Genomic DNA, 55,286 nt, shown 5'->3' on the forward strand with positions numbered 1-55,286 from the left:
CAGAAAAGACCGATTTGCCTCGGTCCTGCCGAGCATGCACCGCGACACAGTGAATCATTCCCCGGACACCCCTGCGCTTGCGGGGAGAGGTCGGATCGCATGCAGCGAAGCGAAGTGCGGTCCGGGTGAGGGGGAGTCTCCGCAACTCGTCTGCAGCCGTCTGTGCGGAGCAAGCCCTTCACTCAACCCACTAAGAGCGAGCTGCGCTCGTCTTGACCCGGCAAGAGCGGCGCGAGGGAGCAATAGACCGATCGCGATTCCAAAAGCTCGCGACGCCGCTGCAAGGTGCGGCATGTTTCCGCATTGTAGCCATCTGTGACTTGAGTTCGCGCTGCCGCTTTGGCAAGTCAGTCCGGTCAACGCCCGCCCCGGTCCTGATCGGACACCTTCATTTGACCCTTTCCTCCAATCTTCGCGGCAGCCTGTTCATGGCTGCGGCCATGGCCAGCTTCACGGTCAACGACACCATCACCAAGGCGGTGTCGGCGGAGCTCAACATCGGCGAGATCCTGCTGGTGCGCGGCCTGGTTGCGATGGTGCTGGTCGCGGCGCTCGCCTGGTACCGTGACGCGCTGCGCAGTTTCAGCGTGCTGCTGATCTGGCCGGTCGGGCTGCGCGTCCTTGGCGAGATCGGCGGCACGCTAACCTATCTCTCCGCGATCGCGCAGATCCCGCTCGCCAACGCCTCGGCGATCTTCCAGGCGCTGCCGCTGGTCATCACGCTCGGTGCGGCGCTGGTGTTCGGCGAGCCGGTCGGCTGGCGGCGCTGGCTTGCGATCGCGGCCGGCTTCATCGGGGTGCTTGTCATCGTTCGGCCCGGTGCGGAAGGCTTTAGCCAGGCTGCACTCTTGGCGCTGGCGTCGGTCGGCTTCTGCGCGGTGCGCGATCTCGCCACCCGCCGTATCCCGAAAGAGCTGCCGACCGTGTTCATCACGCTGCTCACCACCGTGACCGTGACGACGGCGGGTGCTGTCGTCCTTGTGCCGCTCGGCGGCTGGCGGCCGCCGTCCGGCACCGCGCTCGGCCTGCTCATATTGGCCGCGGTCCTGATCCTGATCGGTTATCAGTGCATCATCGTGTCGCTGCGCACAGGCGACATCTCGGCGGTGGCGCCGTTCCGCTATACCGCGCTGCCGTGGGCGATGCTGACGGGCTATCTCGCCTTCGGCCACAAGCCCGACGGTCCGATGCTCGCGGGCGCCGCGATCATCGTGGCCTCCGGCCTCTATGCCTTCTACCGCGAGCGCAAGCGCGACAAGCTCCGTCCCGCCGCAACGGGACCGGGGCTACCGCCGGACGGGTTGTGACGCATCCGTGATCCTACGCAATCATTTGCAAATCACTTGGCGCAATGTGCGATCAGCCGTGCGACGAATGCGCCGCACGCCTCGAGCTGCGACATCTCGACGAACTCATCCGGCGTATGCGCCTGTGCGATCGAGCCGGGGCCGACCACAACGGACGGCACGTCCGCCATGCTGACGAACAGGCTGGCCTCGGTGCCGAAGGCAACCTTGGCGTGGTCGTTGCGGCCGGCAAATTGCTTGGCGAGCGTGACGATGGCGGCGTCGGCGACGGTGTCGAGCGCGGGGTAGTCGAGGATCTCTTCGAAGTCGATGCCGCAGTCCGGATGCCGCTTGCGCATGTCAGGCTCGATCTCGGCCTTGGCCCAGGCGATGATCGCGTCCGTCACCTCTCTCGACTCGGTGATGCCGATGCCGCGGCACTCGAATTCCACCACGCATTGGTCCGGCACGATGTTCAGCGCGGCGCCGCCATGCACGATGCTGGTGAGCAGGGTCGAGTGCGGGACATCGTAGAGGCTGCCTTGTTCGGCATCCGCGGTCAGCAACGCGGCGCGGCGGCGGATCTCGGTGATCAGGTCGGCGGCATATTCGATGGCGTTGACGCCGTCGGGCGCGATCGAGGAGTGGCGGGCGAGCCCGCGGAACGTGGCGCGCACGCCATGCTTGCCCTTGTGCCCGATGATCACCTGCATCTGGGTCGGCTCGCCGACGAAACAGCCGAGCGGCTTGATCGGCTTGCGCGCGACCTCGCGCAGCATCGGACGCACGCCGACGCAACCGATCTCCTCGTCATAGGAGATGGCAAGATTGATCGGCGTCTTCAGATCGGCCGCGAGCATCTCGGGAACCATCGCGAGGCAGACGGCGACAAAGCCCTTCATGTCGGTGGTGCCGCGGCCGTACAGCCGGCCGTCGCGCTCGACGAGCTCGAACGGGTTGTGGCTCCAGTCCTGTCCCACAACTGGCACGACATCGGTATGCCCCGACAGCACCAGCCCGGCCTTGTCCTCAGGGCCGACAGTGACCCACAACGAGGATTTCTGCCCGGTTTCATCGACGATGCGTTGCCCCGCGAGGCCAAGCGAGGCGAGGTAGCGCTCGATGTAGTCGATCAGGGGCAGATTGCTGCGGTCGCTGACGGTGTCGAACGCGACGAGGTCGGCCAATAGCTTGCGGATGCGGTCGGAACGTTGATTTTGCATTGCCTGTTCGTTTGCGAGGGATTGTGCGAGGAATGACGAGTGTGCGAGCGATCCTGCCAGCGAAGTATAACAGCTGGTTGGCCTGCCGAGGCCAAGCAATATTTGGACCGTTGCCGGCGGTTATTGCGGTCCAGGCGTGTGGGATGGGTTGGGTAGAGCGAAGCGAAACCCATCAAACATATCCGCGCGGCGCGGTGAGATGATGGGTTTCGTGAAGTTTATCATCGGGGCGCGCGCGTTGCGCGGACCTAGCGCGGAACGAAAGGCAAGACTCGGGCGATTCATGTCGCGAGAATGCGAAACTGTTCCCCATTCTCGGCTGTCATCGACCGGCTCGGACCGGGCGATCCAGAACGCCGCGGCCTCTCGGCCCAAGCACAGACGTCTCTGGAGTACTGGATCACCCGCATGCGTATGCGCAGGTGATGACACCGCATTGTTTGGCACTTGAATGCGAACCATCTCCAGCGTCGTCCCGGCGAAGGCCGGGACCCATTACCCCAAATGCCAATGAATGCGCGACGCTGGGGCAACAGCCTTCTTCAACTACTCGACCCTGTGGTTATGGGTCCCGGCCTTCGCCGGGACGACGGTCGTGAATGTGGAGCCATCGGGGCCGCAGCCGGGATAACCACGGAGACTGCCCTCGCTAGATCGGCTTGCCCGTATACGGCATCGATGCGGTGAGGCCGCCGTCGACCGGGATGGCCTGGCCGTTGACGTAGGACGCTTCATCGCTCGCCAAAAACAATCCCATCGCGGCGAGCTCGTGCGGCTGGCCGGCGCGCTTGAGCGGATTGAGCTGGCCGATCTTGTCCTGGGTGCCGCGCTCCTTGGCGCGATCGAACACCGGCTTGGTCATGCCGGTTTCGATCAGGCCCGGGCACACCGCATTGATGCGCACGCCGGTGCCGGAGAGCGAGTAGGCGGTGGTCTGCACCAGGCTGATGACGCCGGCCTTGCTCGCGCCGTAGGGATGTCCGCTGGCACCCGACTTCAGGCCCGCGACGGAGGCGGTGCAGACGATCGAGCCGGAACCTTGCTTCGTCATATGCGGAATCGAATGCTTGATCGCGAGGAACGGGCCGATCAGATTGACGCGCAGCACTTCCTGCCAATGTTCGACGGTCTGGTCGGCGAGCGGGACGAGGCCGCCGCTGACGCCGGCATTGGCCCAGATCGCATCGAGCTTGCCGTACTTCGAAACCGCCTTCTCGATGAAGGCCTTTACGTCGCTCTCCGAGCCGGCATCGGCGGTGACGGCCTCGACGGTGCCGCCGGCATCGCGCACCAGCTTGGCGGTCTCGTTGACGCCCTCGGTGCGATCGACCGCGATCAGCTTGGCGCCTTCCCTGGTGAACAGCAGCGAGGCGGCGCGGCCGATGCCGCTGCCAGCGCCGGTGATGATGACGGATTTGCCTTCGAGGCGGCCCATGAGTTTCTCCCTGTTCACGTGATTAGTTCGGGTGGTCCTTGGCGAGTCTGCCGCGCGACGGAATTCAAACAAAATTTCAAACGTCCGAAGCACTTGAGACGGTGTGCGGCGTGACGTACAGCGAGACGGGACACTATTGAAGGGCTCATCCGATGTCCAATCCAGACAAGCCTGAGGTGACGGTGACGCGGTGGTGGTGGGTTCGTCACGCGCCGGTGCGCAGCGACGGCGGCAACATCTACGGACAAGAGGATATCGACTGCGACACCGGCGATGTCGAGGTGTTCGAGGCGGTCGCCAAGATGCTGCCGCGCGATGCGGTCTGGTATTCGAGCAATTTGAAGCGCACACACAAGACTGCGGACGCGATCTGGGCTGCCGGGTTTCCAAAGCCTGAAAGCATGACGCAGGAACGCGACTTCGCCGAGCAGCATCTCGGCCAATGGCAGGGTATGAACCGCGCCGCGTTTCTCGCCAGTCGTCCGCCGGGTACGGCCTGGTTCGCCGACGTCAACGATCCCGCGCCCGGCGGCGAGAGCTACATGGATCTCTACACCCGCGTCTGCCGCACCATTGTGCGGATCACCGCCGCGGAAGCGGGCAGGAATATCATCGCCGTCGGCCATGGCGGCGTGATCAAGGCCGCGGTCGGGCTGGCGCTCGGCGGCCAGCCGGACAGGGGGCTGTCGTTCGATATCGATAATGTCTCGGTGACGCGGCTCGATCACATCGCGAGCGCCGGCCTGTCGACCTGGCGCTTGCCGATGGTGAACCAGCAGCCGTGGATTGCCGATCCGCGCCACGCCGCGATGCATCAGCCGTCCGGGCCTGAAGTCAGGCCGGCGAGCAAGCTTGCGTGATCGTCATTCCGGGATGGTCCGAAGGACCAGACCGCAGATGCGCAATTGCGCATCGGGGAATCTCGAGATTCCGGGTCGACGCTGGTGCGTCGCCCCGGAATGACGCTAAGACGAACACTTAACATCAGGGAGAGAAACATGACCTTGTTCGACATGAAGGGAAAAGTCGCCGTCATCACCGGCTCGACGCGCGGCATCGGACGCGCGATCGCCGAGCGCATGGCCGAGCACGGCGCCAAGGTCGTGATCTCCTCGCGCAAGGCTGACGTCTGCGAGCAGGTGGCGAAGGAGATCAACGACAGCTACGGCAAGGGCACCGCGGTTGCGATCGCGGCAAACATCTCGTCGAAGGAAAACCTGCAGAACCTGGTCGACGAGAGCAACCGCGCCTTCGGCAAGATCGACGTGCTGGTCTGCAACGCGGCGTCGAACCCGTATTACGGTCCGCTCGCCGGCATCTCCGACGATCAGTTCCGCAAGATCCTCGACAACAACATCGTCGCCAACAACTGGCTGATCTCGATGGTGGTGCCGCAGATGATCGAGCGCAAGGACGGCTCGATCATCATCGTGTCCTCGATCGGCGGCCTGAAGGGCTCGACCATCCTCGGCGCCTACGCGATCTCCAAGGCTGCCGACATGCAGCTCGCGCGCAACCTCGCCTGCGAATACGGCAAGCACAATATCCGCGTGAACTGCATCGCGCCCGGCCTGATCAAGACCGACTTCGCGAAGGCGCTGTGGGACAATCCGGACAATCTGAAGGCCTCGACCGCACGCTCGCCGCTGCTGCGGATCGGCGTGCCGGACGAGATCGCTGGCGCCGCCGTGATGATGGGCTCGCGCGCCGGCGACTTCATGACTGGCCAGACCATCGTGATCGACGGCGGCGCGACGATCAGCTGAGCATCACTCGTCATTCCGGGGCAGCCCGCAGGGCTGAACCCGGAATCTCGATGTTGTTGCGCGAGATTCCCCGATGCGCGATTGCGCATCTTAGGTTCGCGCCCCGGAATGACGGACTACTCCACCGCCGCATACACCCCGTTGCGCACCAGCGAGCGGGTATATTCGCGCTGGCCCGGGCCCTGCATCATGAAGACCGCGATCAGGTCTTCGCTCGGATCGATCCAGAAGAAGGTGCCGGCCATGCCGCTCCAGAAATACTGGCCGACCGAGCCGGAGAACGGCGCGATGCCCTGCTGCATGCGCACGGCGAAGCCGAGGCCGAAACTGTGGCCGGGCGACACCAGCGTGCCCTGGATCTTCACGCCGGCGCCGAGGTGATCGGAGGCCATGAATTCGAGCGTCTTGCGGCCGATGATCCTGGTGCCGTCGAGCGAGCCGCCGTTCAGCAGCATCTGCGCGAAGCGGGCATAGTCCATCGTGGTCGAAACCAGGCCGCCGCCGCCGGATTCCATCGCCGGCTTCTCCAGCATGTTGAACAGCTGCACCTTGTCGTTGGTCCAGGGATCGTTGGCAAAGGCCTCGGCGAGGCGGCCGGCATTGGCTTCCCCGGTGTGGAAGGCGGTCTCGGTCATCTGCAGCGGCGAGAGGATGTGCTCAGTGAGGTACGCGCCGAGCGTCTTGCCGCTGACGACCTCGATGATGCGGCCGAGTATGTCGGTGGAGCGGCTGTAGTTCCACTCGGCGCCGGGCTGGCAAACCAGCGGCATGCCGGCGAGCATGGTGGCGTGCTCGGCATTGGTGATCTTGCGGCTGCGCAGCCGCGACTGCTGGTAGAGCTGCTGCACCGGGCCGTTGCCGGTGTGGTCATAAGTAAGCCCAGACGTGTGGCGAAGCAGGTCCTGGATCGTCATCTGCCGCTGCACGGGTACCAGCTCGAGCTTGCCGTTGTTGTCGACGCCGACCTTGGTCTCGGCGAATTCGGGGATGAATTTCGCGACTGGGTCGTTGAGCAGGAAGTGGCCGTCCTCCACCAGCTGCATGATGCCGACCGAGACGATCGGCTTGGTCATCGAGAAGATGCGGAAGATCGTGTCATGGGCCATTGGCGCCGAGGCGGTCGGGCTTTGCCGGCCGATCGCGTCGAACCAGCCGATCTGGCCGCGCCGCGCCACCAGCACCGTCACGCCGGGCACGGTTCCCCTGTCGACCTCGCGGCGGAAGGTGTCGGACATCGCCTGCAGCCGCACGCTCGACAATCCGATCGATTCGGGCTTGGCGAGGGGAAGAGAGGGGGTGGTCGGGCTGGCGGCGTGCTTGGTGGCGGTTTGGGCGTTCATGGTCTCTCCCTGGTTGTTGATTCTTGCGGCGAGGTGCCGACACGGGGTGATCGCCGAAGTCTGGCGCAGAAGTTTTGCAATGAACAGAAGCTTCACCGCTTCGCCCTTGCAAACCGGCCATGCCCTGTGCTTGAAACGGCGCGAACCGGCGGCGACGCAGGTTCCCTGCAGGAGTGTAGCTCAATTGGTAGAGCACCGGTCTCCAAAACCGGGGGTCGCAGGTTCGAGCCCTGCCACTCCTGCCAGCTTTTAATCAACAATTTGAATGCCTTGGCCGAGGTCCCGGACCCCGGCCATGATCCTGCTCGCCTACTTGATGAGCGGGCAGCCGCCGTCCTTCAGCGGCCGGAACGCCTGGTCGCCGGGCACTTCGGCGAGCACCTTGTAGTAATCCCACGGCGCCTTCGATTCCTCGGGCTTCTTGACCTCGAACAGGAACATCGAGTGCACCATGCGGCCGTCCTCGCGCACCACGCCGTTGTCAGTGAAGGCGTCGCGGACCGGGGTCGCGCGCATCTTGGCCAGCACCGGCTTGGTCTCCTTGGTGCCGGCGGCCTTCACCGCGTTGAGGTAGTGCAGGGTGGCGCTGTAGGTCGCGGCCTGGTTCATCGTCGGCATCCGCTTCATGCGCTCGAAGAAGCGCTTGCCGAAGGCGCGGGTGCGGTCGTTGAGATCCCAGTAGTAGGCCTCGGTGATGATCAGGCCCTGCGCGAGCTTGAGCCCGAGGCTGTGGATATCCGAGATGAACATCACGATGCCGGCGAGGTTCTGCCCGCCCGCGACGATGCCGAATTCGGAGGCCTGCTTGATGGTGTTGATGGTGTCGGCGCCGCCATTGGCCATGCCGATGATCTTGGCCTTCGAGGCCTGCGCCTGCAGCAGGAAGGACGAGAAGTCCGGCGTGTTGAGCGGATGCCGCGCGCTGCCGAGCACCTTGCCGCCGGCGGCGCGGACCACGTCGCCGGTGTCGCGTTCGATCGAATGGCCGAACAGATAGTCGGCGGTGATGAAGAACCAGGTATCGCCGCCGTTCTTCACGATCGCGCTGCCGACGGTGTGGGCGTTGGCGTAGGTGTCGTAAGTCCAGTGCAGCGTGTAGGGCGAGCAGGACTTGCCGGTGATGTCGGAGCTCGCCGCATCCGTCACGATCATGATCTTCTCGAACTGCTTCGACATCTCCATGCCGGCGAGCGCGGTCGCCGAGGTCGGCATGTCGATGATCATGTCGACATTCTCGGCCTCGTACCATTTGCGGGTGATGGTGGCGGCGACGTCGGCCTTGTTGAGGGCGTCGGCGGTGACGAGCTCGATCGGCTTGCCGAACATCGACCCGCCGAACTCCTCGATCGCCATCTTGGTGGCCTCGACATTGCCGGCGCCGCCGATGTCCGAATAGACCGACTGGAAATCCGTGAGCACGCCGATCTTGAGCGGCGCCTGCTGCGCGAGCACCGGCCCTGCCAGCACAGCCGCGATCAGGCCGGCGGCGGACAGACTCGTGACGATGGATTTCATGATGGTGTGCCTCCCCGAGGTGTTCTTGTCACTTTGTCCGACAAAGCTAGATTTGCCCGGTTCCGGTGTCAATTCCGACCGCCGGGGTGCGACAATCAGGCCGAATATTGCCCGTTTGACGCCCCAAGGGCCTTCGCCTATCTTTTGTCCGACAAACGACAATCGGGGTCCGGGGGAGCTGAAGATGCCCACCACGCCGCTGTTCCGGCGTATCGATGTCGCGCCGGCCTATCAGAAGGTCGCCGACGCGATCGAACGCGAGATCATCAACGGGCGGATCAAGCCGGGCGAGCCGATCGGCACCGAGCAGCAGCTGGTTGCGCAGTTCGGCGTCAACCGCTCGACGGTGCGCGAGGGCATTCGCGTGCTCGAGGAGGGCGGGCTGATCCGCCGCGATTCCAGCCGCCGGCTGCAGGCCTGCCTGCCGCGCTACAACAAGCTCGCGACGCGACTGTCCCGCGCGCTGATCCTGCACGAGGTGACGTTCCGCGAATTGTTCGAGACCTCGATGACGCTGGAGGTCGCGAGCGTCGAGGGCGCGGTGGAGCGCGCGACCGAGGAGAACATCGCCGAGCTCGCCGGCAATCTCGAGCGCAGCGCAGCTGTCGTCGGCAATCCCGCGGCGCTGGCCGAGCTCGATGCGGAATTCCATGTGCTGATGGCCAAGGCTTCGCAGAACCGCGTGCTGCAACTGGCGCGCGAGCCCGCCGCGCAACTGTTCTTTCCGACCACCGAGATGATCGTGGGCGGCGTGCCCGAGGGCGGCGCGCGGCTGGTCGAGGCGCACCATCATCTGCTCGACGCGATCAAGCGGCGCGACAAGGAGGCCGGCGTGCTGTGGACGCGGCGGCACCTGCAGGACTGGCGGCGCGGTTTCGAGAAGATCGCCTCGCTCGATCGCTCGGTCGAGCACACCTACATGGAACACGCTTACGCCGCCCGGCAATAGCGACGGCGCGGCCAAGACAAGACGAAAACAACGACAACAAGCACATTCGGGAGGGACAAATGAGCGGAGACATCGCAGCAACCATCCAGCGCGCCCGCGGGCACAGCATCGGCGATCTGCTGCGCCGGTCGGCGAAGCGCTACCCCGGCAAGACCGCGCTGATCTGCGGCGCGGTGAGCTGGAGCTTTGCGGAGATGGACGCGATCTGCAATCGGCTCGGCCGTGGCTTGCTCGCGCTTGGCGTTGCGAAGGGCGATCGCGTCGCGGTGCTGTCGCGCAACTCGCACGGCTTCGCCGCGCTCCGCTTTGCGGTGGCCCGGATCGGCGCGATCCTGGTGCCGATCAACTTCATGCTCAATCCGGACGAGATCAATTTCATCCTCGCCAATTCCGGCGCCAAGCTGCTCGCGGTCGGCCCGGATTTCGTGGAGACGGCGCACGCTGCGGCCGCCAAGGGCTCGGCGGTCGAGACCTTGATCTGGCTGCCGGGCGAGGATCCGGCCACCGCACCCGACGGCATCACGACGTTCGACACCCTGCTGCACAGCGACGCCTCGGCGCCGGAGGTGTCGGTGGACAGCCGAGATCCCGCGCAGGTCATCTACACCAGCGGCACCGAGTCGCTGCCGAAGGGCGCGATCCTCACCCACGAAGCCGTCATGTGGCAGTATGTCAGCTGCATCATCGACGGCGGCATGGCGACCGACGATACGGTGCTGCACGCGCTGCCGCTCTATCACTGCGCGCAGCTCGACGTCTTTCTGGGGCCCGCGATCTATCTCGGCGCCACCAGCCTCATTACCGGCAAGCCGGTGCCCGACAATGTCCTGGCGCTGATCGCGGCCCACAAGATCAATTCGTTCTTCGCGCCGCCGACGATCTGGATCGCGATGCTGCGCTCGGGCGCGTTCGACCGCACCGACCTGTCGACCCTGCGCAAGGGCTATTACGGCGCCTCGATCATGCCGGTAGAGGTGCTGCTCGAGTTGCAGCGCCGGCTGCCCGAGGTGAAGTTCTGGAATTTCTACGGCCAGACCGAGATCGCGCCGCTCGCGACCGTGCTGTCGCCGGAGGACCAGCTGCCGAAGGCCGGCTCGGCCGGCAAGCCCGCGATCAATGTCGAGACGCGGGTGGTCAGGCCTGATATGACCGACGTCGGGGTGGGGGAGGTCGGCGAGATCGTGCATCGCTCGCCGCATCTGTTGTCAGGCTATTACAACGATCCGGTCAAGACTGCGGCCGCGTTCGCCGGCGGCTGGTTTCATTCCGGCGATCTCGCGACCATCGATGCCGACGGCTACATCACCGTCGTCGATCGCGTGAAGGACATGATCAAGAGCGGCGGCGAGAATGTCGCGAGCCGCGAGGTCGAGGAGATGATCTACCGGTTGCCTTCGGTGTCGGAGGTCGCGGTGGTCGGGCTGCCTGATCCGCGCTGGATCGAGGCGGTGACCGCGATCGTCGTGGTCAAGGCCGGCCAGAGCCTCGATGCCGACGCCGTCATCAAGCATTGCGCGGCGTCGATGGCCCATTTCAAGGTGCCGAAGCAGGTCATCTTCGTGGATGCCTTGCCGAAGAATCCGAGCGGCAAGCTGCTCAAGCGCGAGCTGCGCCAGCGCTATCTCGGCGGCGCCACGCTCGACCAGGCGGTGCAGAAGAGCTTCGCCGGCTAGGCTGTCTATTGGCCAGCTGTCGCCGGCGCCTTGTCCGACCATTCCGGCGGCAAGCCGAGCTTGCCGGCGGCCATTCCGACCAGGCCGGGATTGCGGCCGAACGCCTCGCAGGCCGCGTATTTCGGCTTGCCGCCGAGCGTTGCGCCAATCTTGTCGAACGATGGCAGCTCCGGCGCCTTTCCGAATGGCGTCGCGCCGGTGACGACGAGCTTGCTGAAATCGTCGCTGAAGGAAGGGGCGAGATCGTAGGCGTCACCGGCGCTCGAGACCATCGGCGAGTTGGTGAAAGAATTCGCCCCGCGGGCCCAGATCATCGCCGCCTGCTGGCGGCTGGCCTGATCGCGCACCTCGGCTTCGACGGTCAGGCTGCCAAGCCCGACCGGCAACCGCGGCACCGGCACGCCCGCGCCGAGCGCGCTCGGCAGGAAGCTGACCACCTTGGAAGTGCCCGCCGCGACCTCGTCGGTGGGCGCCGCCTGGGTGACAAGCGCGTGCAGGGACAGATCCGCAAGCTGATCGGGACCAACAACCTGCAGCCGCTCGCTCAGGCCGACGCACAGCGAACGATCGATCGCGTTGGCCACCAGGTGCCGCTGCTCCTGGGACAGCGTCGGCGACGCTGCCTGCGAGAGGGTCGTCGGGACGATCCGCACCGTCTTCGCGGCGAGGACCTCGTCCTTGTTGACGCGAACCAGCGATTTCGCCAGCACTCCGTCGGACGGCGTGAGATTGTCGTAGGATGCCAGTGACCCGCCTCGCGTCATCGGTGCGCTGGCACAGCCCGACAACAACACCATCGCAACCGCAGCGCCGGCAAGCAGGGATGACCGATTGGGCTGACCGTTGCGCGACGCCCGGCCCGTGCTCCGCGCATCAGTCGCAGCGCCCGGCAGAAATTCGATTCTCATGTACCCCTCGAACGACCGCTCACCCCACGAACGATCGAAGGTCACGATAGAGCAGGGCCGCCGGGGTCGGGATTAAGAGATATTAAGTCAGATGTAGCTCGCGAAACCGCGCGACCTATTTGAGCCACATTTGGCCGTGCAGGCTTAACAAAACGCTATATTTGCGCACTGCGCATCCGGGGCCGAGGCCTCTAAAATGCCGTGATGCAAATCCTGGAATACGACCTCGTGGCTTTCCCCGTCACCAACGCACGCATCCTCTGCGTCGAGGACGATGCCGATATCGCGCGCATGCTGGCCGAGGTGCTTGAGGACAACGGCTTCCGACCGGTGCTGGTCGGCTCGGCCGTGGAGATGGATGCGCTGCTCAAGCGCGAGAGCTTTGATCTCGTCGTACTCGACGTGATGCTGCCGGGCGAGGATGGGCTGAGCATCTGCCGGCGCCTGCGCATGTCGTCTTCGATTCCGATCATCATGGTCACCGCGCGGGGCGAGGACATCGACCGCATCCTCGGCCTCGAGCTCGGTGCCGATGACTACGTCACCAAGCCGTTCAATTCGCGCGAACTGGTCGCCCGCATCCGGGCGCTGCTGCGCCGCGTCGAGAGCGGCGCCACGTCGCGGTCACGGCCGCGTCCGCTGACCTTTGCCGGATGGCGCATCAACCCCACCACCCGTGAGCTGCATGACCCCGCGGGCGTCCGGATCACGCTGACCGGTGCCGAGTTCGATCTGCTGCTGGCGTTCTGCCGCAATCCTGGGCAGGTGCTGTCACGCGAGCAATTGATCGAGCAGGCCTTCGGCGGCCTGATCGCCTCAGTCGAGCGCAGCGTCGACGTTCATATCAGCCGCATCAGGCAGAAGATCGAACCGGATCCGAAGGACCGCTCGATGATCAAGACGGTGCGGCTCGGCGGCTACCTCTTCACGCCTGCGGTCGAGCAGATATGATGGGATGGGCGCAGCGGCTGATGCCGCGCAGCGTCGCTGCGCAACTCATGAGCCTCGTCGCGCTCTCGGAACTGATCGGCATCACGCTCGCGGCGGTGACCATCATTTTTCTGTTCGATTCTCCCTCGATCACCGACACGCAGAAGTTGCTTGCCGGGCGGGTCGCGGAGCTCACGCAGCTCGTGCGTTCCACGAAGACGCCGGCAGACGCGGATGAACTGCTGGCCGCAGCCAGGCGCGGCGGTCTCGACGTCAGGCGCGTCGCCTTAGGCGAACTGGTGCCTCGAACAGCCGCAGAGACGCGGTCGTTTTCCATGCGAGCGTTCCGGCAACTGGCTGCAGAGCCTGGAATTGAATTGATGGAGGATCTGCGCCATCCCGCAGGCTCGTCGTCACAGGTGATCGTGAGACTCGACGATGGCCACGCGCTGATGGCCGATGTTGCGGTCAAAGGCGGCCTTTGGTCCACTTTGCTCCGCCCGCTGGCCGGGGGGACGATCATCGTGCTGATCTCGATGCTGCTGCTGTCGGTCTATGCGGTGCGTTGGGTGATCGCGCCGCTGGCTGATGTCGCGCGTGCCGCGACCTCGTTCGGCCGCTCGCCGCGGGCTCCCGAGGTGCTGCGCCGGCGCGGTCCGCTCGAGATCGCCCAGGTCGCCGACGCGCTGAACGACATGCGCACGCGTATCGCAGCGCTGCTCGACGACCGCACCCGCATGCTCGCCGCCATCAGTCATGACCTGCGGACGCCGCTGACCCGGCTCAGGCTGCGCACCGAGCGCGTCGGCGACGACACCCTGCGCCCGGCGATGCTGGGCGATATCGCCAAGATGACGCGCATGATCAACGAGACCCTGGAGTATCTGCGCGAGGATGCCCGCTCGGAGGCGGCGTCGTTCATCGACCTGCCGAGCTTCCTGCAGACCATCTGTTCGGACTTCGCCGACATGGGCCACGCGGTATCCTATGCCGGGCCGGCGCGTCTGCCTTATGCCTGCCGGCCCCGCGCGCTGTCGCGCGCCGTCACCAATATCGTGGAGAATGCGGTCAAGCACGGCAGCAAGGTCGCGGTGACGCTTCGCCCCATGGAGGCCGGCCACATCGAGATCGAGGTGGCGGATGACGGTCCGGGCATCCCAACTGCGCTGCACGACAAGGTATTCGAGCCCTTCTTCAAGGCCGACAGCGCCCGGCAGGAGGGGGGCTTCGGGCTAGGGCTATCGATCGCGCAGGATATCGCCAAGCGCCATGGCGGCAGCATCGCTTTGAGGCTGCGGGAGCCGAGCGGACTGCTCGTATCGATGCTGCTGCCGCCTAAACCCGGCCTGGCCTAGAGGGGCGAGACGAACGACGCTGATCCCGCCAGGACGCCAGGGGATCGCAGGGCGCCGGCTAAGCCCTTGATTTGGAGAGACCAATGCCCGATCTCCCCGAACCGGGCGGGAGCCGGACCCGACCCCGCCGACCTTGACGTTTGGCCGGTCTCGCAGTAGATACTCGCCACTCGCAGCCGGCCCGCTTTGATGGCGGATATCCGGCGCGGCCTAATTCCCCGAACATTCGAGCTCGTTTATCGGCTCAACCTTCCAAACGAGGGCTGGGTCCGCAAGGTCGGCTGTTCGGATTCCTTGAAACGTTGCAATCGTCCGGAGACGGACGCGGATCTCACGATGGCTTTCAGCCCGTTCAAATTCCTGCAGGAAGTGCGCTCGGAGACCGCCAAGGTCACCTGGCCGACGCGCCGCGAGACGACCATCACCACCATCATGGTGTTCGTGATGGTGGCGCTGGCCTCGGTCTTCTTCTTCGCCGCAGATCAGATCATCCGCTATCTGATTACCCTGATACTGGGCATCCACTGATGAGCATGGGAACTCAATTGATGGACAAGCGCTGGTACATCGTCCACGCCTATTCGAACTTCGAGAAGAAGGTTCAGGAATCGATCCGCGAGCAGGCCAAGCAGCGTGGGCTGGAAGAACTGTTCGAGCAGATTCTAGTGCCGACCGAGAAGGTCACAGAGGTGCGCCGCGGCCGCAAGATCGACGCCGAGCGCAAGTTCTTCCCGGGCTATGTGCTGGTGAAGATGAAGCTGACCGACGAGGCGTTCCATCTGATCAAGAACACCCCGAAGGTGACCGGCTTCCTCGGCGCGGAAAACAAGCCGATGCCGATCTCGGAAGCGGAGGCGATGCGGATCCTGCACCAGGTGCAGGAGGGCGTGGAGCGTCCGAAGGCGTCGGTGTCGTTCGAGATCGGGGAGAACGTACGCGTGGCCGACGGCCCGTTCGCTTCGTTCTCCGGCGTGGTGGAAGAAATCGACGAGGCGCGCTCGCGCGTCAAGGTCGCGGTATCGATCTTCGGCCGCGCGACGCCCGTGGAACTGGAATTCGGTCAGGTCGAAAAGGTGGTCTGACCGGACGGCGCGGGGTATATGCCTCGCGTCAAGTCGAGAGGCCGTGGGAGGGAGGAGGCGGTCGCCAGCCCCTTCAACCGAACCACGGAACCTGAAACCGCCGGCCCGTCCGGCACAACAGGAGTGATAAATGGCAAAGAAAGTGACCGGATACCTGAAGCTTCAGGTCCCGGCCGGTGCGGCGAATCCTTCGCCCCCGATCGGCCCCGCGCTTGGTCAGCGCGGCCTCAACATCATGGAGTTCTGCAAGGCGTTCAACGCGCAGACCCAGAAGGAAGAGAAGAACACCCCGATCCCGGTGATCATCACCATCTATGCGGACCGGTCCTTCACCTTCGAGATGAAGACCCCTCCGATGTCCTACTTCCTCAAGCAGGCCGCCAAGATCCAGTCCGGATCGAAGGCGCCGGGCCGTGACAAGGCCGGCCAGGTGACCAAGGCGCAAGTGCGCGAGATCGCCGAGAAGAAGATGAAGGACTTGAATTGCGACACCATCGAATCGGCCATGAAGATGGTCGAGGGCTCTGCCCGTTCGATGGGTCTGGAAGTTGCGGGGTAACGGGCCATGTCAATCGGAAAGCGTTTGAAGAAGGCCCGCGAGGGCGTCGATCGCGAGAAGCTCTATCCGCTCGCGGATGCCATCAAGATGGTCAAGGAGCGCGCCAAGTCGAAGTTCGACGAGACGATCGAGATCGCGATCAATCTCGGCGTCGACCCGCGCCACGCCGACCAGATGGTCCGCGGCGTCGTCAACCTGCCGAACGGAACCGGCCGTACGCTTCGTGTCGGCGTGTTCGCGCGCGGCGCCAAGGCTGAGGAAGCCAAGGCCGCCGGTGCCGACGTCGTCGGTGCGGAAGACCTGGTCGAGAAGGTGCAGGGCGGCGCGATCGATTTCGATCGTTGTATCGCCACGCCCGACATGATGCCCCTGGTCGGCCGCCTCGGTAAGGTGCTCGGTCCGCGCGGCATGATGCCGAACCCGAAGATCGGCACCGTGACCATGGACGTCACCAACGCCGTGAAGGGCGCCAAGGGCGGCTCGGTCGAGTTCCGCGTCGAGAAGGCGGGCATCGTGCAGGCCGGCATCGGCAAGGCCTCGTTCTCCGAGGACAAGCTGGTCGAGAACGTCAAGGCGCTTGCGGACGCGGTCTCCAAGGCGAAGCCGGCGGGCTCCAAGGGCACCTACATCCAGCGCGTGGCGGTTTCCTCCACCATGGGCCCGGGCGTGAAGGTCGAGCCGGGCACGATCCTCGGCTGAGGTCTCTGGCCGTGACGAGATAAAGAGGGGCGGGACCGGGCAACCGGTTCCGCCCTTTGTTTTGCCAAAGCGTTTTCGAGCGAAGTGGCTACCGGTTCGGTGAAGAAAACGCGCCAAGACAAGATCTGAAGCCTCTCGCAAGAAAGAACAACAATGCCCGATAAGGTCCTGGTCTATTCACGCTTTCCCAAGGCCCAGCTGATCCGCTTCGGCGAGCGCTATGAGCTGCTGAATGCGGCGGGCAAACGATTGGACGAAGCGTTCCCGGCGGCCGAGCTCGCCGATATCCGCGCCATGATCACCGCGGGCGGCACGGCGCTCGGCACGGAGGCCATGGACATGCTGCCGAAGCTCGGCGCAATCGTCTGCTACGGCACCGGTTATGACGGCGTCGATCTCGCCGCGGCCGCCAGGCGCGGCATCGCGGTCGGCCACAGCCCGGGGGCCAATGCGGCCTCCGTCGCCGACACGGCGGTGACCTTGATGCTGGCGTCGGTGCGGCGGCTGCTGGTGGCTGACAATTACGTGCGGAGCGGCGACTGGGCCGGTGCAAAGCCGTCGCCGATGATGCGGCCGCAGGCCGGCATGCGCGGCCGCAAGGTCGGCGTCTACGGCATGGGCGAGATCGGCCGCAAGATCGCCGCCCGCGTCGCGGCCTTCGAGACCGAGGTCGGCTATTTCAGCCGCTCGAAGCAGGACGTGCCCTATCAATACTTTCCGACGCTGGAGGCGCTCGCCGATTGGTGCTGCGTGCTGCTGGTGGCCGTCCGCGCCGGCGCCGATACCGAGCATGCGGTCAATGCCGACATCCTGCGCCGGCTCGGCAGCGACGGGTTCGTCGTCAACATCGCGCGCGGCTCGGTCATCGACGAGAAGGCGCTGGTCGCAGCGTTGACCGACGGCGTGATCGCCGGTGCCGGCCTCGACGTGTTCGCGAGGGAGCCACATGCGCCCGATGCGCTGACGGCGTTGCCGAACGTGGTGCTGTCGCCGCATCTCGGCGGCCACACGCTGGAATCGCACGTCGCCATGCAGGATTGCGTGCTGGCCAATCTCGACGCGTTCTTTGCCGGCAAGCCGCTCGCCTATCCGGTGGCGACGGCGGCCTGACCGGAGCTTCAGCTCCGGCGCGGCGCGTGGCGCAGCTTGTCCGGGTTGCGGACGATGTAGATCGCCGCGATCCGGCCGGTCTCGCCGTCGATCGCCATGCTCAGTGTGTGGTCGACTTCGCCATCGAGGAAGATCAGCGCGCCCGCGCTGCCATTGACCATCATCGGTTCGACGCGAACCTCGCTGCCGGCGTTCTTGCCGGCGATACCGATGATGAAGCGGACGATCTTCTCTGCCCCCTTGATCGGCTTCAGCGCCGCCAGCTTGCGGCCGCCGCTGTCGGTGATCGCGATGGCATCCTCGCGCAGCAGGTTGGCGAGGGCGGAGACGTCGCCGCTGGCCGCGGCCTTGCAGAATGCCGTCAGCAGCCGTGCGTGGCCTTCGGGCGGCTCGGCGGGAACAGGGCGGTTGTCGCGGACCGATCGGCGGGCGCGCGCGGCGAGCTGCCGGCAGGCCGCCTCGCTGCGCTCGAGGGTGCGGGCGACTTCCGCGAACGGCCGGTCGAACACGTCGTGCAGCAGGAACGCGGCGCGCTCGAGGGGCGTCAGGGCGTCGAGCGCCAGCATCAGCGCGAAGGAGAGATCGTCGGCGAGTTCGGTCGCCGCCTCGGCCGACAGCGCCTCGTCGAACACCGGCTCGGGCAACCAGGCTCCGACATAGACCTCGCGCTGGGCGCGGGCGCTCTTCAGCCGGTCAAGACAAAGCCGGGTCACCACCGTGACGAGGAACGCCTCGGGATTGCGAACGTCGTCGACCGCGGCGAACCGCAGCCAGGCGTCCTGGACCACATCGTCGGCATCGCCGCGGCTACCGAGCATGCGATAGACAAGCCCGGTCAGCCGCGCCCGATACGGCGCCAGCGGGTCGCGCTCAGGCAGCCTGCTTGATGACATCGATCTGATGGCCGGCCACGGTCACGCGGCGACACTCCCTGGCATATCCCAGCGCCAGCTTCATCATGGGGAAGATGCGGCCGATTTGTAGGGCCATGGCGAGGTCGATCACGCCTTTTTCGCCCCAGCGCGCGCGAACGGCGTCGCGGCAGGCGTTATCGTCGGTCGAGCGCTGCACGATGGCGTCGGCGAAGTGGAAGCCGAGCGCGGTGTCCGCGGTCATGGCGGCAACGTCACGACGGAGTACGGCGGTGACCTGCTGTTCCGCCATTCCGGCTCCGATCGCCATGTCGACGACCAGTTGCGCACAGGGACCGCAATCTTCCGCCAGCGCGCCGGTCAGCTTGGCAGCATAGAAGGCCTCAACCGGCGCGACCGCGCGGTAGGCGGCGGCCTTCATCGCGCCGGCGAATTTGAAGAACGCGGCTGGCGATTCCTTCAGCATGATCTCGAGATAGGTGGTGTCGTAGCCGTAGCGCCTGGAATAGGCGCGCAGCATGCGGCGCGCGATGAAGCTACGCATGTCGTTCTCCTTGATTTGGTAGGGCGGAATAGAGGGCGAGCGCCGCGGGCAGGACGACCGCCACCAGATCGGGCGCGGCATGGCGGTCGTGGCCGCCGGCGATCATCACGAGATGCAGCAGGCCGTGGCCGGCCAGGAACGCGGCGCCCGCGACCGCTGCCGGCCACCAGGCCGGCCACAAGGCTCGCGCCGCCAGGCCGAGCCCGGCCGCGATGAAGGCAATGCCGACGTCCTGGACCAAATGAGAGTTGAACGGACCGGTATCGGCGGCGCCGGGCACCAGCGACCACCAGAGGGAACCGGCCGACAGCATCACCAGCCCATTGGCGAGGTTGAAGAGGGCGAGAATTCCTGCAATCCATCGTTTCATGCGAGCCTCCAGCGCCCAGACGAGCGGCGGCATTGGAGCGTGACGCCGTCGGGGAAGAAATTTTTCGCTGGGCCGGGCAGGTCGCCGAACTGGTCTGAAATTTGCTCTTGGCAAGCAGGGCAGGACCGGCTACATAGCGCCTTCCGGGCGTGCTGGCACTTGCTGGCATGTCCGTGCTCGCAATCCGAAAACCTGAGATGATAGGAGATCATTCCTTTCCGCATGCCCGCAAGGATGCTCGAAAGGAAGGAGACCCGTCGCCTTCAGAGGAATGAGAGCAGGGGCCTTCAGCGTGCTGAAGTGCCTCGATCCTGTCCAAGACTGCAGGCGCCCGCGAGAACTTCGTGTTTTCAACGGCTTAATCGCATGGCCTGCATAGACGGGTGAAGACCGGATTTTGCACTCCACGTCGCGATCAGTTCGCGGCCGGGAGGCTGGTTTGGTTCGAACCTCGACAGCCCATGGCCGCAAGGCTCTGGGAGGGCAGGCTTCTAGATGTCGTCTTGCCCGGCATGTCCGAAGGGTCTTGCGCCCCAAGGATCAGGTTTAGGGCGGGACGATGGGTGCAACCCGGCGGTCCTGCCTTCGCGGAAAGGCCGCCAACCGGAAAGAGCTTGCTGTGGAACGAGCGGCAAAAAAAGAGTCGGTCGAACAACTTAACGAGGTCTTCAAGACCACGTCGGTTGCGATCGTTGCTCACTATTCCGGCCTCACCGTGGCCCAGATGCAGAAGCTGCGCATGCAGATGAAGCAGGCGGGCGCGTCGGTGAAGGTCTCGAAGAACCGTCTCGCCAAAATTGCTCTTGAAGGCACTGACGTCGCTGCCATCGGCTCCCTGCTGAAGGGACCGACCGTGATCGCTACTTCGAACGATCCGGTTGCGGCGCCAAAGGTTGCCATCGAATTCGCCAAGGCGAACGAGAAGTTCGTCATCCTCGGCGGCTCGATGGGTAAAACCGTCCTGAATGTCGACAGCGTGAAGGCGCTTGCCTCACTGCCGTCGCTCGACGAACTGCGCGGCAAGATCGTTGGCCTCCTCGTGGCGCCGGCGACCAAGCTTGCTCAGCTCTCCAACGCGCCCGCGGCCAAGCTCGCACGCGTCATTCAGGCTCATGCCTCAAAGGGCGAAGCGGCCTGACCCTTCGCTAATCTCAAACCTGGTTCGAACCAAACGTTTAAGGAACTGAACAATGGCTGACTTGCAGAAAATCGTCGACGACCTCTCGAGCCTCACCGTGCTCGAAGCGGCCGAACTCGCCAAGCTCCTCGAAGAAAAGTGGGGCGTGTCCGCCGCTGCCGCCGTTGCGGTTGCCGGCCCGGCTGCTGGTGGTGGCGGTGCCGCTGCTCCGGCTGAAGAGAAGACCGACTTCACCGTCGTGCTGGCTGGGGCCGGCGACAAGAAGATCGAAGTCATCAAGGAAGTCCGCGCCATCACCGGCCTGGGCCTGAAGGAAGCCAAGGACCTCGTCGAAGGTGCTCCGAAGCCCGTCAAGGAAGGCGTCAACAAGGAAGAAGCCGACAAGATCAAGGCCCAGCTCGAGAAGGCTGGCGCCAAGGTCGAGCTCAAGTAATGCGCGGCCCGGGAGCGCCGCAGGGCGCTCCCGGGCCATGCAAACGGCGTGCGACAGGTTGTCGCGTGGCGCGACGGACACAAAAAAGTGTGGGGATCCGTGGACTTAACCCTCGAATCTCCTTTATTGCCATCCCATATCGGGTTGGCAGCGGAAAAACACGGTAGGCGGCGGGGACGGCAGGGTCCCTGGCGGAAGCCGTTGGGAGACAGTCAGATTTCGGGCTTTTTCAGTCCGTAAAGCGGAGCGTTTGGACGAGCGGGTGCAGTGATGCGCCCCGCGCGTTGTTTTGCGTTTTGGAGGTGGTCGGGGCCGGGACGGGGATTTAATTCCTGACTTAGCGCTTCGTTCCTTCGAGACGATTCGAAATTCAACCCGGGGCCGATGGCAGTCGCTCCCGGAAGGTTCGCCCCACAAAGGCGACGAAAATGAGAGGCCACGATGGCGCAGCAGACATTCACCGGTCGCAAACGCGTACGCAAGTTTTTCGGTCACATCAAGGAAGTCGCCGAGATGCCGAACCTCATCGAGGTTCAGAAGGCGTCCTATGACCAGTTCCTGATGGTCGACGAGCCGACCGGCGGTCGGCTCGACGAGGGCCTGCAGGCGGTGTTCCGCTCGGTGTTTCCGATCTCGGATTTCTCCGGCACCTCGATGCTCGAATTCGTCCGCTACGAGTTCGAACAGCCGAAATATGACGTCGACGAGTGCCGCCAGCGCGGTATGACCTTCGCTGCGCCGCTCAAGGTGACGCTGCGCCTCATCGTGTTCGATATCGACGAGGAAACCGGCGCCAAGTCGGTGAAGGACATCAAGGAGCAGGACGTCTACATGGGCGATATCCCGCTCATGACGATGAACGGCACCTTCGTCGTCAACGGCACCGAGCGCGTCATCGTCTCGCAGATGCACCGTTCGCCGGGCGTGTTCTTCGACCACGACAAGGGCAAGACCCATTCGTCCGGCAAGCTGTTGTTTGCCGCGCGCGTGATTCCGTATCGCGGTTCCTGGCTTGACATCGAGTTCGACGCCAAGGACATCGTGTTCGCGCGCATCGACCGCCGCCGCAAGCTGCCCGTGACCTCGCTGATGTACGCGCTCGGTCTCGACGGCGAGCAGATCCTGTCGACCTTCTACAAGAAGATCACCTACAAGCGGACCAAGGACGGATGGCGCGTGCCGTTCGATGCCAACCGCTTCCGCGGCTATTCGACCGTCAACGACCTGATCGACGCCGACACCGGCAAGGTGGTGCTCGAGGCCGGCAAGAAGCTGACCGTGCGCCAGGCGCGCCAGCTTCAGGAGAAGGGCCTGAAGGCGCTGCGCATGTCGGACGAGGAACTCGTCGGCAACTATCTCGCCGAGGATCTCGTCAACCCGAAGACCGGTGAGATCTACGCCGAAGCCGGCGAGGAGATTACCGAGAAGTCGCTCAAGGTGCTGAACGAGCAGGGTTACAAGGACCTGCCGCTGCTCGACATCGACCACGTCAATGTCGGCGCCTACATCCGCAACACGCTGTCTGCCGACAAGAACATGACGCGCGAGGACGCGCTGTTCGACATCTACCGCGTGATGCGTCCGGGCGAGCCGCCGACGCTGGATTCGGCGCAGGCGATGTTCCAGTCGCTGTTCTTCGACGCCGAGCGCTACGACCTCTCCGCGGTCGGCCGCGTCAAGATGAACATGCGCCTCGAGCTCGATGCGCCCGATACCCATCGCACGCTGCGCAAGGAAGACATCCTGGCGGTCATCAAGACGCTGGTCGACCTGCGCGACGGCAAGGGCGAGATCGACGACATCGACCACCTCGGCAACCGCCGGGTGCGCTCGGTCGGCGAGCTCATGGAGAACCAGTACCGGATCGGCCTGCTCCGCATGGAGCGCGCGATCAAGGAGCGCATGTCGAGCGTCGATATCGACACCGTGATGCCGCAGGACCTGATCAACGCCAAGCCCGCGGCTGCCGCGGTGCGCGAGTTCTTCGGCTCCTCGCAGCTGTCGCAGTTCATGGACCAGACCAACCCGCTGTCGGAGATCACCCACAAGCGGCGCCTGTCGGCGCTTGGCCCGGGTGGTCTGACCCGCGAGCGCGCCGGCTTCGAAGTCCGCGACGTGCATCCGACGCATTACGGCCGCATCTGCCCGATCGAGACGCCGGAAGGTCCGAACATCGGCCTGATCAACTCGCTGGCGACGTTCGCACGCGTCAACAAGTACGGCTTCGTCGAGACGCCCTATCGCAAGATCAAGGACGGCCGGGTCACCGACGAGGTGATCTATCTGTCGGCGATGGAAGAGGGCCGCTACCGCGTCGCGCAGGCCAACGTGCCGCTCGATGCCAAGGGCCGCTTCACCGACGACCTCGTGGTCTGCCGTCACGCCGGCGAAGTGCTGCCGGTGACGCCGGACAAGGTCGACTACATGGACGTGTCGCCGAAGCAGCTGGTTTCGGTCGCCGCGGCGCTGATCCCGTTCCTCGAGAACGACGACGCCAACCGCGCGCTGATGGGCTCGAACATGCAGCGCCAGGCGGTGCCGCTGGTTCGCGCCGAGGCGCCGTTCGTCGGCACCGGCATGGAAGGCGTGGTCGCCCGTGACTCGGGCGCGGCGATTGCCGCGCGCCGCTCGGGCGTGATCGACCAGATCGACGCCACCCGCGTCGTGATCCGCGCCACCGAGGATCTCGATCCGACCAAGTCGGGCGTCGATATCTACCGGCTGATGAAGTACCAGCGCTCCAACCAGTCGACCTGCATCAACCAGCGTCCGCTGGTGAAGGTCGGCGACATCGTCAAGAAGGGCGACATCATCGCCGACGGTCCGTCGACCGATCTCGGCGAGCTCGCGCTCGGCCGCAACGTGCTGGTCGCGTTCATGCCGTGGAACGGCTACAACTTCGAAGACTCGATCCTGCTCTCCGAGCGAATCGTGAAGGACGACGTCTTCACCTCGATTCACATCGAGGAGTTCGAGGTGATGGCCCGCGACACCAAGCTCGGTCCTGAGGAAATCACCCGCGACATTCCGAACGTCTCGGAAGAAGCGCTGAAGAACCTCGACGAAGCCGGTATCGTCTATATCGGTGCGGAAGTCCGCGCCGGCGACATCCTGGTCGGCAAGATCACGCCGAAGGGCGAGAGCCCGATGACGCCGGAAGAGAAGCTGCTGCGCGCCATCTTCGGCGAGAAGGCCTCCGACGTCCGCGACACCTCGCTGCGCGTGCCTCCGGGCGTGCAGGGCACCATCGTGGAAGTCCGCGTGTTCAACCGCCACGGCGTCGATAAGGACGAGCGTGCGCTGGCGATCGAGCGCGAGGAGATCGAGCGTCTCGCCAAGGACCGCGACGACGAGCAGGCGATTCTGGACCGCAACGTCTACAACCGCCTCGCCGAGCTGCTGGAGAACCGCCAGGGCATCGCCGGCCCGAAGGGCTTCAAGAAGGATACCAAGATCACCCGCGCGGTGCTCGACGAGTATCCGAAGTCGCAGTGGTGGCTGTTCGCCTCGCCGAACGACAAGCTGATGGCCGAGATCGAGGCCATGCGGAAGCAGTACGACGAGTCGAAGAAGGGCCTCGAGCAGCGCTTCCTCGACAAGGTCGAGAAGCTGCAGCGTGGCGACGAGCTGCCGCCCGGCGTGATGAAGATGGTCAAGGTCTTCGTCGCGGTGAAGCGCAAGATCCAGCCCGGCGACAAGATGGCCGGCCGTCACGGCAACAAGGGTGTGGTGTCGAAGATCGTGCCGATCGAGGACATGCCGTTCCTCGAGGACGGAACGCACGCCGACATCGTGCTCAATCCGCTCGGCGTGCCGTCGCGCATGAACGTCGGTCAGATCCTTGAGACCCATCTCGGTTGGGCCTGCGCCGGCCTCGGCAAGCGCATCGGCCAGACCATCGACGCCTATTATCACAAGCAGGATCTCAAGCCGCTGCGCGAGACCCTGAAGAAGATCTACGGCGAGGATGAAACCATCAAGTCGCTGAACGACAACGAGCTGGTCGAACTCGGCCGCAATCTGAGCCACGGCGTGCCGATCGCAACGCCGGTGTTCGACGGCGCCAAGGAAGCCGACATCGAGGAGATGCTGAAGCTCGCGGGCTTCGACGCCTCCGGCCAGTCGACCGTTTATGACGGCCGTACCGGCGATCAGTTCGATCGTAAGGTGACGATGGGCTATATCTACATGCTCAAGCTGCACCATCTCGTGGACGACAAGATCCACGCGCGTTCGATCGGTCCGTACTCGCTCGTCACCCAGCAGCCGCTGGGCGGCAAGGCGCAGTTCGGCGGCCAGCGCTTCGGCGAAATGGAGGTCTGGGCGCTGGAAGCCTACGGCGCCGCCTACACGCTGCAGGAGATGCTGACCGTGAAGTCGGACGACGTCGCCGGCCGTACCAAGGTGTACGAGGCGATCGTGCGCGGCGACGACACCTTCGAGGCCGGTATTCCGGAATCGTTCAACGTGCTGGTCAAGGAAATGCGCTCGCTCGGCCTCAACGTCGACCTGCACAATTCCAAGGTGGGACCGGCGTCGACGTCGGAAGCGGCCGAGTAACGCTGTGATCATGCCCGGCGCCAAACGCGCCGGGCCTTCGCACTCCGCTCGGACGTTGGGCGGGGCGCGCGCTGAATAAAAGTTTCGAATTTGCTGCCGGTGACGATCGGCACGCGAGGAGAAGACCATGAATCAAGAGATTATGAATCTTTTCAATCCGACGACCCCGGCCCAGGTCTTCGACCAGATCCGGATTTCGATCGCGTCTCCGGAGAAGATTCTGTCCTGGTCCTACGGCGAGATCAAGAAGCCGGAGACCATCAACTACCGCACCTTCAAGCCGGAGCGTGACGGCCTGTTCTGCGCGCGCATCTTCGGGCCGATCAAGGACTACGAGTGCTTGTGCGGCAAGTACAAGCGGATGAAGTACAAGGGCATCATCTGCGAGAAGTGCTCGGTCGAGGTGACGCTGTCGCGCGTCCGGCGCGAGCGCATGGGCCATATCGAGCTGGCGGCGCCGGTCGCCCACATCTGGTTCCTGAAGTCGCTGCCCTCGCGCATCGGCCTCCTGCTCGACATGACGCTGAAGGATCTCGAGCGGATCCTCTACTTCGAATACTACGTCGTGCTCGAGCCGGGTCTCACCGCGCTGAAGGACCGTCAGCTGCTGTCGGAAGACGAGTATCTGAAGGCGCAGGACGAGTACGGCCAGGATTCCTTCACCGCCATGATCGGCGCGGAGGCGATCCGCGAGCTGCTCAAGGGGCTCGAGCTCGAGAAGCTCGAGGCGACGCTGCGTGCCGACATGGCGGAGACCGACTCCGACATCAAGCACAAGAAGCTCGCCAAGCGTCTGAAGATCGTCGAGGCTTTCCGCGTTTCCGGCAACAAGCCGGAATGGATGATCATGACGGTCGTGCCGGTGATTCCGCCGGACCTGCGTCCGCTGGTGCCGCTCGACGGCGGCCGGTTTGCGACCTCGGACCTCAACGACCTGTACCGCCGCGTCATCAACCGCAACAACCGCCTGAAGCGGCTGATGGAGCTGCGTGCGCCCGACATCATCATCCGCAACGAAAAGCGCATGCTGCAGGAGGCCGTCGACGCACTGTTCGACAACGGCCGCCGCGGCCGCGTCATCACCGGCGCCAACAAGCGTCCGCTGAAGTCGCTCGCCGACATGCTGAAGGGCAAGCAGGGCCGGTTCCGCCAGAACCTGCTCGGCAAGCGCGTCGATTATTCGGGCCGTTCGGTGATCGTGGTCGGTCCCGAGCTGCGCCTGCATCAGTGCGGCCTGCCGAAGAAGATGGCGCTCGAGCTGTTCAAGCCGTTCATCTACTCGCGGCTCGATGCCAAGGGCCTGTCCACCACGGTGAAGCAGGCCAAGAAGCTGGTCGAGAAAGAGCGTCCGGAGGTCTGGGATATCCTCGATGAGGTGATCCGCGAGCATCCGGTGCTGCTCAACCGCGCGCCGACGCTGCATCGCCTGGGCATCCAGGCGTTCGAGCCGGTGCTGATCGAAGGCAAGGCGATTCAGCTGCATCCGCTGGTCTGCGCCGCCTTCAACGCCGACTTCGACGGCGACCAGATGGCCGTGCACGTTCCGCTGTCGCTCGAAGCGCAGCTGGAAGCGCGCGTCCTGATGATGTCGACCAACAACATCCTGCATCCGGCGAACGGCCAGCCGATCATCGTGCCGTCGCAGGACATCGTGCTCGGCCTCTACTACGTCTCGATCATGCGCGAAGGCCTGCCCGGCGAGGGCAAGATCTTCGGCGACATGGCCGAGCTCGAGCACGCCCTGCATTCGAAGGTCATCCACCTCCACACCAAGATCAAGTACCGGTGGGAAGGCCTCGACGAGGAAGGCAAGCACTCCAAGCGCTGGATCGAAACCACCGCGGGCCGCGTCATGCTCGGCAACCTGCTGCCGAAGAACCCGAAGATCTCGTACGACATCATCAACAAGCTGATGACCAAGCGCGAGATTTCCGGCGTGATCGATCAGGTCTACCGGCACTGCGGTCAGAAGGAGACGGTGATCTTCTGCGACCGCATCATGGCGCTCGGCTTCTACAACGCCTTCAAGGCGGGCATCTCGTTCGGCAAGGACGACATGGTCGTGCCGGCGTCGAAGTGGAAGATCGTCGATCAGACCCGTACGCTGGCGAAGGATTTCGAGCAGCAGTACAATGACGGCCTGATCACCCACGGCGAGAAGTACAACAAGGTCGTCGACGCCTGGTCGAAGGCCGGTGAAGAAGTCGCCAAGGCGATGATGAAGGAGATCTCGTCCACCAAGAAGACGGCGGCGGGCGCGGATGCCGACATCAACTCGATCTACATGATGGCGCACTCCGGTGCGCGTGGTTCGCCGGCCCAGATGCGCCAGCTCGCCGGCATGCGCGGCCTGATGGCCAAGCCGTCGGGCGAGATCATCGAGACGCCGATCATTTCCAACTTCAAGGAAGGTCTGTCGGTGCTCGAGTACTTCAACTCGACCCACGGCGCCCGCAAGGGCCTCGCGGACACCGCGTTGAAGACCGCGAACTCGGGCTACCTGACCCGCCGTCTGGTCGACGTCGCGCAGGACTGCATCATCACGCAGACCGACTGCGGCACCACGCTCGGCATCAAGATGCGCGCCATCGTCGACGCCGGCACCGTGGTCGCCTCGCTCGGCTCGCGCATCCTGGGCCGCGTGGCCTGCGATGACGTGCGCGATCCCGCCACCAACGAGGTCGTCATCAAGCGTGACACCTTGATGGAGGAGAGCCACGTCGACGCGATCCAGCAGGCCGGCATCCAGGAAGTGAAGATCCGCTCGGCGCTGACCTGCGAGCTGATCAACGGCATCTGCGCCAAGTGCTACGGCCGCGACCTGGCCCGCGGCACCCCGGTCAACCACGGTGAGGCCGTCGGCGTCATCGCGGCACAATCGATCGGTGAGCCCGGCACGCAGCTGACGATGCGCACGTTCCACATCGGCGGTGCCGCGCAGCTCAACGAGCAGTCGTTCGTCGAATCGAACTTCGACGGCAAGATCGTGATTAAGAACAAGGCGATCGCCCGCAACAGCGAAGGCAGCCTGATCGCGATGGTGCGCAACATGGTCGTTGCGATCGTCGATGCCGACGGCACCGAGCGTGCGACCCACCGTATTCAGTACGGTTCGAAGATGCACGTCGACGAAGGCGATATGGTCAAGCGCGGCCAGCGCATCGCCGAGTGGGATCCCTATACCCGCCCGGTGCTGAGCGAGGTCGAGGGCACGATCGGTTTCGAGGATCTGGTCGAGGGACAGTCGATCTCGGAAACGCTCGACGAGTCGACCGGTATCGCCAAGCGCGTGGTCATCGACTGGCGCACGACGCGCGGCGGTTCGGACCTGCGTCCGGCCATCGTGGTCAAGGGCAAGGACGGCAAGGTGATGAAGCTCGCGCGTGGCGGCGATGCCCGCTACATGCTGTCGGTCGACGCCATTCTGTCGGTCGACACCGGCGGGAAGGTGATGCCGGGCGACATCCTGGCGCGTATCTCGACCGAGAGCGCCAAGACGCGTGACATCACCGGCGGTCTGCCGCGGGTGGCGGAACTGTTCGAGGCTCGCAAGCCGAAGGATGCGGCGATCATCGCGGAGACCGCGGGAACGATCCGCTTCGGCCGCGACTACAAGAACAAGCGCCGCATCTCGATCGAGCCGATGGACAAGACCGAGGAGCCGCGCGAGTACCTGATCCCGAAGGGCAAGCACATCCACCTTCAGGACGGCGACATCGTCGAAAAGGGCGATTTCATCGTCGAAGGCAATCCGGCGCCGCACGACATCCTGGCGATCAAGGGCATCGAGGAGCTCGCTGCCTATCTGGTCAACGAAATCCAGGAGGTCTACCGGTTGCAGGGCGTGCTCATCAACGACAAGCACATCGAGGTGATTGTCCGTCAGATGCTGCAGAAGGTCGAGGTCACCGATCAGGGCGACACCGACATGATCTCGGGCGAGCAGGTCGACAAGATCGAGTTCGACGCGCTCAACACCAAGGCCAAGGAGGAGGGCAAGAAGCCCGCCACGGGTACGCCGGTTCTGCTCGGCATCACCAAGGCGAGCCTGCAGACCCGCTCCTTCTTCTCGGCGGCGTCGTTCCAGGAGACCACGCGCGTGCTCACCGAAGCTGCCGTCAACGGCAAGGTGGACCCGCTCGAGGGCCTCAAGGAGAACGTCATTGTCGGCCGCCTGATCCCGGCCGGCACCGGCGCCTCGATGGCGCGGATCCGCGAGGTCGCGGTCAAGCGCGACAAGCTGATCCTCGACGAGCGCGAGAAGCAGCAGGCGGCGATCGTGCCGACGGCTCCGGAAGCGGAGCCGCTGGCGCTGCCGCCCGCCGAATAGGCATCCGCAAGACTACGGGTATGGCGAGAAGGCCGGCGTTTAGCCGGCCTTTTTGCTGCTTTCTTTGCTTGCTGCGGTGCAGGGACGCAGTTTGTTCATCTTTCCTTCAGGCAAAAAAGTGCCTTTGCTAGGGTGACTTAGACCGGCTGTTTGGCTCGCGCCGGAGACGACGGAATCCATATGCTCGACTTGGCTATCGTAGGCGGCGGCCCCGGGGGGCTGATGAGCGCCTGGTATTTGAAGCGCAAACTCGGCGACCTCTGCCGCGTTACCATCTTCGAGGCGTCGAACCGCCTCGGCGGCAAGATCGTCACGCGCAAATTCGACACCGCGCCCGCGATGTATGAGGCCGGCGTCGCCGAGATCTATGATTACTCGATGACGGGGCCGGACCCGCTGCGCGAGCTGATCCAGCATTTCGGCCTGCAGACGATCCCGATGGACGCCGAGCAGGTGCAGCTCGACGGCGAGTTGCTTGCCGACGTTCCCGGCATGCGCCGCAAATACGGGGCGAAGACCGCGGCCGCGATCGAGGCGTTCCGCAAGCGCTGCAGCGACCTGGTGTCGCCGATCGAATATTACGAGGGCGTCGGCGCCCACGACAACGAACACCCGTGGGCCTACAAGACCGCCGAGCAGGTCCTCGACGAGGAGGTCGAGGACGCGACCGCCAAGCGTTTCTTCAAGGTGATGGCGCGTTCCGACATCGCGACCGAGAGCCACAACACCAACGGCCTCAACGCGCTGAAGAACTACGTGATGGACGTCGACGGCTATATCGGCCTGTATTCGATCCAGAACGGCAACGAGCAGCTGATCGATTGTCTGCGCTCGGAAGTCAGCGCCGACATCCAGCTCAACCATCGTGTGCTCAAGGTCGGCAAGACCGCTGGCGGCCGCTACCAGCTCAACATGATGAACGGCAAGGGGCCGGAGACGCGCGACTTCGATCTCGTGCTGGTCTGCCTGCCGCACTCCTGGCTCGCGACCATGCGCTGGGACGGCGAACAGCTGCGCAAGTCGATGGTCAAGCACGTCGCCTATTTCGACCGGCCCGCGCATTATCTGCGGGTCTCGATCCTGTTCGACGAGCCGTTCTGGGGCGAGAAGATCCCGGGCGCCTGGTTCATGTCGGAAGCGTTCGGCGGCTGCTGCGTCTACAATGAGGGCGCGCGCCACGATGTCGGCAAGCACGGCGTGCTGAACTGGCTGATCGCGGGCTCGGATGCGCTGGCCTTCGCCAATCTCAGCGACCAGGAGCTGATCGATGCCGCGTTGAAGTCGCTGCCGGCCTCGCTCGGCGATGCGCGCGAGCATTTCCTGGAAGGCAAGATCCATCGCTGGCTGTCGTCGGTCAACGCGCTGCCGGGCGGCCTGCCGGTGCGCGACGTCATGACCAACCACCGGCCCGAGCCGAAGGAGCATCCCGGCATCGTGGTGGTCGGCGACTATCTGTTCGATTCGACGCTGAATGGACTGCTCGATTCCTCCGATGCCGCGACCGACATCATCGTCACCGAGATGATGCGGCTGCGCCGTACCCGCGCGCAGGACGAGAGCTCGCTGTCCGACAAGATCGACCGCAGCTATTTCGACAATTATCGCGGCGTCGGCCCCTACAGCGAGGTCTGGCGCAACTTCACCGACCCGGCCTATCTGACGGACCTGATCAAGACGGTCTGGGGCAGGGCGAAGGGCTACAAGCTGCTGATCGCCGGCTCCGCCAGCGGCGAACTGGTCGGCGCGCTGCGCGAACGTGGCATCGATGCCTGGGGCATCGAGAACAACCGCTACATCCACGGCAAGACGCCGAAGGCGCTCAAGAAGTACAACAAGCTCGGCTCGATCGCCGACATGCCGTTCAAGGCCAACGAGTTCGACTTCGTGTTCGAGACCTCGCTGTGCCATCTCGGCGAGAAGCAGGTCGTGCGCGGGGTGCGCGAGCTCAACCGCGTGGTCAAGACCGGCGTCGTGTTCGCGTCGGTGACCTCCGACATGGCGGCGGCAGTGATCGATCGCTACGACCTGCTGCGCGGAGTGAAGAAGCTCGGCACCTGGTGGGAGTGGTCGGAATTGTTCTTCGGCAACGGCTTCGATCTGTCGATGCACCGCCGCGACTGCACCGATGCGCTGTGGACATTGACGCTGGCCGCCAACAAGGGGCCAGGGCAGTGGTACGCCGACTCCGACAGCCTGCGCTATTCCTTCTTCGACAAGGTCGAAGCCGACCTCGACGACTAGCGGGACCGACCGGAAGCTTTTGCCGCGAGCCGACCGGCCTCGTGTCAACCAACTGTCAAACGGCGGCAATTCTGCGCTCCGCGAATCCGCGCGAGCGCGCCGCGGCGCGTCGGCCGTTCCAAACGCTTTGCCGAATTCGTCGTGATCGCATAGGATTACGGGCGCAGTGTTATCAGCTGCGGTTTCGATTTGCGGTCATGCCGGCCGTGGAGCATCGGTTGGTTTCATGGCGCCAAGACCTCCTGCATCAGACGATCCGACGAGAGCGGCGGCCGACGATCCCGAGCTGAAGAAGAAGCCCGCGTCCGGTCCGCCCGCGGCGGCCGCCTCCACGAAGCCGTCCGCGGCGCCGGCTGACGACGAAGAGGAAGACGACGCGGACGACGAGTTCGAGCTCGATGACGACGATGATGACGAGGACCTCGTCGTCTTCACCGCCAAGGAAGCCGCCGGCGCGCTCTCCACGATCTTTGGCTTCGTCAGGCCGATCCTGGCGAACTACAGGAAGCCGTTCGCCTGCGTCGCCTTCGGCGTGCTGGTCGAGACGTTGTTTAACGTCATCATGCCGCTCAGCCTGAAATTCCTGATCGACGACGCGCTCGGTGAGGAGGATTTCGGGGCCCTCTACAAGATCCTCGGCGTGCTCGCGGTTGCCGGCATCGTCACCTCGATCATCGCGGTCTGGTACGAGCGCTGGGATGCGCGGCTGGGCGCCGGCATCATCGCCGACGTGCGGACGCGGCTGTTCGACCATGTCCAGAACCTGCCGTCGGCCTATTTCGCGCGCACCAAGCGCGGCGAGATCCTGTCGCGCTTCTCGATCGATCTGTCGGCGTTCGAGGGCTCGGTCAAGACCTTCGCCAACAGCGCGGCGCTGCCGGGCCTCGAGCTGGTCGCGGGCATCATCCTGATGCTGTTCCTGAATTGGCAGCTTGCCGTGGTCGCCTTGCTGGTGTTTCCGATCACCCTGATCGGGCCGCGCATCCTGACGCCGAAGGCTGTGCAGGCCAATTACGAGCAGAAGCAGAACGAGGCCGCGCTGCTCGGAACCGTGCAGGAGAACGTCGCCGCGCAGGCGGTGGTGAAGGCGTTCAATCTGCAGCGCCGGGCGCTCGGCTGGTTCACGATGCGCAACCGCGACGTCCGGGCCAAGGCCGCGTCAGCCATGTTCCTGTCGACCATGGTGGAGCGCACCGTCACCATCGCGGTGCTGCTGCTCCACCTCGTGGTGCTGGCGATCGGCGCCTATCTCGCCACCAAGGGGCAGATCACCGTCGGCACCTTCGTGACCTTCGAGAGTGCGTTCTGGGAGGTGTCGTACAACATCGCCCATCTGATGCATTTCATCCCGGTGTCGATCCAGTCGGCGGCGGCGGTGCGGCACATCCAGGAACTGCTCGACGAGCCGACCCGCGGCGCCGACCGTCCCGGCGCGCCGGATCTGCCGCGCATCACCAACGACATCTCCTTCGATCGCGTCACCTTCCAGTATGAGGGGGCACAGACGCCGGTGCTCGACAATCTCAGCCTCAAGCTCAATGCCGGCAAGAGCATTGCGATCGTCGGTCCCAGCGGCTCCGGCAAGAGCACGCTGATCAACCTGATCCTGCGGCTCTACGTGCCGGACGAGGGCCGCGTCGCCGTCGACGGCGTCGATATCCGCCGGGTGACGCGCGAGTCGCTGCGGGCCAACATGGCGGTCGTGTTCCAGGAGAACATGCTGTTCAACATGTCGATCCGCGAGAACATCCGGCTCGGCAAGGAAGGCGCGACCGACGCGGAGGTCGAGGACGCTGCCCGCAAGGCCGAGATCCATCGCTACATCATGAGCCTGCCGCAGCGCTACGACACGGCGGTCGGCGAGCGCGGCGATACCTTGTCGGGCGGCCAGCGCCAGCGCATCGCGATCGCGCGCGCGATCATCCGTAACCCGTCCGTGCTGCTGCTCGACGAGGCGACTTCGGCGCTCGACCAGACCACGGAGGCTGCGATCAATCGCACGCTGCTCAAGGTCGCCGAGGGCCGCACCATGATCTGGTCGACGCATCGCCTGACTTCGGTGGTCGAGATGGACGAGATCATCGTGATCTCCGGCGGCAGGGCGATCGAACGCGGCTCGCACGAGGAGCTGCTGGCCCGCAATGGCGTCTATCGCAAGCTGTGGGACGACCAGGGACATCTGAATCACGACGAGGACGCCGACGACGCGGATGATGACGATGATGACGATGATGAAGATGAGGACGAAGACGAGGATGAGGAGGCGTGAGGCCCGCGTCGCGGGCGATGGTCGAGCGCCAGATTTTTCGTTACGCCCGGTCCGCGGCGTGCGGACGTTGCCGGAAGTGGTTGGCCGGCTGCGTCGTTGACGCCGCCGCCGCAGGGTTGTGCAGCCGGCGCAGCCAGCCGCGGCCGAGATAGCCGAAAAAGCGCGCCCAGCGCTGGGCCTGCCACGTGGGCCCGCTGCCGACCGACACCTCGCGGAAGCTGAATGCCTTGGCGTTCGACCAGGCGTCGCAGGCGGTCTTGACCGGATCGTCGTAGAACGCGGTGATCTTCTCCTCGCCCATGCCGTCGGTCGACAGCCAGGCCGGGATGTGGACGTTGCAGAGCTGGGCGACGTCGGTGAACACCTTGTCGGTACCGGTGCCGGTGACGGGGCAGGTGCTGGCGAAGGCATCACCGACCAGCACCACGCCGGCCTGCCGATAGCCGGTGCTGACAAAGATGTCGGCGGGCCTGATCTTGATATCGCCGGCGATGTCGAACTCGCCGGTGAGCCGGCGCAGCCGCGGCAGCGCGGCGTTCAGCGTCTCCACCGGATTGCGCCGCATCGCCCGCAGCCAGGGATCGTCGGACTTGCGATAGGTGAAGAGGTTGGCGCGCATCCGGTTTCCGATCGGAAACAGCGTGATGTAGGGGATTCGGTCGCTCGGCCGCTCCGAGAAGTAGGTCATGGCCGCGAACGGGAAGGCGGGGCGGCCGACGGGGACGAAATCGAAGCCGAGCGAGATCGAGTGGCAGAAGCTCGTGACCAGCCGCTCGATGCCGAGCATCCGGCGCAACCCGACGTTCAGGCCGTTGGCAAGCACCACAAGGCGCGCCGAGATCTCCTCGCCATTGGCAAGCACGAGCCGCTGCCGCTCGGAACTGGTCGCGACATTGATCACCTTGTCGCAGATGAATTCCGCCGGCCCGGCGATTTCGTTCCGAATCGCCGCAATCAGCGCGTCGTACATGATGCCGTATTGCCGGCTCGGCTGCCGGTCGAGCAACCGGCCGAATCGCGCGATCCAGTTCTCGCCGTCCAGCGTCGCCGAGCGGAGCACCGACTCGGCGAGGCCGGTCCTGGCGAATCGCTCGAGCTGGAGGTCGCCGCCGATCTTTTCGACACGGAAATCGAACGGGTAGACCCGGTGGGGGTCGATCAGGATCGTCGGTATCCCGGCACGGCCGAGCATGGCGGTTGCGGTCGAGCCCGCAAGACCGCCGCCGATGATCGCGATGTCGGTGTACCGCATGAGAATTCCGTGGCTGTGACCCCGATTTTTGCGCTGCGAATGGCAAATAAAGGCTTAGTTTCGAAGTTTGCCTTCGGGACTAACTTGGGGAGAGTTGTTTCTATTCATATTTTACCCGGATGTAATATGATTCCGCACGCGCCCGAAGATTCGGATGAAGTGCGCGGGGAGGTCGGTCGGCCGTCACATTTCGCCTTGCGCCGAACCTCGGTGAAATGCGAAATCCGCAAGTGCCAGAGGCGTTTCTTCGCTTGTCGTTTTGCTTGACTTCACTATCTCTCGATTATACAAGGCGCCCACTTAACGACAGGCGGTGAGCTACGCCAGCGTCGGAACGGAACACCCGAAGGTCCTTTTTGAGGAGCCGGACGGGCACCAACCTCGACGAATGCCGCTCAAACGCTGTCGATGATAGCTAGGCAATGCCAGGACGATATTAGTTCTCTTGAGCACGTCCTCTTGAGAGTGAATTCGGATGCATGACCTCGGTGGCGGACCGAACAGCGCACGCTGAACGGTTCGGGATCGCGGTCCTCTGTGGCGTCGATGCGCTTTCCGCTCAGCGATGAGTGGTTGGCGCGATTTCGCTTTGCGCGGTTGTTTGTTCCGTGTCGAGCGGGCCGTGCGGGACGGCTAGTCCTGAGAAGAAATTTGCGGAGCCATTCAAGGTTTTCGCGCGAACTAAAGGGTGAAGGCTGCATGCCGACGATCAACCAGCTGATCGCAAATCCGCGTGAAGTGCAGAAGTCGCGTAAGAAGGTGCCGGCGCTGCAGCAGTCGCCGCAGAAGCGCGGCGTGTGCACGCGCGTCTACACCACGACCCCGAAGAAGCCGAACTCGGCGCTTCGTAAGGTCGCCAAGGTGCGCCTGACCAACGGCTTCGAGGTGATCGGCTACATCCCGGGTGAGGGCCATAACCTGCAGGAGCACTCGGTGGTCATGATCCGCGGCGGCCGCGTCAAGGACTTGCCCGGTGTGCGCTACCACATCCTCCGCGGCGTGCTGGATACCCAGGGCGTCAAGAACCGTAAGCAGCGTCGTTCGAAGTACGGCGCGAAGCGTCCGAAGTAAGCGGGAACCGATCAGATGTCGCGTCGCCATTCTGCCGAGAAGCGTGAAGTTCTTCCGGATCCGAAGTTCGGGAACATCATCATTACGAAGTTCATGAACTCGGTGATGTACGCCGGGAAGAAGTCGGTTGCCGAAAACATCGTCTACGGTGCGCTCGGCATGATCGAGGCCAAGACCAAGCAGAACCCGCTCGGCGTGTTCGAGCAGGCGCTCGAGAACGTGATGCCGACCATCGAGGTTCGTTCCCGCCGCGTCGGCGGCGCGACCTACCAAGTTCCGGTCGAAGTCCGTTCGGTGCGCCGTCAGGCGCTCGGCATCCGCTGGCTGATCTCGGCCGCCCGCGAGCGCAACGAGAAGACCATGACGGAGCGTCTCTCGGCTGAGCTGCTCGACGCCTCGAACAATCGCGGCAACGCCGTCAAGAAGCGGGAAGACGTGCACCGGATGGCGGAAGCCAACCGCGCGTTCTCGCACTATCGCTGGTAAGGCGAACAACGGAATTTAAGGAACAGTCTCATGCCCCGCCAACATGCCATCGAGGACTACCGCAACTTCGGTATCATGGCGCATATCGACGCCGGCAAGACCACGACCACCGAGCGTATCCTGTATTACACCGGCAAGAGCCACAAGATCGGCGAAGTGCACGAAGGTGCCGCGACGATGGACTGGATGGAGCAGGAGCAGGAGCGTGGCATCACGATCACCTCGGCTGCGACCACCGCGTTCTGGAACGGCAAGCGCCTGAACATCATCGACACCCCCGGCCACGTCGACTTCACCATCGAGGTCGAGCGTTCGCTGCGCGTGCTCGACGGCGCCGTTTGCGTTCTCGACTCCAACCAGGGCGTCGAGCCGCAGACCGAGACCGTCTGGCGCCAGGGCGACAAGTACAAGGTTCCGCGCATCGTCTTCGCCAACAAGATGGACAAGACCGGCGCCGACTTCTTCAAGTGCCTGTCCGACATCGTCGACCGCCTCGGCGCCAAGCCGATCGCGATCCAGCTGCCGATCGGTGCCGAGAACAACTTCAAGGGTCTCGTCGACCTCGTGAAGATGAAGGGCGTCATCTGGAACGATGAATCGCTCGGCGCCAAGTTCGACTATGTCGACATTCCGGAAGATCTGGTCGAGCAGGCCAAGGAATATCGCGAGAAGATGGTGGAAGCCGCCGTCGAGCTCGACGACGACGCTTTGGCTGCCTTCCTCGACGGCAAGGAGCCGGACGAGGCGGCCCTGAAGCGCCTGATCCGCAAGGCCGTGCTGACCGGCGCGTTCTATCCCGTGCTGTGCGGCTCCGCGTTCAAGAACAAGGGCGTGCAGCCGCTGCTCGACGCCGTCGTCGACTATCTGCCGTCGCCGATCGACGTGCCCGCGATCAAGGGCACCGACGATGAGGGCAACGAAGTCGTGCGCAAGGCGGACGACAAGGAGCCGCTGGCGCTGCTCGCGTTCAAGATCATGGACGACCCCTTCGTCGGCACCATCACCTTCTGCCGCATCTATTCCGGCATCCTGCAGTCGGGCACCGGCGTGGTGAACTCGACCCGCGAGAAGAAAGAGCGTATCGGCCGCATGCTGCTGATGCATGCGAACAACCGCGAAGACATCAAGGAAGCCTATGCCGGCGACATCGTCGCGCTGGCTGGCCTGAAGGAAGCGCGCACCGGCGACACGCTGTGCGATCCCGACAAGCCGGTGATCCTCGAGAAGATGGAATTCCCGGAGCCGGTGATCGAGATCGCGATCGAGCCGAAGTCGAAGGCCGACCAGGAAAAGCTCGGCGTGGCGCTTGCCAAGCTCGCCGCGGAAGATCCGTCGTTCCGTGTGTCGACCGACCAGGAGTCCGGCCAGACCATTCTCAAGGGCATGGGCGAACTGCATCTCGACATCAAGGTCGACATTCTCAAGCGCACCTACAAGGTCGACGCCAACATCGGCGCGCCGCAGGTGGCGTTCCGCGAGCGCGTGACCAAGAAGGCCGAAGTCAAGTACACGCACAAGAAGCAGACCGGCGGTACCGGTCAGTTCGCCGAAGTGTCGATCGTCGTCGAGCCGAACGAGCCCGGCAAGGGCTATGAGTTCGAATCGAAGATCGTCGGCGGCGCGGTGCCGAAGGAATACATCCCCGGCGTCGAAAAGGGCCTCAACAGCGTGATGGGCTCCGGTGTTGTTGCCGGCTTCCCGGTGGTGGACGTCAAGGTGCAGCTGGTCGACGGCAAGTATCACGACGTCGACTCGTCGGCACTGGCGTTCGAAATCGCATCGCGGGCTGCGTTCCGCGAAGCGTTGACGAAGGGCAAGTCCGTTCTGCTCGAGCCGATCATGAAGGTCGAGGTGGTGACCCCGGAAGACTACACCGGTTCGGTCATCGGCGACCTGAATTCCCGGCGTGGCCAGATCCAGGGCCAAGACATGCGCGGCAACGCCAACGTCATCAACGCGATGGTGCCGCTCATGAACATGTTCGGTTACGTGAACAACCTGCGCTCGATGAGCCAGGGTCGCGCGACCTTCACCATGCAGTTCGATCACTACGCCGAAGCTCCGGCGAACGTGTCGGCTGAAGTCCAGAAGAAGTTTGCCTGATTGTCGTTGATGGCAGTCAACGATTGAACGGAGAGTCAAATGGCCAAAGCTAAATTCGAACGTAACAAGCCCCACTGCAACATCGGCACCATCGGTCACGTCGACCATGGCAAGACCTCGCTGACCGCAGCGATCACCAAGGTGCTCGCAGAAACCGGCGGCGCGACGTTCACCGCCTACGACCAGATCGACAAGGCGCCGGAAGAGAAGGCCCGCGGCATCACGATCTCGACCGCTCACGTCGAGTACGAGACGACCAACCGCCACTACGCCCACGTCGACTGCCCCGGCCACGCCGACTACGTGAAGAACATGATCACCGGTGCCGCCCAGATGGACGGCGCGATCCTGGTCGTGTCGGCTGCTGACGGCCCGATGCCGCAGACCCGCGAGCACATCCTGCTCGCCCGCCAGGTCGGCGTGCCCGCGCTCGTCGTGTTCCTCAACAAGTGCGACATGGTCGACGATCCGGAGCTGCTCGAGCTCGTCGAGCTCGAAGTCCGCGAGCTGCTCTCGAAGTACGAATTCCCGGGCGACAAGATCCCGATCATCAAGGGCTCGGCGCTCGCCGCCCTCGAAGACAAGGACAAGAAGCTCGGCCACGACGCCATCCTCGAGCTGATGCGCAACGTCGACGAGTACATCCCGCAGCCGGAGCGTCCGATCGACCAGCCGTTCCTGATGCCGGTTGAAGACGTGTTCTCGATCTCGGGCCGCGGCACCGTCGTCACCGGCCGTGTCGAGCGCGGCGTGATCAAGGTCGGCGAGGAAATCGAAATCGTCGGTATCCGCGACACCCAGAAGACCATCGTCACCGGCGTCGAAATGTTCCGCAAGCTGCTCGATCAGGGCCAGGCCGGCGACAACATCGGTGCGCTGCTCCGCGGCACCAAGCGCGAGGAAGTCGAGCGTGGCCAGGTGCTGTGCAAGCCCGGTTCGGTCAAGCCGCACACCAAGTTCAAGGCTGAGGCTTACATCCTCACCAAGGAAGAGGGCGGTCGCCACACCCCGTTCTTCACCAACTACCGTCCGCAGTTCTACTTCCGCACCACCGACGTGACCGGTGTCGTGCACCTGCCGGAAGGCACCGAGATGGTGATGCCGGGCGACAACATCGCGATGGAAGTGCACCTGATCGTGCCGATCGCGATGGAAGAGAAGCTGCGCTTCGCGATCCGCGAAGGCGGCCGCACCGTCGGCGCCGGCGTCGTCGCCGCGATCATCGAGTAACTACGCGAATAGGGAATGGCGAGTAGCGAGTGGGTCACTCCATTCGCTATTCGCTACTCGCCACTCACTAAAGAAAGAATACGGCAATGAACGGCCAAAATATTCGCATCCGTCTCAAGGCGTTCGACCATCGAATCCTCGATACGTCGACCCGCGAGATCGTGAACACGGCGAAGCGCACCGGTGCGCAGGTTCGCGGACCGATTCCGCTGCCGACCCGCATCGAGAAGTTCACCGTCAACCGTTCGCCGCACGTTGACAAGAAGAGCCGCGAGCAATTCGAGATGCGCACCCACAAGCGCCTCCTCGACATTGTCGACCCGACCCCGCAGACCGTCGATGCGCTGATGAAGCTCGACCTGGCCGCCGGTGTCGACGTCGAGATCAAGCTCTAAGGTTTTGGATTTTTACGTCCGCCGCTTGCGGACAGAAAGACAGGAAGCACGCCGATGCGCTCCGGAGTGATCGCACAAAAGGTCGGGATGACGCGGGTCTTTACGGAGACCGGCGAGCATATCCCTGTGACCGTGCTGAAGTTGGGCAACTGCCAGGTGCTGGGCCACCGCACGACCGAGAAGAACGGCTATGTCGCTCTTCAGCTCGGCTCGGGCGCCCGCAAGACCGTGTACATGCCCAAGGCCGAACGTGGCCAGTTCGCGGTCTCCAAGGTCGAGCCGAAGCGCAAGGTCGCTGAGTTCCGCGTGTCCGAGGACGCGCTGATCCCGGTCGGCGCGGAAATCCAGGCGGACCATTTCGTGGTCGGCCAGTTCGTCGACGTGACCGGTACCTCGATCGGTAAGGGCTTCGCCGGCGGCATGAAGCGCTGGAATTTCGGCGGTCTGCGCGCCACCCACGGTGTGTCGATCTCGCACCGTTCGATCGGTTCGACCGGTGGCCGTCAGGACCCCGGCAAGACCTTCAAGAACAAGAAGATGCCCGGTCACATGGGCGTCGACCGCATCACCACGCTCAATCTGCGCGTGGTTTCGACCGACGTCGAGCGCGGCCTGATCCTCGTCGAAGGCGCCGTTCCCGGCTCCAAGGGCGGCTGGATCTCGGTGCGCGACGCGGTCAAGAAGCCGCTGCCGAAGGACGCCCCGAAGCCCGGCAAGTTCAAGGTTGCAGGTGGCGAAGCTGCCGAGGCTGTGGCCGAGAAGGAGGGCGTGTGAGATGGAATTGAAAGTCACGACCCTTGAAGGCAAGGACGCCGGATCCGTCGAGCTCTCGGACGCGATCTTCGGTCTCGAGCCGCGCGCCGACATCATCCAGCGCTGCGTGCAGTGGCAGCTGAACAAGCGTCAGGCCGGCACCCACAAGGCCAAGGGCCGCGCCGAGATCTGGCGCACCGGCAAGAAGATGTACAAGCAGAAGGGCACCGGCGGCGCCCGTCACGGCTCGGCCCGCGTGCCGCAGTTCCGCGGCGGTGGCCGTGCGTTCGGTCCGGTCGTTCGCTCCCATGCGACCGACCTTCCGAAGAAGGTGCGCGCGCTCGCGCTCAAGCATGCGCTCTCGGCCAAGGCCAAGGACGGCGGGCTGATCGTGATCGACAATGCGCAGCTCGAGGCCGCCAAGACCAAGGCGCTGCTCGGCCACTTCTCCGGCCTCGGACTGACCAACGCGCTGATCATCGACGGCGCCGAGCTGAACGCCGGTTTCGCGACCGCGGCCCGGAACATTCCGAACATCGACGTGCTGCCGATCCAGGGCATCAACGTCTACGACATTCTCCGCCGCCAGAAGCTGGTGCTGACCAAGGCTGCGGTTGATGCGCTGGAGGCGCGCTTCAAATGAAGAACATCGATCCGCGCCACTACGACGTCATCATCTCTCCCGTCGTGACGGAAAAGGCGACGCTCGCCTCCGAGCACAACAAGGTGATGTTCAAGGTCGCCGGCAAGGCGACCAAGCCGCAGATCAAGGAAGCGGTCGAGAAGCTGTTCGACGTCAAGGTGAAGAGCGTCAACACTCTCGTTCGCAAGGGCAAGACCAAGGTGTTCCGCGGCAATCTCGGCTCGCAGTCGGACACCAAGCGCGCGATCGTGACCCTGGAAGAGGGCCACCGCATCGACGTGACTACCGGACTATAAGGCGCAACGACGATGGCATTGAAAACCTACAATCCCACGACGCCGGGCCAGCGCCAGCTGGTCATGGTCGATCGTTCGGCGCTCTACAAGGGCAAGCCGGTGAAGACCCTGACCGAGGGCAAGCTCGGCAACGGCGGTCGCAACAACACCGGTCGCATCACCGTGCGTTTCCGCGGCGGTGGCCACAAGAAGGCCTACCGCACCGTCGACTTCCGCCGCGACAAGGTGGACATGCCGGCGGTCGTGGAGCGGCTCGAGTATGATCCGAACCGCACCGCGTTCATCGCGCTGATCAAGTATCAGGACGGTGAGCTGGCCTACATCCTGGCGCCGCAGCGTCTGGCGGCGGGCGACACCGTCGTCGCCGGCAACTATGTCGACGTCAAGCCGGGCAACGTCATGCCGCTCGGCAACATGCCGGTCGGCACGATCGTGCACAACATCGAGCTGAAGATCGGCAAGGGCGGTCAGCTGGCGCGCTCCGCCGGCACCTACGCCCAGATCGTCGGCCGCGACCAGGACTACGTGATCGTCCGCCTGAACTCGGGCGAGCAGCGTCTGGTGCACGGCCGTTGCCGCGGCACGATCGGCGCGGTCTCCAACCCCGATCACATGAACATCTCGATCGGCAAGGCCGGTCGTACCCGCTGGCTCGGCTGGCGTCCGCACAACCGCGGCGTCGTCATGAACCCGATCGATCACCCGCACGGCGGTGGTGAAGGTCGTACCTCGGGCGGTCGCCACCCGGTTACTCCGTGGGGCAAGCCGACCAAGGGCAAGAAGACCCGCACCAACAAGTCGACCAACAAATTCATTCTCCTCAGCCGCCACAAGCGGAAGAAGTAAGGAACGCCGGACATGGTTCGTTCAGTCTGGAAAGGCCCGTTCGTCGAGGGTTCTCTGCTCAAGAAGGCAGATGCCGCGCGCTCGTCCGGCCGTCACGACGTCATCAAGATCTGGAGCCGCCGCTCGACCATCCTGCCGCAGTTCGTCGGCCTGACGTTCGGCGTCTATAACGGCCACAAGCACGTGCCGGTGGCAATCAACGAGGAAATGGTGGGTCACAAGTTCGGCGAGTTCTCGCCGACCCGGACCTTCCACGGCCATTCGGGCGACAAGAAAGCCAAGAAGGCTTGAGGATTAACCGATGAGCAAACCAAAGCGCGAACGTAGCCTCGCGGACAATGAGGCCAAGGCCGTCGCCCGCATGCTGCGCGTCAGCCCGCAGAAGCTCAACTTGGTGGCGCAGCTGATCCGCGGCCGCAAGGCGTCCGCTGCGCTCGCCGACCTGCAGTTCTCGCGCAAGCGGATCGCGGTCGATGTCAAGAAGTGCCTGGAATCGGCGATCGCGAACGCCGAGAACAACCATGACCTCGAGGTTGACGATCTGGTCGTCGCCGAGGCGCATGTCGGCAATGGCATCGTGATGAAGCGTTTTGCTCCGCGCGGCCGTGGCCGTTCGGGCCGTGTGTTCAAACCGTTCTCGCACCTGACCATCGTGGTTCGTCAGGTCGAGGCCGAGGCAAGCGCCTAAGAAGGGCGCAGGAGAAGACGATGGGTCAAAAGATCAATCCAATCGGGCTGCGTCTCGGCATCAACCGGACCTGGGACTCCCGTTGGTTCGCCGGCAAGCAGGAATACGGCAAGCTGCTGCACGAGGACGTCAAGATCCGCGAGATCCTGCACAAGGAGCTCAAGCAGGCGGCCGTCGCCCGCATCGTGATCGAGCGTCCGCACAAGAAGTGCCGCGTGACGATCCATTCGGCCCGTCCGGGCGTCGTGATCGGCAAGAAGGGCGCCGACATCGACAAGCTGCGCAAGAAGGTTGCCGACATCACCTCGTCGGACGTCGTGATCAACATCGTCGAAATCCGCAAGCCTGAGCTCGACGCGACCCTGGTCGCTGAATCGATCGCCCAGCAGCTCGAGCGCCGCGTCGCGTTCCGCCGCGCCATGAAGCGCGCGGTGCAGTCGGCGATGCGCCTCGGTGCCGGTGGCATCCGCATCAACTGCTCGGGCCGTCTCGGCGGCGCCGAAATCGCGCGCATGGAGTGGTACCGCGAAGGTCGCGTGCCGCTGCACACGCTGCGCGCCGACGTCGACTACGGCGTTGCCACCGCGTTCACGACCTTCGGCACCTGCGGCGTCAAGGTCTGGATCTTCAAGGGCGAGATCCTCGAGCACGATCCGATGGCCCAGGACAAGAAGATGGCCGAAGGCGACAGCACGCCGCGTTCGCGCCGCGACGCCGCTTGAGGCAAAGCAGGAATTTGAGGGCTTAAAGCCATGATGCAACCTAAGAAAACGAAGTTCCGGAAGGCGCATAAGGGCCGTATCCACGGCGTTGCGACCTCTGGCGCGACGTTGGCGTTCGGCCAGTTCGGCCTGAAGGCGATGGAGCCTGAGCGCGTCACCGCCCGTCAGATCGAAGCCGCCCGCCGCGCGCTGACCCGTCACATGAAGCGCGCCGGCCGCGTCTGGATCCGCGTGTTCCCGGACGTGCCGGTGTCGAAGAAGCCCGCCGAAGTCCGCATGGGCTCCGGCAAGGGTGCCCCGGAATTGTGGGTGGTCCGGATCAAGCCGGGCCGCGTGATGTTCGAGATCGACGGCGTGCCGGTGCAGACCGCGAAGGAAGCGCTGTCGCTCGCCGCCGCCAAGCTGCCGATCAAGACGCGCTTTGTTGCGCGCATTGCGGAGTAATCGCCATGGCCGAGATGAAAGTTGAAGACATTCGCGCGATGAGCGACGACCAGCGGGAAGACGCGATCCTGAATTTGAAGAAGGAACGCTTCAACCTGCGTTTCCAGCGCGCCACCGGGCAGCTGGAGAACACCTCGCGGATGCGGGAAGCCCGCCGCGATATCGCTCGTATCAAGACCATCGCTGCCCAGCAGCGCGCGAAGAAGAAGTAAGGGGCCAGCTATGCCGAAACGTACTCTGCAGGGCGTGGTCGTCAGCGACAAGCAAGCCAAGACCATCGTGGTGCGCGTCGATCGCCGCTTCACCCACCCGATCTACAAGAAGACGATCCGCCGTTCCAAGAACTACCACGCGCACGACGAGAACAACCAGTTCAAGCCGGGCGACATGGTCTGGATCGAGGAATCGAAGCCGATCTCGAAGCTGAAGCGCTGGACCGTGGTCCGGGGCGAACACAAGAAAACGGCCTGATTACTTCGGCCTGGCCGAGGGAATTCAGGGAAATTTTGAGCGCGCTGAAGCGCAGAAAGAGGACGAGGTGCATCAATGATTCAGATGCAGACCAACCTCGACGTGGCCGATAATTCAGGCGCACGCCGTGTCATGTGCATCAAGGTTCTTGGAGGTTCCAAGCGCCGCTATGCCACCGTGGGCGACGTTATCGTTGTGTCGATCAAGGAAGCCATTCCGCGTGGCAAGGTGAAGAAGGGCGACGTGATGAAGGCCGTCGTGGTCCGGGTCCGCAAGGACATCCGCCGCGCCGACGGTTCGGTCATCCGCTTCGACCGCAACGCCGCCGTGCTGATCAACAATCAGTCCGAGCCGGTCGGCACCCGTATCTTCGGGCCGGTGCCGCGCGAGCTGCGCGCCAAGAACCACATGAAGATCATTTCGCTCGCGCCGGAGGTGCTGTGATGGCTGCCAAGATCCGCAAGGGCGACAAGGTGATGGTGCTCACCGGCCGCGACAAGGGTCGCACCGGCGAGGTGTTCGAGGTGCGTCCGGACGAGAACAAGGCTCTCGTTCGCGGCATCAACATGGTGAAGCGTCACCAGAAGCAGACCCAGACCCAGGAAGGCGGCATCATCTCCAAGGAGATGCCGATCGACCTTTCGAACATTGCGTATGTCGGCAAGGACGGAAAGCCGACCCGCATCGGGTTCAAGATTCAGGCCGATGGCAAGAAGGTTCGTGTTGCCAAGAGCTCGGGAGCAGAGATCGATGGCTGATACAGCTTACACGCCGCGTCTGCGCGCGGAGTATGACAAGAAGATCCGCGGCATGATGACCGAGAAGTTCGGTTATGCCAACGTGATGCAGGTGCCGCGCCTCGACAAGGTCGTGCTCAACATGGGCGTGGGCGACTCCGTCAACGATCGCAAGAAGGCCGAGACCGCCGCCGCCGAGCTGACCCAGATCGCCGGCCAGAAGGCGATCGTGACCTATTCGCGGAGCGCGATCGCGACCTTCAAGCTGCGTGAGAACCAGCCGATCGGCTGCAAGGTCACGCTGCGCAAGACCCATATGTACGAGTTCATCGACCGCCTGGTGAACGTGGCGCTGCCCCGCGTCCGCGACTTCCGCGGCCTGAACCCGAAGAGCTTCGACGGCCGTGGCAACTATTCGCTCGGCATCAAGGAGCACATCATTTTCCCCGAGATCGACTTCGACAAGGTCTCGGAAGCGCGTGGCATGGACATCACGGTCTGCACCACCGCCAAGACCGACGACGAGGCGCGTGCCTTGTTGACCGCTTTCAATTTCCCGTTCCGGCAGTGAGTAGCTGAGCCAAAGCCACTCAAACGCGGATACCCAGGAGCCAAGCATGGCAAAGAAGAGTTCAGTCGAGAAGAACAACCGGCGCAAGCGGATGGCGAAGAACGCCGGCCCGCGCCGCGAGAAGCTGAAGGCGATCATCGCCGACAAGACCAAGCCGATGGAAGAGCGCTTCGCGGCGACGCTGAAGCTCGCCGAGATGCCGCGCAACTCGTCGCCGACGCGCATCCGCAACCGTTGCGAGCTGACCGGGCGTCCGCGCTCGAACTATCGCAAGAACAAGCTCTCGCGCATCGCGCTGCGTGAACTCGGCTCCAAGGGCCTGGTTCCCGGCCTCGTGAAGTCGAGCTGGTAAGGGAGGGTCGGAACAATGTCTACGCACGATCCGATCAGCGATCTCATCACCCGCATCCGCAACGCGCAGATGCGCTCCAAGTCCAAGGTCTCGAGCCCCGGCTCGAAGATGCGCGCCAACGTGCTCGAGGTGCTGAAGTCCGAGGGTTACATCCGCGGCTACGCCAGCGTCGAGCATGCCTCGGGCCGCAGCGAGCTCGAGATCGAGCTGAAGTATTTCGACGGCGAGCCCGTCATCCGCGAGATCGAGCGGGTGTCGAAGCCGGGCCGCCGCGTTTACGCCTCGGTGAAGAACCTGCCGCGCGTGAACAACGGTCTCGGCATTTCGGTGTTGTCGACGCCGAAGGGAATCATGGCTGACCACCAGGCGCGCGACGCCAACGTGGGCGGCGAAGTTCTCTTCACGGTGTTCTGAGGAAGGATTTTACGATGTCACGTATCGGCAAAAGGCCGGTGGCGATCCCGTCGGGTGTGACGGCGACCGTCGAGGGCCAGACCGTCAAGGTGAAGGGGCCGAAGGGCCAGCTTCAGTTCGTCGTGCATGACGACGTCGAGGTGAAGTTCGAGAACGGTCAGGTCAAGGTCGCTCCGCGGGTCAAGACCAACCGCGCGCAGGCGATGTACGGCACCGCGCGCGCGCAGGTCGCCAACCTCGTCGAGGGCGTCACCAAGGGCTTCGAGAAGAAGCTCGAGATCACCGGCGTCGGCTACCGCGCCGCGATGCAGGGCAAGAACCTGCAGCTCGCGCTCGGCTACAGCCACGACGTGGTGTACGCGATCCCGGAAGGCATCACCATCGCGGTGCCGAAGCCGACCGAGATCACGATCACCGGCAACGATCCGCAGCGCGTCGGCCAGGTCGCCGCCGAGATCCGCGCCTACCGTCCGCCGGAGCCCTACAAGGGCAAGGGCGTGAAGTACGCCAACGAATTCATCTTCCGCAAGGAAGGCAAGAAGAAGTAACGGAGCCGGTCATGTCACTCAAGGTTACGAATGCCCGGCGCAAGCAGCGCGTGCGCCTTGCGCTTCGCCGCTCGGCAGGCGGCCGTCCGCGGCTGTCGGTGTTCCGCTCGTCCAAGCACATCTACGCCCAGGTCATCGACGACCAGAAGGGCGAGACGCTCGCCTCCGCCTCGTCGCTGGAGAAGACCATGCGCGACGCCGGCAAGACCGGCGCCGACATCGACGCGGCGAAGGCCGTCGGCAAGCTGCTCGCCGAGCGCGCGGCGCAGAAGGGTGTCAAGGAAGTCGTGTTCGATCGCGGCGCCTACATCTATCACGGGCGCGTCAAGGCGCTCGCGGATGCGGCGCGCGAAGGCGGATTGAGCTTCTAAACTTTACGAACGATGACGAGGAAAGAGGCGCAAGGCCTCCTAGAGATTGGAAAACACCATGGCAGGTGAACGCGAACGCGGCGGACGCGAACGGAGCAGGGAGCGCGAGGAGCGCGACAGCGAGTTCGTCGACAAGCTCGTCCACATCAATCGCGTGGCGAAGGTCGTCAAGGGCGGCAAGCGCTTCGGCTTTGCGGCGCTGGTCGTGATCGGCGACCAGAAGGGCCGGGTCGGGTTCGGCCACGGCAAGGCGCGCGAAGTTCCGGAAGCGATCCGCAAGGCGACCGAATCGGCGAAGCGCAACCTGACGCGCGTCGCGCTTCGCGAAGGCCGCACGCTGCATCACGACATCGCCGGCCGTCACGGCGCCGGCCGCGTCTACCTGCGTGCCGCTCCGGCCGGTACCGGCATCATCGCCGGCGGCCCGATGCGCGCTGTGTTCGAGACGCTCGGCATCCAGGACGTGGTGGCGAAGTCGATCGGCTCGTCGAATCCCTACAACATGGTTCGCGCGACGTTCGATGCGCTGAAGCATCAGGATTCGCCGCGCTCGGTGGCGGCACGCCGCAACATCAAGGTCTCCACCCTGCAGTCGCGCCGCGTCGGCGGCGACGCCGAAGTGGTGGCGGAATAACAACGCGCGCTTCTCGAAGCGCTATTCGGAGTTACTGTCATGGCCAAGGCCAGCAAGACCATCAAGGTCGAGCAGATCGGCAGCGCAATCCGCCGCCATCACTCGCAGCGTTCGACGCTGATCGGCCTCAAGCTCAACAAGATCGGCCGGGTTGCCGAGCTGCAGGATACCCCTGAAGTTCGCGGCATGATCAGCAAGGTTCAGCATCTCGTCCGCGTCGTCGGCGAGTAAGCAGAGATAAGGAGAAGGGCGATGAAGCTCAGCGATATCGCCGACAACGCCGGCTCGCGCAAGAAGCGCATGCGTGTCGGCCGTGGCATCGGTTCCGGCAAGGGCAAGACCTCGGGCCGCGGCGGCAAGGGCCAGACCGCGCGTTCGGGCGTCCGCATCAAGGGTTTCGAAGGCGGCCAGATGCCGATGCATCGCCGTCTGCCGAAGCGCGGCTTCAACAACATCTTCCGGCTCGACTTCGCCGAGATCAATCTCGACCGTCTGCAGGAAGCGATCGACAACAAGCTGGTCGATGCGAGCGCGACGGTGAACGTCGAATCGCTGGTCAAGGCCGGCGTGCTGCGCCGCGCCAAGGACGGCCTGCGGCTGCTCGGCCGCGGCGAGATCAAGACCAAGCTGACCATCGAGGTGCACGGCGCTTCCAAGTCGGCCATTGCCGCGGTCGAGAAGGCCGGCGGTTCGGTCAAGATCCTAGCCCCCGCCAAGGAAGAAGGCGAGGCGGCGTAACATCTGCGTCATTGCCCGCGACGCGCGGGCAATCCGCGGATCGAATGATGGACTTATCGAGGCCGAGCACCAGATAATGTCCGGTGTCTGCCGGCGCCCAGGGAATTGATCTCTTTGGGGGCGCCGGCGAATGGGGCTCCGGGAGAAAGCCGAAACATGGTCTCAGCAGCCGAACAACTTGCCGCCAACCTCAATTTCGGACAGCTGGCGAAAGCCGACGAGCTGAAGAAGCGCATCTGGTTCACCCTGGGTGCGCTGCTTGTTTATCGGCTCGGCACCTACATCCCGCTGCCCGGCATCGATCCCAACATCTGGGAGCAGGTGTTCCGCAGCCAGTCCGGCGGCATCCTCGGCATGTTCAACATGTTCGCCGGCGGCGGCATCCACCGCATGGCGATCTTCGCGCTCAACATCATGCCGTACATCTCGGCATCGATCATCGTGCAGCTGCTGACCACCGTGTCGCCGCAGCTCGAGGCGCTCAAGAAGGAAGGCGAGGCGGGCCGCAAGACGCTGAACCAGTACACCCGCTATCTGACCGTGATCCTGGCGCTGTTCCAGTCCTATGGCATCGCGATCGGCCTCGAAGGCGCCGGTAATGTCGTCAGCGACCCCGGCATGTTCTTCCGGATCTCGACCGCGATCACGCTGACCGGCGGCACCATGTTCCTGATGTGGCTCGGCGAGCAGATCACCTCGCGCGGCATCGGCAACGGTATCTCGCTGATCATCCTGTCCGGCATCGTCGCCGAGCTGCCGTCGGCGCTCGCCAACATGCTGGAACTGGGCCGCCAGGGCGCGATGTCGACCGGCCTGATCCTGATCGTCATCGTGATGGCGGTCGCCGTGATCGCCTTCATCGTGTTCATGGAGCGCGCGCAGCGCCGGCTTTTGATCCAGTATCCGAAGCGCCAGGTCGGCAACAAGATGTTCGAGGGCCAGTCCTCGCACCTGCCGCTCAAGCTGAACACGTCAGGCGTGATTCCGCCGATCTTCGCCTCGTCGCTGCTGCTGCTGCCGACCACGGTCGCGAACTTCAACGCCGGCAAGGGGCCGGAATGGTTCCAGTGGATCACGACCCAGCTCAGCCACGGCCGGCCGCTGTTCCTGTTCATGTATCTCGCGCTGATCGTGTTCTTCGCGTTCTTCTACACCGCGATTGTGTTCAATCCGACCGAGACTGCGGACAACCTGAAGAAGCATGGCGGCTTCATCCCGGGCATCCGGCCCGGCGAGCGCACCGCCGAGTACATCGACTATGTGCTGTCGCGCATCACGGTGCTCGGCGCGGTCTATCTCGCGATCGTCTGCCTGATTCCTGAAATTCTGATTTCCTACGCATCGGTCCCGTTCTACTTTGGCGGCACCTCGCTGTTGATCGTCGTCAGCGTGACGATGGATACGGTGTCGCAGGTGCAGGGCTATCTGCTCGCTCATCAGTATGAGGGGTTGATCAGGAAGTCGAAGCTCAGGGGAGGCCGCCGCCGCTGATCGCGGCTCGGCTTCGAACTCAAAACACAGGTGTGCGGACGTCGCCCACCTAGCCGGGGGGCGAAACAGATATGAGATTGATCCTTTTGGGGCCGCCGGGCTCGGGCAAGGGAACCCAGGCGCAGCGGCTGGTGCACAAGCACGGCATCGTCCAGCTCTCGACCGGTGAGATGCTGCGCGCTGCGGTCGCCGCGGGCACGCCGGTCGGCCTCCAGGCCAAGGAGATCATGGCCAATGGCGGCCTGGTTCCAGACGAGGTCGTGGTGGGAATCATCGCCGACCGCATCGAGGAGCCCGATGCCAAGAAGGGGTTCATTCTCGACGGCTTCCCGCGCACTGTGCCGCAGGCCGAGGCGCTCGACGATCTGCTCCGGAAAAAGCACCTCAAGCTCGACGCGGTGGTTGAGCTCCGCGTTAACGAGAGCGCGCTGCTCGCCCGCGTTGAGAAGCGTGCCGAGGAAACCCGCGCGCGCGGCGAGGAAGTCCGCCTCGACGACACGCCGGAAGTGCTGACCAAGCGCCTGGCGCAGTACCGTTCGCTGACGGAGCCGCTGATTCACTATTATTCGGAGCGGCGGAAGCTTCTGACGGTCGATGGCATGATGACCATCGAGCACGTCACCCGCGAGATCAACCGGATCCTGACCGCGCTCGGCGCGCTGGAACCGAAGGAACACGAAGATCACGCCCCGAAGGCGGCTAAAAAGGCCGCCAAGGCGGCCATGAAGGCCAGCAAGAAGCCGGCCACGATGGCAGCTAGACCAGCCAAAAAGGCCGCCAAATCGGCCCGGAAGGCTGCCAAGGCGTCCTCCAAGGCCAAAGCGGCCAAGAAAACCGTGAAGAAAACCGTGAAGAAAGCCGCGAAGAAGGCGGTAAAGAAGGCCGCCCGCGCCGCGAAAGCCCGCAAGGGAGCAAAGACCGCCAAAAAGGCGGCAAAAAAGCTCACGAAAAAGCGAGCTAAACGCTAGGAGCGGTTGACGAAACCGACATGAATCCTTTAATAAGCCCCGCATCCAAGTTGGATAGTTTGATGACGATGCCGGGCCCCGAAGGACATGAGGGGAGGGCGTCGTGTTCGCGTTTGTGGACACAAGCCCGAGAGAGCAAGCACTTGAGAAGCCCGTATCCGTGATGGATCGGCGACAGGAGAGAAGTCCGTGGCCCGTATTGCCGGCGTCAACATTCCTACCAACAAGCGCGTCCTGATCGCGCTTCAGTACATCCATGGCATCGGCCAGAAGAATGCGGCCGACATCATCGAGAAGGTCAAGATCCCGCTGGACCGTCGCGTCAACCAGTTGACCGACCAGGAAGTCCTGCAGATCCGCGAAGTGATCGACCGCGACTACCTGGTCGAGGGCGACCTCCGTCGCGAGGTCGGCATCAACATCAAGCGGCTGATGGACCTCGGCTGCTACCGCGGCCTGCGTCATCGCCGCGGTCTGCCGGTGCGCGGCCAGCGCACCCACACCAATGCGCGCACGCGCAAGGGGCCGGCCAAGGCGATCGCCGGCAAGAAGAAGTAAGTTTTGCGAATTGCTAGTGGGGAGTAGCGAATGGAAATTCGCTACTCGCCATTTGCGTTTTGAGGTGTAGCCGCTGGCACTACGGCGGCGTCGAGATCACAGGAAAGGTTTGAAATGGGCAAGGAAGCCACCCGCGTACGCCGCCGCGAACGCAAGAACATCGCCTCCGGCATCGCGCACGTGAATTCGTCGTTCAACAACACGACCATCACCATCACCGACGCGCAGGGCAACACCATTGCCTGGTCGTCGGCCGGCACCATGGGCTTCAAGGGCTCGCGCAAGTCGACCCCCTATGCCGCGCAGGTCGCGGCCGAAGACGTCTCCAAGAAGGCGCAGGAACACGGCATGCGCACGCTGGAGGTTGAAGTGGCCGGCCCGGGTTCGGGCCGTGAGTCGGCGCTCCGCGCGCTGCAGGCGGCGGGCTTCACCGTCACCTCGATCCGAGACGTGACCACCATCCCGCACAATGGCTGCCGTCCGCGCAAGCGTCGGCGCGTTTGATCTGTAAGTCGCGGGCGGCCTCTGGCCGCCCTGCGATGGTTTTTGGAATTGACCGCGCGGACTGATCCGCGATCTCCAACGCCGGGTTCGGCCATTCGATTTGGCCCTGTGACCGGCAAATGGGTGAAACAGTGACGATCCAGAAAAATTGGCAAGAACTCATTCGACCGAACAAGCTGCAGGTAACGCCGGGCTCGGACGCGAGCCGGTTCGCCACCGTGGTCGCCGAACCGCTCGAGCGTGGCTTCGGCCAGACGCTCGGCAACGCGCTGCGCCGCATCCTGTTGTCCTCGCTGCAGGGCGCGGCGGTGCAGTCGGTGCATATCGACGGCGTGCTGCACGAGTTCTCCTCGATCGCCGGTGTCCGTGAAGACGTCACCGACATCGTCCTCAACATCAAGGACATCTCGATCAAGATGCAGGGCGAAGGCCCGAAGCGCATGGTCGTGAAGAAGCAGGGCCCGGGCGCCGTCACCGCCGGCGACATCCAGACCGTCGGCGATGTCACGGTGCTCAACCCCGACCTGCAGCTCTGCACGCTGGACGACGGCGCCGAGATCCGCATGGAGTTCACGGTCACGACCGGCAAGGGCTATGTCGCCGCCGAGCGCAACCGTCCCGAGGATGCTCCGATCGGCCTGATCCCGGTCGACAGCCTGTTCTCGCCGGTCCGCAAGGTCTCCTACAAGGTCGAGAACACCCGCGAGGGCCAGATCCTCGACTACGACAAGCTGACCATGACGATCGAGACCAACGGCGCGATCACGCCGGAGGACGCGGTGGCCTACGCCGCGCGCATCCTGCAGGATCAGCTCAACGTGTTCGTCAACTTCGAAGAGCCGCGCAAGGAAGTCACGCAGGAGATCATCCCCGATCTCGCGTTCAACCCGGCGTTCCTCAAGAAGGTCGACGAGCTCGAGCTGTCGGTGCGTTCGGCAAACTGCCTGAAGAACGACAACATCGTCTACATCGGCGACCTCGTGCAGAAGTCGGAAGCGGAAATGCTCCGCACCCCGAACTTCGGCCGCAAGTCGCTGAACGAGATCAAGGAAGTGCTGGCCCAGATGGGTCTGCACCTCGGCATGGAAGTGCCGGGCTGGCCGCCGGAGAACATCGACGAGCTCGCCAAGCGCTTCGAGGATCACTACTAAGCTTTGGTCATTCCGGACGTCGCGAAGCGGCGATCCGGAATCTCGAGATTCCGGGTTCGGCTCTGCGAGCCGCCCGGAATGACGTCCGGGCGAACGCAGGATGCCCACCTGCAAAACTTGTCGCTGAACCACCGCGGCAGAATTGAAGAAGGAAGAAGTCAATGCGTCACGGCAAGGTTCATCGGAAGCTCAACCGCACCGCCGAGCACCGGCGTGCGATGTTCGCCAACATGGCGGCCGCGCTGATCAAGCACGAGCAGAT

At 64.1% G+C, this 55,286-nt stretch carries 58 protein-coding genes and 1 tRNA gene (1 of these 59 running past the window's edge); 50 read left to right on the top strand and 9 right to left on the bottom strand.

All coding sequences use genetic code 11. The annotated features are described in order from the left end of the window. The first annotated feature begins 392 nt into the window (after positions 1 to 392). Entirely contained in the window at positions 393 to 1,307 is a 915-nt protein-coding gene (locus Q2M23_RS19600; protein WP_141342957.1) for a DMT family transporter, read from the top strand. 32 nt (positions 1,308 to 1,339) lie between these two features. Here Q2M23_RS19600 and argE read toward each other — a convergent pair whose 3' ends face one another. Beyond that, entirely contained in the window at positions 1,340 to 2,509 is a 1,170-nt protein-coding gene (argE, locus tag Q2M23_RS19605; RefSeq protein WP_316396656.1) for an acetylornithine deacetylase, read from the bottom strand. Between the two features lie 649 nt (positions 2,510 to 3,158). Then, complete coding sequence (locus tag Q2M23_RS19610; protein WP_038380474.1) at positions 3,159 to 3,944, bottom strand: SDR family NAD(P)-dependent oxidoreductase; 786 nt, start codon at positions 3,942 to 3,944, stop codon at positions 3,159 to 3,161. 152 nt (positions 3,945 to 4,096) lie between these two features. On the opposite strand from Q2M23_RS19610, the gene Q2M23_RS19615 reads away from it, so the two are divergent. Together Q2M23_RS19615 and Q2M23_RS19620 are read left to right on the top strand one after the other, a co-directional pair. Continuing rightward, the gene (locus Q2M23_RS19615) at positions 4,097 to 4,804 is read left to right on the top strand and encodes a histidine phosphatase family protein (RefSeq protein WP_168857052.1); all 708 of its coding nucleotides are present in this window, start codon (positions 4,097 to 4,099) and stop codon (positions 4,802 to 4,804) included. A gap of 138 nt (positions 4,805 to 4,942) precedes the next feature. After that, positions 4,943 to 5,710 (top strand): SDR family NAD(P)-dependent oxidoreductase, encoded by a 768-nt coding sequence (locus Q2M23_RS19620; RefSeq protein ID WP_026192903.1) that lies wholly within the window; start codon positions 4,943 to 4,945, stop codon positions 5,708 to 5,710. Between the two features lie 116 nt (positions 5,711 to 5,826). Here Q2M23_RS19620 and Q2M23_RS19625 read toward each other — a convergent pair whose 3' ends face one another. Continuing rightward, positions 5,827 to 7,050, bottom strand: a complete 1,224-nt coding sequence (locus Q2M23_RS19625; protein WP_316396661.1) for a serine hydrolase domain-containing protein — start codon at positions 7,048 to 7,050, stop codon at positions 5,827 to 5,829. A gap of 169 nt (positions 7,051 to 7,219) precedes the next feature. On the opposite strand from Q2M23_RS19625, the gene Q2M23_RS19630 reads away from it, so the two are divergent. Beyond that, positions 7,220 to 7,295 (top strand) — tRNA-Trp (locus Q2M23_RS19630). A 64-nt stretch (positions 7,296 to 7,359) separates the two neighbouring features. Here the strand turns inward: Q2M23_RS19630 and Q2M23_RS19635 are convergent. After that, on the bottom strand, positions 7,360 to 8,565 hold the full coding sequence (locus tag Q2M23_RS19635) for an ABC transporter substrate-binding protein (RefSeq protein WP_141342960.1): 1,206 nt from the start codon (positions 8,563 to 8,565) through the stop codon (positions 7,360 to 7,362). A gap of 184 nt (positions 8,566 to 8,749) precedes the next feature. Between Q2M23_RS19635 and Q2M23_RS19640 the strand changes: the two genes are divergently transcribed. Together Q2M23_RS19640 and Q2M23_RS19645 are read left to right on the top strand one after the other, a co-directional pair. After that, a complete protein-coding gene (locus Q2M23_RS19640) occupies positions 8,750 to 9,514 on the top strand; it encodes a FadR/GntR family transcriptional regulator (RefSeq protein WP_018272155.1) in 765 nt (254 codons plus the stop codon). A 59-nt stretch (positions 9,515 to 9,573) separates the two neighbouring features. After that, on the top strand, positions 9,574 to 11,187 hold the full coding sequence (locus tag Q2M23_RS19645) for an acyl-CoA synthetase (protein WP_141342962.1): 1,614 nt from the start codon (positions 9,574 to 9,576) through the stop codon (positions 11,185 to 11,187). 5 nt (positions 11,188 to 11,192) lie between these two features. Here Q2M23_RS19645 and Q2M23_RS19650 read toward each other — a convergent pair whose 3' ends face one another. Next, positions 11,193 to 12,095, bottom strand: coding sequence for a DUF3313 domain-containing protein (locus Q2M23_RS19650; protein WP_316396665.1), 903 nt, complete (start codon positions 12,093 to 12,095; stop codon positions 11,193 to 11,195). 204 nt (positions 12,096 to 12,299) lie between these two features. Here Q2M23_RS19650 and Q2M23_RS19655 point away from each other — a divergent pair, with 204 nt between their 5' ends. The 7 genes from Q2M23_RS19655 to Q2M23_RS19685 all read left to right on the top strand — a co-directional run bounded on the left by Q2M23_RS19655 (position 12,300) and on the right by Q2M23_RS19685 (position 17,830). Beyond that, entirely contained in the window at positions 12,300 to 13,046 is a 747-nt protein-coding gene (locus Q2M23_RS19655; protein ID WP_057019557.1) for a response regulator, read from the top strand. Between the two features lie 20 nt (positions 13,047 to 13,066). Beyond that, positions 13,067 to 14,380 carry an ATP-binding protein gene (locus Q2M23_RS19660; RefSeq protein ID WP_316396667.1) on the top strand — a complete coding sequence of 438 codons (1,314 nt, stop codon included), beginning with the start codon at positions 13,067 to 13,069 and terminating at the stop codon, positions 14,378 to 14,380. Positions 14,381 to 14,716: 336 nt separating this feature from the next. Further along, positions 14,717 to 14,908 carry a preprotein translocase subunit SecE gene (gene secE / locus Q2M23_RS19665; RefSeq protein WP_028335448.1) on the top strand — a complete coding sequence of 64 codons (192 nt, stop codon included), beginning with the start codon at positions 14,717 to 14,719 and terminating at the stop codon, positions 14,906 to 14,908. A gap of 20 nt (positions 14,909 to 14,928) precedes the next feature. Continuing rightward, the gene (gene nusG / locus Q2M23_RS19670) at positions 14,929 to 15,462 is read left to right on the top strand and encodes a transcription termination/antitermination protein NusG (RefSeq protein ID WP_021081670.1); all 534 of its coding nucleotides are present in this window, start codon (positions 14,929 to 14,931) and stop codon (positions 15,460 to 15,462) included. Positions 15,463 to 15,592: 130 nt separating this feature from the next. Beyond that, entirely contained in the window at positions 15,593 to 16,021 is a 429-nt protein-coding gene (rplK, locus tag Q2M23_RS19675) for a 50S ribosomal protein L11 (protein ID WP_016840552.1), read from the top strand. Positions 16,022 to 16,027: 6 nt separating this feature from the next. Then, on the top strand, positions 16,028 to 16,720 hold the full coding sequence (rplA, locus tag Q2M23_RS19680; protein ID WP_018272150.1) for a 50S ribosomal protein L1: 693 nt from the start codon (positions 16,028 to 16,030) through the stop codon (positions 16,718 to 16,720). A gap of 153 nt (positions 16,721 to 16,873) precedes the next feature. Next, entirely contained in the window at positions 16,874 to 17,830 is a 957-nt protein-coding gene (locus Q2M23_RS19685) for a 2-hydroxyacid dehydrogenase (RefSeq protein ID WP_316396671.1), read from the top strand. Between the two features lie 8 nt (positions 17,831 to 17,838). Here the strand turns inward: Q2M23_RS19685 and sigJ are convergent, their stop codons facing one another. Genes sigJ through Q2M23_RS19700 form a run of 3 tightly spaced genes read right to left on the bottom strand, consistent with a single transcriptional unit; the run spans position 17,839 to position 19,616 of the window. Then, complete coding sequence (gene sigJ, locus Q2M23_RS19690) at positions 17,839 to 18,723, bottom strand: RNA polymerase sigma factor SigJ (protein ID WP_316396673.1); 885 nt, start codon at positions 18,721 to 18,723, stop codon at positions 17,839 to 17,841. After that, a complete protein-coding gene (locus tag Q2M23_RS19695; RefSeq protein WP_253589961.1) occupies positions 18,701 to 19,246 on the bottom strand; it encodes a hypothetical protein in 546 nt (181 codons plus the stop codon). Before Q2M23_RS19695 ends, sigJ begins: the two co-directional genes overlap by 23 nt. Beyond that, positions 19,239 to 19,616, bottom strand: coding sequence for a hypothetical protein (locus tag Q2M23_RS19700; protein WP_316396676.1), 378 nt, complete (start codon positions 19,614 to 19,616; stop codon positions 19,239 to 19,241). Before Q2M23_RS19700 ends, Q2M23_RS19695 begins: the two co-directional genes overlap by 8 nt. Positions 19,617 to 20,235: 619 nt before the next feature. Between Q2M23_RS19700 and rplJ the strand changes: the two genes are divergently transcribed. The 6 genes from rplJ (at position 20,236) to Q2M23_RS19730 (ending at position 34,587) form a co-directional block, all read left to right on the top strand. After that, entirely contained in the window at positions 20,236 to 20,754 is a 519-nt protein-coding gene (rplJ, locus tag Q2M23_RS19705; RefSeq protein WP_028335452.1) for a 50S ribosomal protein L10, read from the top strand. Positions 20,755 to 20,806: 52 nt separating this feature from the next. Beyond that, positions 20,807 to 21,187 carry a 50S ribosomal protein L7/L12 gene (gene rplL / locus Q2M23_RS19710; protein WP_028335453.1) on the top strand — a complete coding sequence of 127 codons (381 nt, stop codon included), beginning with the start codon at positions 20,807 to 20,809 and terminating at the stop codon, positions 21,185 to 21,187. Between the two features lie 441 nt (positions 21,188 to 21,628). Next, on the top strand, positions 21,629 to 25,747 hold the full coding sequence (gene rpoB, locus Q2M23_RS19715; RefSeq protein WP_057019553.1) for a DNA-directed RNA polymerase subunit beta: 4,119 nt from the start codon (positions 21,629 to 21,631) through the stop codon (positions 25,745 to 25,747). A 127-nt stretch (positions 25,748 to 25,874) separates the two neighbouring features. Further along, entirely contained in the window at positions 25,875 to 30,077 is a 4,203-nt protein-coding gene (gene rpoC / locus Q2M23_RS19720; RefSeq protein WP_057019552.1) for a DNA-directed RNA polymerase subunit beta', read from the top strand. Positions 30,078 to 30,257: 180 nt separating this feature from the next. Further along, complete coding sequence (locus Q2M23_RS19725; RefSeq protein WP_057019551.1) at positions 30,258 to 32,318, top strand: FAD-dependent oxidoreductase; 2,061 nt, start codon at positions 30,258 to 30,260, stop codon at positions 32,316 to 32,318. 226 nt (positions 32,319 to 32,544) lie between these two features. Next, a complete protein-coding gene (locus Q2M23_RS19730; RefSeq protein WP_141342192.1) occupies positions 32,545 to 34,587 on the top strand; it encodes an ABC transporter ATP-binding protein in 2,043 nt (680 codons plus the stop codon). Between the two features lie 40 nt (positions 34,588 to 34,627). On the opposite strand, the gene Q2M23_RS19735 is transcribed toward Q2M23_RS19730, so the two are convergent. Further along, positions 34,628 to 35,839 carry an NAD(P)/FAD-dependent oxidoreductase gene (locus Q2M23_RS19735; protein WP_316396683.1) on the bottom strand — a complete coding sequence of 404 codons (1,212 nt, stop codon included), beginning with the start codon at positions 35,837 to 35,839 and terminating at the stop codon, positions 34,628 to 34,630. A gap of 699 nt (positions 35,840 to 36,538) precedes the next feature. On the opposite strand from Q2M23_RS19735, the gene rpsL reads away from it, so the two are divergent. The 31 genes from rpsL to rplQ all read left to right on the top strand — a co-directional run. Further along, entirely contained in the window at positions 36,539 to 36,910 is a 372-nt protein-coding gene (rpsL, locus tag Q2M23_RS19740) for a 30S ribosomal protein S12 (protein ID WP_006611834.1), read from the top strand. A gap of 15 nt (positions 36,911 to 36,925) precedes the next feature. Then, positions 36,926 to 37,396 (top strand): 30S ribosomal protein S7, encoded by a 471-nt coding sequence (gene rpsG / locus Q2M23_RS19745; RefSeq protein ID WP_016843741.1) that lies wholly within the window; start codon positions 36,926 to 36,928, stop codon positions 37,394 to 37,396. 30 nt (positions 37,397 to 37,426) lie between these two features. Beyond that, a complete protein-coding gene (gene fusA / locus Q2M23_RS19750; protein ID WP_316396685.1) occupies positions 37,427 to 39,499 on the top strand; it encodes an elongation factor G in 2,073 nt (690 codons plus the stop codon). A 39-nt stretch (positions 39,500 to 39,538) separates the two neighbouring features. Further along, positions 39,539 to 40,729 (top strand): elongation factor Tu, encoded by a 1,191-nt coding sequence (gene tuf, locus Q2M23_RS19755; protein WP_018272140.1) that lies wholly within the window; start codon positions 39,539 to 39,541, stop codon positions 40,727 to 40,729. An 86-nt stretch (positions 40,730 to 40,815) separates the two neighbouring features. After that, complete coding sequence (gene rpsJ, locus Q2M23_RS19760) at positions 40,816 to 41,124, top strand: 30S ribosomal protein S10 (protein WP_002712302.1); 309 nt, start codon at positions 40,816 to 40,818, stop codon at positions 41,122 to 41,124. A gap of 54 nt (positions 41,125 to 41,178) precedes the next feature. Beyond that, positions 41,179 to 41,898, top strand: coding sequence for a 50S ribosomal protein L3 (rplC, locus tag Q2M23_RS19765; protein ID WP_057019547.1), 720 nt, complete (start codon positions 41,179 to 41,181; stop codon positions 41,896 to 41,898). Position 41,899: 1 nt separating this feature from the next. Continuing rightward, positions 41,900 to 42,520: a 50S ribosomal protein L4 gene (gene rplD, locus Q2M23_RS19770; protein ID WP_016843745.1), complete on the top strand. Its 621-nt coding sequence runs from the start codon at positions 41,900 to 41,902 to the stop codon at positions 42,518 to 42,520. After that, positions 42,517 to 42,816: a 50S ribosomal protein L23 gene (locus Q2M23_RS19775; protein WP_028339313.1), complete on the top strand. Its 300-nt coding sequence runs from the start codon at positions 42,517 to 42,519 to the stop codon at positions 42,814 to 42,816. Before rplD ends, Q2M23_RS19775 begins: the two co-directional genes overlap by 4 nt. A 12-nt stretch (positions 42,817 to 42,828) precedes the next feature. Beyond that, positions 42,829 to 43,662, top strand: a complete 834-nt coding sequence (gene rplB, locus Q2M23_RS19780; RefSeq protein ID WP_021081655.1) for a 50S ribosomal protein L2 — start codon at positions 42,829 to 42,831, stop codon at positions 43,660 to 43,662. A gap of 12 nt (positions 43,663 to 43,674) precedes the next feature. Further along, positions 43,675 to 43,953 (top strand): 30S ribosomal protein S19, encoded by a 279-nt coding sequence (gene rpsS, locus Q2M23_RS19785; RefSeq protein ID WP_028335459.1) that lies wholly within the window; start codon positions 43,675 to 43,677, stop codon positions 43,951 to 43,953. 10 nt (positions 43,954 to 43,963) lie between these two features. Further along, positions 43,964 to 44,350 carry a 50S ribosomal protein L22 gene (rplV, locus tag Q2M23_RS19790; RefSeq protein WP_016843750.1) on the top strand — a complete coding sequence of 129 codons (387 nt, stop codon included), beginning with the start codon at positions 43,964 to 43,966 and terminating at the stop codon, positions 44,348 to 44,350. Positions 44,351 to 44,370: 20 nt separating this feature from the next. Next, positions 44,371 to 45,072, top strand: a complete 702-nt coding sequence (gene rpsC, locus Q2M23_RS19795) for a 30S ribosomal protein S3 (RefSeq protein WP_016843751.1) — start codon at positions 44,371 to 44,373, stop codon at positions 45,070 to 45,072. Between the two features lie 30 nt (positions 45,073 to 45,102). Beyond that, a complete protein-coding gene (rplP, locus tag Q2M23_RS19800) occupies positions 45,103 to 45,516 on the top strand; it encodes a 50S ribosomal protein L16 (protein ID WP_016843752.1) in 414 nt (137 codons plus the stop codon). 5 nt (positions 45,517 to 45,521) lie between these two features. Further along, positions 45,522 to 45,728: a 50S ribosomal protein L29 gene (gene rpmC, locus Q2M23_RS19805; RefSeq protein WP_016843753.1), complete on the top strand. Its 207-nt coding sequence runs from the start codon at positions 45,522 to 45,524 to the stop codon at positions 45,726 to 45,728. 10 nt (positions 45,729 to 45,738) lie between these two features. After that, entirely contained in the window at positions 45,739 to 45,987 is a 249-nt protein-coding gene (gene rpsQ, locus Q2M23_RS19810) for a 30S ribosomal protein S17 (RefSeq protein ID WP_016843754.1), read from the top strand. 75 nt (positions 45,988 to 46,062) lie between these two features. Further along, positions 46,063 to 46,431: a 50S ribosomal protein L14 gene (gene rplN / locus Q2M23_RS19815; RefSeq protein WP_011473865.1), complete on the top strand. Its 369-nt coding sequence runs from the start codon at positions 46,063 to 46,065 to the stop codon at positions 46,429 to 46,431. Beyond that, positions 46,431 to 46,745 (top strand): 50S ribosomal protein L24, encoded by a 315-nt coding sequence (gene rplX / locus Q2M23_RS19820; RefSeq protein WP_016843755.1) that lies wholly within the window; start codon positions 46,431 to 46,433, stop codon positions 46,743 to 46,745. The genes rplN and rplX overlap by 1 nt, the downstream gene beginning before the upstream one ends. After that, positions 46,738 to 47,295, top strand: coding sequence for a 50S ribosomal protein L5 (rplE, locus tag Q2M23_RS19825; RefSeq protein WP_316396696.1), 558 nt, complete (start codon positions 46,738 to 46,740; stop codon positions 47,293 to 47,295). The genes rplX and rplE overlap by 8 nt, the downstream gene beginning before the upstream one ends. 46 nt (positions 47,296 to 47,341) lie before the next feature. Continuing rightward, on the top strand, positions 47,342 to 47,647 hold the full coding sequence (gene rpsN, locus Q2M23_RS19830) for a 30S ribosomal protein S14 (RefSeq protein WP_016843757.1): 306 nt from the start codon (positions 47,342 to 47,344) through the stop codon (positions 47,645 to 47,647). Positions 47,648 to 47,662: 15 nt separating this feature from the next. Further along, positions 47,663 to 48,061, top strand: coding sequence for a 30S ribosomal protein S8 (rpsH, locus tag Q2M23_RS19835; RefSeq protein WP_018272133.1), 399 nt, complete (start codon positions 47,663 to 47,665; stop codon positions 48,059 to 48,061). Positions 48,062 to 48,075: 14 nt separating this feature from the next. Then, the gene (gene rplF / locus Q2M23_RS19840) at positions 48,076 to 48,609 is read left to right on the top strand and encodes a 50S ribosomal protein L6 (RefSeq protein ID WP_024578581.1); all 534 of its coding nucleotides are present in this window, start codon (positions 48,076 to 48,078) and stop codon (positions 48,607 to 48,609) included. 11 nt (positions 48,610 to 48,620) lie between these two features. Further along, positions 48,621 to 48,980 (top strand): 50S ribosomal protein L18, encoded by a 360-nt coding sequence (rplR, locus tag Q2M23_RS19845; protein WP_016843760.1) that lies wholly within the window; start codon positions 48,621 to 48,623, stop codon positions 48,978 to 48,980. A gap of 58 nt (positions 48,981 to 49,038) precedes the next feature. Beyond that, entirely contained in the window at positions 49,039 to 49,614 is a 576-nt protein-coding gene (gene rpsE, locus Q2M23_RS19850; RefSeq protein ID WP_016843761.1) for a 30S ribosomal protein S5, read from the top strand. Positions 49,615 to 49,653: 39 nt separating this feature from the next. Next, positions 49,654 to 49,845: a 50S ribosomal protein L30 gene (gene rpmD, locus Q2M23_RS19855; protein ID WP_028335461.1), complete on the top strand. Its 192-nt coding sequence runs from the start codon at positions 49,654 to 49,656 to the stop codon at positions 49,843 to 49,845. A 21-nt stretch (positions 49,846 to 49,866) separates the two neighbouring features. Beyond that, complete coding sequence (gene rplO, locus Q2M23_RS19860; RefSeq protein ID WP_028339310.1) at positions 49,867 to 50,352, top strand: 50S ribosomal protein L15; 486 nt, start codon at positions 49,867 to 49,869, stop codon at positions 50,350 to 50,352. A gap of 156 nt (positions 50,353 to 50,508) precedes the next feature. Further along, entirely contained in the window at positions 50,509 to 51,843 is a 1,335-nt protein-coding gene (secY, locus tag Q2M23_RS19865) for a preprotein translocase subunit SecY (RefSeq protein ID WP_057019546.1), read from the top strand. 71 nt (positions 51,844 to 51,914) lie between these two features. After that, entirely contained in the window at positions 51,915 to 52,811 is an 897-nt protein-coding gene (locus Q2M23_RS19870; protein ID WP_253589966.1) for an adenylate kinase, read from the top strand. Positions 52,812 to 53,000: 189 nt separating this feature from the next. Further along, positions 53,001 to 53,369 (top strand): 30S ribosomal protein S13, encoded by a 369-nt coding sequence (rpsM, locus tag Q2M23_RS19875; protein ID WP_057019544.1) that lies wholly within the window; start codon positions 53,001 to 53,003, stop codon positions 53,367 to 53,369. Between the two features lie 114 nt (positions 53,370 to 53,483). Beyond that, entirely contained in the window at positions 53,484 to 53,873 is a 390-nt protein-coding gene (gene rpsK, locus Q2M23_RS19880; protein ID WP_006021048.1) for a 30S ribosomal protein S11, read from the top strand. A gap of 119 nt (positions 53,874 to 53,992) precedes the next feature. Then, positions 53,993 to 55,024: a DNA-directed RNA polymerase subunit alpha gene (locus Q2M23_RS19885; RefSeq protein WP_035631062.1), complete on the top strand. Its 1,032-nt coding sequence runs from the start codon at positions 53,993 to 53,995 to the stop codon at positions 55,022 to 55,024. 161 nt (positions 55,025 to 55,185) lie between these two features. Continuing rightward, positions 55,186 to 55,286 carry the start of a 50S ribosomal protein L17 gene (rplQ, locus tag Q2M23_RS19890; protein WP_028339307.1) on the top strand. Its footprint extends 316 nt past the window's final position, so 101 of the gene's 417 nt are visible here — the first part of the coding sequence; its start codon is at positions 55,186 to 55,188; its stop codon lies off the right edge, out of view.

The organism is Bradyrhizobium sp. 33ap4, assembly GCF_032654765.1.
In the GTDB taxonomy this organism is placed as follows: domain Bacteria; phylum Pseudomonadota; class Alphaproteobacteria; order Rhizobiales; family Xanthobacteraceae; genus Bradyrhizobium; species Bradyrhizobium australafricanum.

What these genes read in the sequence shown, in the direction of transcription:
- argE (WP_316396656.1), bottom strand. Translation starts at nt 2,509, where the DNA reads ATGCAAAATCAACGTTCCGACCGCATCCGCAAGCTATTGGCCGACCTC.
- Q2M23_RS19610 (WP_038380474.1), bottom strand. Translation starts at nt 3,944, where the DNA reads ATGGGCCGCCTCGAAGGCAAATCCGTCATCATCACCGGCGCTGGCAGC.
- Q2M23_RS19615 (WP_168857052.1), top strand. Translation starts at nt 4,097, where the DNA reads ATGTCCAATCCAGACAAGCCTGAGGTGACGGTGACGCGGTGGTGGTGG.
- Q2M23_RS19620 (WP_026192903.1), top strand. Translation starts at nt 4,943, where the DNA reads ATGACCTTGTTCGACATGAAGGGAAAAGTCGCCGTCATCACCGGCTCG.
- Q2M23_RS19625 (WP_316396661.1), bottom strand. Translation starts at nt 7,050, where the DNA reads ATGAACGCCCAAACCGCCACCAAGCACGCCGCCAGCCCGACCACCCCC.
- Q2M23_RS19635 (WP_141342960.1), bottom strand. Translation starts at nt 8,565, where the DNA reads ATGAAATCCATCGTCACGAGTCTGTCCGCCGCCGGCCTGATCGCGGCT.
- Q2M23_RS19640 (WP_018272155.1), top strand. Translation starts at nt 8,750, where the DNA reads ATGCCCACCACGCCGCTGTTCCGGCGTATCGATGTCGCGCCGGCCTAT.
- Q2M23_RS19645 (WP_141342962.1), top strand. Translation starts at nt 9,574, where the DNA reads ATGAGCGGAGACATCGCAGCAACCATCCAGCGCGCCCGCGGGCACAGC.
- Q2M23_RS19650 (WP_316396665.1), bottom strand. Translation starts at nt 12,095, where the DNA reads ATGAGAATCGAATTTCTGCCGGGCGCTGCGACTGATGCGCGGAGCACG.
- Q2M23_RS19655 (WP_057019557.1), top strand. Translation starts at nt 12,300, where the DNA reads ATGCAAATCCTGGAATACGACCTCGTGGCTTTCCCCGTCACCAACGCA.
- Q2M23_RS19660 (WP_316396667.1), top strand. Translation starts at nt 13,067, where the DNA reads ATGCCGCGCAGCGTCGCTGCGCAACTCATGAGCCTCGTCGCGCTCTCG.
- secE (WP_028335448.1), top strand. Translation starts at nt 14,717, where the DNA reads ATGGCTTTCAGCCCGTTCAAATTCCTGCAGGAAGTGCGCTCGGAGACC.
- nusG (WP_021081670.1), top strand. Translation starts at nt 14,929, where the DNA reads ATGGACAAGCGCTGGTACATCGTCCACGCCTATTCGAACTTCGAGAAG.
- rplK (WP_016840552.1), top strand. Translation starts at nt 15,593, where the DNA reads ATGGCAAAGAAAGTGACCGGATACCTGAAGCTTCAGGTCCCGGCCGGT.
- rplA (WP_018272150.1), top strand. Translation starts at nt 16,028, where the DNA reads ATGTCAATCGGAAAGCGTTTGAAGAAGGCCCGCGAGGGCGTCGATCGC.
- Q2M23_RS19685 (WP_316396671.1), top strand. Translation starts at nt 16,874, where the DNA reads ATGCCCGATAAGGTCCTGGTCTATTCACGCTTTCCCAAGGCCCAGCTG.
- sigJ (WP_316396673.1), bottom strand. Translation starts at nt 18,723, where the DNA reads ATGTCATCAAGCAGGCTGCCTGAGCGCGACCCGCTGGCGCCGTATCGG.
- Q2M23_RS19695 (WP_253589961.1), bottom strand. Translation starts at nt 19,246, where the DNA reads ATGCGTAGCTTCATCGCGCGCCGCATGCTGCGCGCCTATTCCAGGCGC.
- Q2M23_RS19700 (WP_316396676.1), bottom strand. Translation starts at nt 19,616, where the DNA reads ATGAAACGATGGATTGCAGGAATTCTCGCCCTCTTCAACCTCGCCAAT.
- rplL (WP_028335453.1), top strand. Translation starts at nt 20,807, where the DNA reads ATGGCTGACTTGCAGAAAATCGTCGACGACCTCTCGAGCCTCACCGTG.
- rpoB (WP_057019553.1), top strand. Translation starts at nt 21,629, where the DNA reads ATGGCGCAGCAGACATTCACCGGTCGCAAACGCGTACGCAAGTTTTTC.
- rpoC (WP_057019552.1), top strand. Translation starts at nt 25,875, where the DNA reads ATGAATCAAGAGATTATGAATCTTTTCAATCCGACGACCCCGGCCCAG.
- Q2M23_RS19725 (WP_057019551.1), top strand. Translation starts at nt 30,258, where the DNA reads ATGCTCGACTTGGCTATCGTAGGCGGCGGCCCCGGGGGGCTGATGAGC.
- Q2M23_RS19730 (WP_141342192.1), top strand. Translation starts at nt 32,545, where the DNA reads ATGGCGCCAAGACCTCCTGCATCAGACGATCCGACGAGAGCGGCGGCC.
- Q2M23_RS19735 (WP_316396683.1), bottom strand. Translation starts at nt 35,839, where the DNA reads ATGCGGTACACCGACATCGCGATCATCGGCGGCGGTCTTGCGGGCTCG.
- rpsL (WP_006611834.1), top strand. Translation starts at nt 36,539, where the DNA reads ATGCCGACGATCAACCAGCTGATCGCAAATCCGCGTGAAGTGCAGAAG.
- rpsG (WP_016843741.1), top strand. Translation starts at nt 36,926, where the DNA reads ATGTCGCGTCGCCATTCTGCCGAGAAGCGTGAAGTTCTTCCGGATCCG.
- fusA (WP_316396685.1), top strand. Translation starts at nt 37,427, where the DNA reads ATGCCCCGCCAACATGCCATCGAGGACTACCGCAACTTCGGTATCATG.
- tuf (WP_018272140.1), top strand. Translation starts at nt 39,539, where the DNA reads ATGGCCAAAGCTAAATTCGAACGTAACAAGCCCCACTGCAACATCGGC.
- rpsJ (WP_002712302.1), top strand. Translation starts at nt 40,816, where the DNA reads ATGAACGGCCAAAATATTCGCATCCGTCTCAAGGCGTTCGACCATCGA.
- rplC (WP_057019547.1), top strand. Translation starts at nt 41,179, where the DNA reads ATGCGCTCCGGAGTGATCGCACAAAAGGTCGGGATGACGCGGGTCTTT.
- rplD (WP_016843745.1), top strand. Translation starts at nt 41,900, where the DNA reads ATGGAATTGAAAGTCACGACCCTTGAAGGCAAGGACGCCGGATCCGTC.
- Q2M23_RS19775 (WP_028339313.1), top strand. Translation starts at nt 42,517, where the DNA reads ATGAAGAACATCGATCCGCGCCACTACGACGTCATCATCTCTCCCGTC.
- rplB (WP_021081655.1), top strand. Translation starts at nt 42,829, where the DNA reads ATGGCATTGAAAACCTACAATCCCACGACGCCGGGCCAGCGCCAGCTG.
- rpsS (WP_028335459.1), top strand. Translation starts at nt 43,675, where the DNA reads ATGGTTCGTTCAGTCTGGAAAGGCCCGTTCGTCGAGGGTTCTCTGCTC.
- rplV (WP_016843750.1), top strand. Translation starts at nt 43,964, where the DNA reads ATGAGCAAACCAAAGCGCGAACGTAGCCTCGCGGACAATGAGGCCAAG.
- rpsC (WP_016843751.1), top strand. Translation starts at nt 44,371, where the DNA reads ATGGGTCAAAAGATCAATCCAATCGGGCTGCGTCTCGGCATCAACCGG.
- rplP (WP_016843752.1), top strand. Translation starts at nt 45,103, where the DNA reads ATGATGCAACCTAAGAAAACGAAGTTCCGGAAGGCGCATAAGGGCCGT.
- rpmC (WP_016843753.1), top strand. Translation starts at nt 45,522, where the DNA reads ATGGCCGAGATGAAAGTTGAAGACATTCGCGCGATGAGCGACGACCAG.
- rpsQ (WP_016843754.1), top strand. Translation starts at nt 45,739, where the DNA reads ATGCCGAAACGTACTCTGCAGGGCGTGGTCGTCAGCGACAAGCAAGCC.
- rplN (WP_011473865.1), top strand. Translation starts at nt 46,063, where the DNA reads ATGATTCAGATGCAGACCAACCTCGACGTGGCCGATAATTCAGGCGCA.
- rplX (WP_016843755.1), top strand. Translation starts at nt 46,431, where the DNA reads ATGGCTGCCAAGATCCGCAAGGGCGACAAGGTGATGGTGCTCACCGGC.
- rplE (WP_316396696.1), top strand. Translation starts at nt 46,738, where the DNA reads ATGGCTGATACAGCTTACACGCCGCGTCTGCGCGCGGAGTATGACAAG.
- rpsN (WP_016843757.1), top strand. Translation starts at nt 47,342, where the DNA reads ATGGCAAAGAAGAGTTCAGTCGAGAAGAACAACCGGCGCAAGCGGATG.
- rpsH (WP_018272133.1), top strand. Translation starts at nt 47,663, where the DNA reads ATGTCTACGCACGATCCGATCAGCGATCTCATCACCCGCATCCGCAAC.
- rplF (WP_024578581.1), top strand. Translation starts at nt 48,076, where the DNA reads ATGTCACGTATCGGCAAAAGGCCGGTGGCGATCCCGTCGGGTGTGACG.
- rplR (WP_016843760.1), top strand. Translation starts at nt 48,621, where the DNA reads ATGTCACTCAAGGTTACGAATGCCCGGCGCAAGCAGCGCGTGCGCCTT.
- rpsE (WP_016843761.1), top strand. Translation starts at nt 49,039, where the DNA reads ATGGCAGGTGAACGCGAACGCGGCGGACGCGAACGGAGCAGGGAGCGC.
- rpmD (WP_028335461.1), top strand. Translation starts at nt 49,654, where the DNA reads ATGGCCAAGGCCAGCAAGACCATCAAGGTCGAGCAGATCGGCAGCGCA.
- rplO (WP_028339310.1), top strand. Translation starts at nt 49,867, where the DNA reads ATGAAGCTCAGCGATATCGCCGACAACGCCGGCTCGCGCAAGAAGCGC.
- secY (WP_057019546.1), top strand. Translation starts at nt 50,509, where the DNA reads ATGGTCTCAGCAGCCGAACAACTTGCCGCCAACCTCAATTTCGGACAG.
- Q2M23_RS19870 (WP_253589966.1), top strand. Translation starts at nt 51,915, where the DNA reads ATGAGATTGATCCTTTTGGGGCCGCCGGGCTCGGGCAAGGGAACCCAG.
- rpsK (WP_006021048.1), top strand. Translation starts at nt 53,484, where the DNA reads ATGGGCAAGGAAGCCACCCGCGTACGCCGCCGCGAACGCAAGAACATC.
- Q2M23_RS19885 (WP_035631062.1), top strand. Translation starts at nt 53,993, where the DNA reads ATGGGTGAAACAGTGACGATCCAGAAAAATTGGCAAGAACTCATTCGA.